Here is a 57671-nt window from a genome sequence, read left to right as displayed (position 1 = left end):
AAGATGCGGTCGATCCTGCGGTCGTCCATGTCGACGATGATGCTGCCGGCCGGTGCGTTGAGGGTGACGGCGGACCCGTATTCGGCGGCGACGGGCGCCACTCCCTCGATGACGTGGGCGACGAGCTGGACGATGTCCGTGGGTTCGGCGTCGAGAGTGGCGGCGCCCGCATCAAAGCGGGAGATTTCCAGCAGGTCCGCCAGGAGCGACTGGAACCGTTCCACCTGGTTGTAGAGCAGTTCAGCGGAGCGTTTGTTGATGGGGTCGAAGTCCTCGCGGGCGTCATAGAGCACCTCCGCGGCCATGCGCACCGTGGTGAGCGGGGTGCGGAGCTCGTGCGACACGTCGGAGACGAACCGCTGCTGCATTTGCGAGAGCGTGGCCAGCTGGGTGATCTGCTCCTGGAGGCTTGCCGCCATGTGGTTGAACGAGGCCCCGAGCCGGGCGACCTCGTCCTCGCCCTTGACCACCATGCGCTCCTGCAGCTGCCCGGCGGCGAGCTTTTCGGAGACGACGGCGGCGTGGCTGACCGGGCTCACCACGTTCCGGGTGACGTACCAGGCGACGCCGCCGATCATGAGGACCAGCAGGGCACCGCCGGCCAGCAGCACGTTCTGGATCTCGTCCAGCGTCTTCTGCGCCGTGTTGAGGTCATAGATGAGGTAGAGCTCGTAGACGGTGCCGTTGAAGGTCACCTTGTTGCCGACCGCAATGCCGGGCCGGTCCTCGGTCCCCACGGGGAACTGGGTTGACGCCCAGTACTGGTCCTTGCCCGAGTCCTGCACGGCCTTGCGGAGCTCCGGGGGGATGACCGCGATGGTGAGCTGGTCCGAGGCCCGGGATTCGACCCAGCGGTTGCGCGGCTTGGTCTGCTCCGGCATCGCTTCGAAGACATAGCGCCGCTGAATCACGGAACCGCGGCCTTCGACGGCGTTCAGGGTGTCATAGACCAGGGTGATGACGCTGGACTGGTCGGTGACCTGGGCGCCGTCGAACGTGTCCTGGACTTGCTTGACGTTGTAGCGGGTCTCCGACTCGGCCTGTGCAAGCCGTTCCTGGAACAGGTTGTTGGCGATCTGGTTGGACAGGTAGGCGCCCACGACGGCGAACGAGCCGATGGCCAGCAGGAGCGTGGTCAGGACGGTCCGGAACTGCAGCGAACGCCGCCATTTCCGCTGTACCGCGCGGAGCAGGTACCGGATGCCGGGCAGGAGACTGCCGGCCCCGGTGCGGACCAGGCGCCCCACCCGGACGCCAACGATCCTCGCGCGTTTGGCCCATAGCCGGGTCCGGAAGGCGAGCCCGCGCCACGGTCCCCGACTGCCGGGACCCGCAGGCGGCGATTCCGGCTCGCCGGATTCAGGCTCGCCGGATTCAGGCTCGCCGGATTCAGGCTCGCCGGATTCAGGCTCGCCGGATTCAGGCTCGCCGGATTCAGGCACAGCAGATTCCGGCACGGCCGGTGCGGCCTCATGAGATGCGGACGACTTAGCGGGCGCTTCGCCGCTCGTCATGTCCGGAGTCGTGTCGTGCCCGGATTCCGGCCCGGCGGCCTGTGCGACGCTGCGGTCCGCAGGCTCAGGAACCTGCTTTATAGCCGACACCACGGACCGTCAATACAACTTCGGGGGCTTCGGGGTCGCGTTCGATCTTGGACCTCAGCCGTTGGACATGGACATTGACCAGCCTGGTATCGGCGGCGTGCCGGTAACCCCAGACCTGCTCAAGGAGAAGTTCACGGGTGAACACCTGCCACGGCTTGCGGGCAAGGGCGACGAGCAGGTCGAATTCCAGCGGCGTCAGGGAAATCCGGTCGTTGCCGCGGCTGACCAGGTGTCCGGCGACGTCGATCGTGACGTCGGCGATCCGCAGGGTTTCCGGGGCCTTCTGGTCCCCCGGACGGAGCCGTGCCCGGACCCGGGCCACGAGTTCGGCGGGCTTGAACGGCTTGGGCACGTAGTCATCGGCACCGGACTCGAGGCCGCGGACGACGTCCGACGTGTCCGCTTTGGCGGTCAGCATCACGATCGGCACGTCAGATTCGGCGCGGACCTGGCGGCAGACCTCAATGCCGTCCATCCCTGGCAGCATGAGGTCAAGCAGGACGAGGTCCGGCTTGGAGGAGCGGAACACGTCCAGCGCCTGTCCACCGTCGGCGCAAAAAACGGGTTCAAAGCCGTCATTGCGCAGCACAATACCGATCATCTCGGCGAGCGCCTCGTCATCATCCACTACCAGAATGCGTGCCTTCATAGTTATATATTCCCCCATTGAATTCTCTTTGTCGTATCGGACGGCTCTCCGGCATGGCGCAGGCGGGCGTGCCGCGGCTGCCGGGACCACGCCGGTGCGCCCGACCGTTGTGACAATTGCCGCGTTGTCCTGCATGCTGTGGACAGGCCCAGTGAACCGGCCCCGGACCGCAGGAGGAACCCGTGAACACCCCCATTTATGAGCGCGCCCTGGGCAGTGACTTTGCCCGACTGCAGCCGGAACTCCAAGCGTACTTCTCCCTCGCGCCGGGATCCGGCCACTACGGCGTCGGTGAGGGGGTGTTCGACGTCGTCGGCTGCCGCCAGGCCTGGCTGCGCCCCCTCCTGCGGCTCACCGCCGGCGAGCAGGCCTTCTTCCCCGAATACGGCGAGGGCGTTCGTTTCCGGATCGAGAACCACGCCCACCTTGACCCGTTCGGCAGGTCAAGCCTGACGGCCCGGCGGGAAATCTTCTTCCCGGGCACCACCCGGCTGTTTCACGACACGACGAGCTTTGACGACTCCGGGAGCAGGCCGGGACTGGTGGACTATATCGGCCGGTTCCGGCGGCTCGTCACGGACCTCAACCTCAGCGTCACGCCGGAAGGCCGGCTCCGCGGCGTGTCCGAGGCGTCCCGCGTGTTCCTGGGACCGCTGCGGATTCCGCTGCCAGCCGCCCTCGACGCCAAGGCCTATGCCGAGCAGTGGTGGGAGCCGCAGGACGGCGGCCGGCACCGCATCCAGGTCAAGGTGATCCAGCCCCAGCTCGGCCTGGTGCTGGTGTACGCCGGCCATTTCGACTACCAGCTCGAGCCCTACACTGCAGGTGCCACGGCGCCGGGCTACCTGCCCGGGTATGCCCGCCCGGACGGCTGGGAGAGCAGGGTCTGACCCGGCAGTTCCGCCAGCTCCAGTAGTCCCGGAGGGCTGCTAGCCGAGCGCGAGCTGGTTGAGCCCGTCCGCCACTTGGGTCAGCCGGGTCAGGACCGCGGTTGCCGCGGCGGGTGAGTGCCGTGCCAGCCCCTCCGACGGCGTGACCCTGATTGCGCCCAGCGTGGATGCGGGAAGACCCAGCTGCCGCCAGGGCCGCCACACGTTTTCCACGACGTCGCGGACCTTGGGCAGCGCCGCGGCGGGGTCCGCCACGTCCAGTGCCCCGGCCCAGAGCCGTTTGCCGCCCTCCACGGCGCCGGCGAGCTGTTCCCACTGGCGCGAGGTCAGTGCCCGGAGCGGGACGGCGATTCCGTCCGCGCCCGCCGCCAGGATCCGCTCAAACGGCGCCTCGACCTCGGAGACGGCCACCACGGTTTCGACGGCGCCCGCGGCGCGGAGGGCGTCGATCACCAGCTGCCAGGACTCGGTGACCTCCCGGCCTGGCACAGAGCGCAGCGTCCGGTACCCGCTGGCGGTCGGAATGGTGCCGGCCAGCACGGAGGCGATGTCCGGCTCGTCGATCTGGACCACGATCCGGGCACCCGGGGTGGCCGCGGCCACGCGCTTGAGGTAGCCTTCCACGCCGGCTGCGAGCGATTCCGCAATCTCGCGCCGGGCGCCGTAGTCAATCAGTGCCCGCTCCCCGTTGTGGAGGTGGAGGCCGGCGGCCAGGCTGAGCGGCCCGCGCAGCTGGATTTTGATATCGTCTGAGGGCACTTCCTCGGCCCCGATTACGTCCGCCAGGACGTTAATGTCGGTGGACAACGCCGATTTCGCCCGCTGCAGGTCCTTGCCAGGACGGTCAACGAGCCGCCACCCGTGTGGCTGGACGTCGACGGCGAGTTCCACAAGCAGGGATGCGGTGCGGCCCAGGGCATCGGAGCCGACGCCGCGGTCGGGAAGCTCGGCCAGGAACGGCAGGTGAGGGCTGCCCAGTTCACCGCGGATGATGCGGGCGGCCTCGGCCGGGTCCTCGCCGGGCCACGGACCCAGGCCCGTCGCGGTGACTTGGCCGGGGGCGGGCAACGCTGCTGCGGCCATGGCTAGGCGTTTGCGGTGCGGTCGGCGTCCGCCGGGCCGGAGGCCTGGGCGGCTGCTTGGTGGTCCTCGGCGATGGCCTCGTGGTGGCGGATGACCTCGCCGATGATGAAGTTCAGGAACTTCTCCGCGAAGGCCGGGTCCAGATGGGCCTCGGCGGCGAGGTGCCGCAGCCGGGCGATCTGCGCCGCTTCACGGCCGGGGTCCCCGGCGGGAAGTTTGTGCGCGGCCTTGAGGAAGCCGACCTTCTGGGTGGCCTTGAAGCGCTCGGCGAGGAGGAAAACGAGGGTGGCATCGATGTTGTCGATGCTGGAGCGGATCGACAACAGCTCCGCCATCACCGCAGGATCCACCGAACCGGCCAGGGAACTTGCCGCCGGGTCGTAGGAATCGGTGTCAGGAAGATTGAGGTTCTGCTCGGTCATTGACCCAGTCTAGGGGCACGGCGGCTAATGCTTTCTGCTGTTAAGCACCGTTGCAGGCACGGGCCGAAGGCAACGAACAGGCAAACAGACAGGCGAGAAGGCAGGCAACGAGGGAGGCAAACTGGCGGGCAAAGAACCCCGCCCAAGCCGAACACAAGGTCATGAACAAAGCGGGGCACAAAGCCGGACACAAAATGGACATGCCCACCGTTCGTGGCGAACGGCGGGCATGTCCATTGGTGGTGTCTCCTGCGGGCGGGGAACCGGTCCGGCTGGCAGCGGTCCGGCCGGAAAAGCTTCCGCGGTTAGCTGTGCAGCACAGCCCGGAAGGCCTCGCGCCGCCTGGCCTGTTCGTCCGGATCCGGAACGGGCAGCGAGGCGATGAGCTTCTTCGTGTAGTCGTGCTGCGGGTTGCCCATCACCTGGTTGCCGAGGCCCTGCTCCACCATCTTGCCCTTGTAGAGCACGCCGACCCAGTGGGAGAGCATGTCCACGACGGCGAGGTCATGGCTGATGAACAGGCACGCGAAGCCGAACTGCTGCTGGATCTCCTTGAACAGTTCAAGTACCACGGCCTGCACGGAGACGTCCAAGGCCGAGGTCGGCTCATCGGCGATGAGCAGCTTCGGGTTCAGGATGAGCGCCCGTGCCAGGGAGGCGCGCTGGCGCTGGCCGCCGGATAGTTCATGCGGGAACCGGTCAGCGTACGACGCCGGCAGCTGCACGGATTCGAGCAGCTCACCCACCCGCTTGCGCGCCTCGGCCGGGCTCGGGTTGGAGTGGATGATCAGCGGTTCGGCCACGCAGTCGCCGATGGTCAGCTGCGGGTTGAAGGAGGCGGCCGGGTCCTGGAACACGAAGCCGATCTCCTTGCGGAGCGGTTTGAAGGTGCGCTCCTTGAAGTTCAGCATTTCGTAGCCCAGCACCTTGAGGCTGCCGCCGGTGGTCCGGTTGAGGCCGGCGATCGCCCGGCCGATCGTGGTCTTGCCGGAGCCCGACTCCCCCACGAGGCCGAAGACTTCGCCTTCGGACACGGTGAAGCTGACGCCGTCGACGGCCTTGAAGGCCGGGGTGCCCAGCCGTCCCGGATACTCGATGGTCAGGTTTTTGGCCTCGACCAGCACTTTGCCGCCCTGGTGGGCGCGTTCCGTCATGCCTTCGGACGCGGAATTGCGGCCCAGGTGCGGGACGGCTGCCAGGAGCTTCTTGGTGTAGTCCTCCCTGGGCTGGGCGAACAGCACCCGCGAGGATGCTTCCTCCACGACGTCGCCCTGGTACATGACCACCACGCGGTCGGCGAGGTCGGCGACAACGCCCATGTTGTGGGTGATCAGCACGATGGACGTTCCGTACTTGTCGCGCAGGTCCCGCAGCAGTTCCAGGATCTCCGCCTGGACGGTGACGTCCAGGGCGGTCGTCGGCTCGTCGGCCACAATAAGGCCAGGGTTCAGGGCCAGTGCGGCGGCAATCACGACGCGCTGCTTCTGGCCGCCCGAGAACTGGTGCGGGTAGTAGTTGACCCGTGTCTCGGGGTCCGGGATGCCCACCTTGCGGAGGGCTTCGACGGCTCGCGCCTTGGCCTCCTTGGCAGAGATCTTGTGGCCGCTGGTGTCGGCGTGCGCCCGGATGCCTTCGGCAATCTGCCAGCCCACGGTGTAGACCGGGTTGAGTGCCGTGGACGGTTCCTGGAACACCATGGCGACGTCGCGGCCGCGGATCTGCCGCAGCTTGGCCGCGCTGACGGTGATGACGTTGTTGCCGTTGATCAGCACAGCGCCCTGGCTGGTTGCCGTTTCCGGCAGGAGCCCCAGGATGGTCTTGGCCGTCACAGTCTTGCCGGATCCCGATTCGCCAACGATGGCGAGGACCTCGCCGGGGTTGACCTCAAGGCTGACGTCCTTGACGGCGAAGACGTCGCCGCTGTCGGTTGCGAACGTGACCTTGAGGTGGTCGATGTCCAGGACGGGGCCGGAGCCTGTGCGCGGCCGGTCGATGTTGGTGGTCATGAACTGCTCGATTCTGCTTCAGGAGCGGCCTGCGTGGCGGGGGCAGCGGGAGCCTTCTTGCTTCCGGCTTTCTTGCGGCCCCTGAGCCGTGGATCGTTGAGGTCGTTCATGCTCTCACCGACGAGGGTCAGACCGAGAACGGTCAAGACGATGGCCGTACCGGGGTAGACGCCCGTCCACCAGATGCCCGACGAGGCGTCAGCTATGGCCTTGTTGAGGTCGTAGCCCCACTCGGCGGCGGAGGACGGTTCGATGCCGAATCCCAGGAAGCCGAGCCCCGCCAGGGTCAGGATCGCCTCGGAGGCGTTCAGCGTGAAGATCAGCGGCAGCGTGCGGGTCGCGTTCTTGAAGATGTGGCGGCCCATGATGCGGATGCTGGATGCACCGACCACCTTGGCTGATTCGACGTACGGCTCTGCCTTCAGCCGGATGGTCTCGGCACGGATGACGCGGAAGTACTGCGGGACGAACACCACCGAGATGGAGATGGAGCAGGCAACGATGCCGCCCCAGAAACTGGACTGGCCGTGGTTGATGACGATTGACATCACGATGGCCAGCAGGAGCGACGGGAAAGCGTAGATCGCGTCGGCGATCACCACGAGCGTCCGGTCCAGCCAGCCGCCGAAGTAACCGCTGAGCAGGCCAAGCGCGACGCCGAGGAAGATCGACATCACGACGGCGACGACGATCACGACGAACGCCGTCTGGGCGCCCCAGATCACGCGGGAAAAGACGTCATAGCCGCTCACCGTGGTGCCCCATATGTGGGCAGGGCTGGGGGGCTGTTGTGCGGGGAAGGTCCCGGACGCGTCGCTGAGCTGGGCAAAGCCGTAGGGGGCGATGATCGGGGCCAGCGCCGCCGTTAGCAGGAAGAGGACAGCCAGCACCAGGCCGGTGACGAGCATGCCGCGTTGCAGCCCGACGCTCGTCCGGAAGTGCGAGATGACCGGCAGGCGGTATAGGAGGGGCTGCTTGCGCCCGCTTGCTGTGGTTGCGTTCATGGCTAGTACCTCACTCGCGGATCGATCAGGGCTGCGACGACGTCCACGATGAAGTTCGTGATGGCGACGATGACCGCCAGCAGCACGACGATGCCCTGGACGGCGACGAAGTCGCGGGAGTTCAGGTATTGCACCAGCTGGTAGCCGAGGCCCTTCCACTCAAAGGTGGACTCCGTAAGGACGGCCCCGCCCAGCAGGAGTGCAATCTGGAGCCCCATGACCGTGATGATCGGGATGAGGGCAGGCTTGTAGGCATGCTTGGTCACGAGTCGGAAATTGCTGACGCCGCGGGACCTGCCGGCCTCGACGTAATCCTTGCCCAGCGTACCGATGACGTTGGTGCGGACCAGCCGGAGGAAGACCCCTGCCGTCAGTAGGCCGAGGGTGACCGCGGGGAGGATCGAATGCGCCCCGATGTCCCCGAGCGCGGCCATGTTGCCGCTGCGCAGCGCATCCAGCCAATAGATCCCGGTCGGCGCGGCCAGGCTTCCCATGGCCAGTTCGGTCCTGGTGGAGGCCCGTCCCGCCACGGGCAGCCAGCCGAGCCAGACGGAGAAGGTTAGCTTCATCAGCAGGCCGGCGAAGAACACCGGGGTGGCGTAGCAGAGGATGGCGAAGAACCGCAGGACGGCGTCGGATGCCTTGTCGCGCTTGTAGGCGGCGATGAGGCCGAGCGGGATGCCGACCAAAAGCGCCACGATGAGGGCATTGATGGCCAATTCAAGGGTTGCCGCTCCGAAGGTTGCGAGCATTTCAACAACGGGCCGGCGGTCGGTGATGGTGGTGCCGAAGTTGCCGGTCGCCACCTGCCCAACGTATTCCAGGTACTGAATCAGGATCGGGCGGTCGTACCCGGCATCGTGAATGCGCTGCGCCAGCGCCTCCGGGGGAAGCCTGCCGCCCTGGGCGGCGGTGATGGGGTCGCCGATGACCCGCATCAGGAAGAAGACCAGGGTCACCAGGATGAAAATGGTCGGAATGATCAGGAAGAACCGGATCAGGATGTAGGTCCCCAGGCCCCCACCTGAGGATTTTTTCTTGGACGGAAGGAGTCCGTCGGCGTCGCTTGGCGGCGCCTCTATCAATGTTGTCATTGGTACCTAAAATTGTGCTTTCGCGGCCATGGGCCGGCCGGCGTGAACTGCAAGGTGCGGCAATGACCAGCAAAGGCGGGGCGCCTCGAGGGCACCCCGCCTCGCAGGCTGGTCAGGACAGCAGGGTTGCAGCCCTACTTGGAAACAGTTCCCAAACGGAACTTGAAGGAGGCATCGAGGGTGGTATCAACACCCTTGACGCCGCTGCCGGAAATGGCAACCTGCGCGCCCTGGAGCAGCGGAAGCGTGGAGATGTCCTTGGCGAGGGCATTCTGCGCATCCTTGATCGTGGACTCGCGCTCAGTCTTGTCGACGGTGGTCAGCTGCTTGTTGATCAGGTCGTTGACAGTGGGGTTGTTGTAGTGGTTCTTCAGGAAGCCGCCTTCCGGGAAGAACGGGGTCAGGTAGTTGTCGGCGTCGCTGAAGTCCGGGAACCAGCCGAACTGGAACAGCGGGTATTCATCGGCGCGGCTTGCCTTGCTGTAGGTGACCCATTCTGTGGACTGCAGGTTGACCTTGAACAAACCGGACTTCTCCAGCTGGTCCTTGATCATGGCGTATTCATCGCCGGAGGACTTGCCGTAGTGGTCGGGGTTGTACTGCAGGTTCAGCGACACGGGCGTGGTCACACCGGCGTCGGTCAGGACCTTCTTGGCCTTGTCCAGGCTGGGCTTGCCGGCGTCGCCGTAAGCGTCCTTGAACGACTCGTTGGCGCCGAGGAAGCCGTTGGGAACGTTGGAGTACAGGGGCAGATAGGTGCCCTTGTAGACCTGGTCCGCGATGGCCTGGCGGTCAACGAGGTTGGCGATGGCCTGGCGGACGGCCGTAGCCTTGGCCGGATTGGCGTCCGGTGCCTTCGCGCCGAACGGCATGGTGTCGAAGTTGAACGTGATGTAGCGGATTTCGCCACCCGGGCCCACGTTGACCTTGACCTTGGAGTCCTTCTTCAGGTCATCGATGTCCGTGGCGCTCAGGCTGCGGTTTGCGACGTCGATGTTGCCCTGCTGGACGTCCAGCTTCATGTTTGTGGGGTCTGCGTAGTACTTGATCGTGGCGGCATCGTTGGCCGGCTTGCCGAGGACGCCCTGGTAGTCAGGGAACGCCTTGAAGCTGATCAGCTCATTCTTCTTGTACGTGTCGATCGTGTACTGGCCGTAGAACGCCTTGGCCTTGACGATCGAGTCGTCGTCAAGCAGCTTGTCGGCCGGGAAGACTTCATCGTCCACGATCGGCGCGGCGGGGCTGCTGAGGATCTGCGCGAAGGTCTGGTCGTTGGCCAGCTTCAGTTTGAACACGACGGTGTTGGCATCGGGAGCGGTGACGCTTTCCACGTTGGCCAGCAGGCTGGCGGGGCCGGCGGGATCGTTGATCTTGATCTGCCGGTCGAAGGAGAACTTGACGTCCTTGGAGTCGAGCGTGTGGCCGTTGGCCCACTTGAGTCCCGGCTTGAGCTTGACCGTGTATTCGGTCGGCGAGGTGAAGGACGCGGACTCGGCCAGGTCCGGAACGGGATCGGCGCTGCCCGGCTTCGAGTTGAGCAGGAAGGAATAGATCTGGTTCATCACCATGAACGAACCGTTGTCGTAGGAGCCCGCCGGATCCAAGGCGGTGACCTTGTCCGTGGTGCCATAAGCGATCGGGCCGCTTGCCGCGGCTGATGACCCGCCCGAGCCGCCGGACGGTCCCGTGCAGGCCGTCAGTGCAAAGGCGGAAACCCCGGCCAGCGCGATGACGCTCTGCCAGGCCTTTTTGTTCATTGCCATCTGTGAACTTTCTGTTCGATGCGTTCTAGCGCAGCCCGAAGTGAAACGAGTGACTCGTCGGGCGGCACGCTTTGCTGATTCCTAGATTCAATCAGACAACCATTTGGTGAATCGTTGCATTTTGTGAGTTGAGACACAAAATTTATACGAACCGAAGGTTTCTGCCATTTTCTTCAGCAATACGCCCGATTCTTCGGCAGGTCCGGCTCAATCGAGTAGGAGGGCCGGGTTTCCCGGCCCTCCTCTCACACCACCGTACGTGCGGGCCTCGCATACGGCGGTTCGTCAGGTTGTCCTGTAGCGACGCCAGGCATCGTGAAGGAACACCAGGCCAAGGGTTTCCCAGTACTCGTTGGGTAGAGCCCGTTGAAGGATCGGCGAGCCCGCAGTGCGCCAATAGGCTTTGCTGGTCATGCCCCACTCCCACGCCTTGCGCGGTGAGATGCCGAGCTTCCGCAGGTTAGCCACACGGGTGCGCGGTTTCTTCCATTCCTTCCACCGGATTTGTCGCATCCTGCGTCGGAACCACTTGTCCAGGTCCGAAAGTATCTTCGGAGTATCGGTCAGACGGAAATAGCCCATCCAGCCCCGGACAAAGCGGTTCAGCAGATTGATGCGCTCCCCCATTGAGATGCTCCACTTCCGGGAGGTGAGCTGCTTGATCCTCGCTTTGGCCCGTTTCAGGGCCTTCGGCGCAACCCGCAGCTTCACCCCGGACGCGGAGTAGTAGAAGCCGTAGCCCAGCAATGTCGCTCCGCTTGCCGGGCTGATCTTCGACTTCTCACGGTTCACCTTCAGTTTCAGATCCTGTTCCAGAGTCTTGGTGCACTGGTTCAGAACCCGCTCGGCTGCCCGCCTGCTCTTGACGAAGACCCGGATGTCGTCGGCATACCGGACGAACCGGTGGCCGCGCGACCACATCAGCTGGTCAAAGTCATCGAGCATGATGTTCGAAAGCAACGGCGAGAGCGGCGACCCCTGCGGGGTCCCCTCCTCCGTCGGCCGTTTCACACCATCGGCCATAATCCCCGCCTCAAGATAGCGTCGGATCAGGCCCAGCAGTCGTTTGTCCTTCACTTTCCGCGCAACACGGGCCATCAGCGCATCGTGGTTCACCCGGTCAAAGAACGCATCCAGATCAACCTCGATCACCCACCGATAACCCTGCCCGACCACGGTCCGGGCGACCCGGACCGCATCATGGGCGCTTTTCTTCGGCCGGAAACCATAGGAAACCGGCACGAACCCCGGATCAAAGACCGGGACCAGCACCTGCGCGATTGCCTGCTGGACCAACCGGTCCAGCACGGCCGGCACACCCAGCTTCCGCTGCCCGCCATCAGGCTTGGGAATCATCACCTGACGCACCGGCTGCGGACGGTATGTGCCCGCGTCGAGCTGTTCCCGCACACCTGCCCAGTGTCCTAAGAGCCACGAACGGAGCCCATCCGTACGCGTCCCGTCAGCACCAGGGGCACCCCGGTTCGCCTCGACACGGCGTAACGCGGCCAACAGGTTATCCCGCGAGAACACCAGTTCCCACAGATCCCCCGAACGGCCGCTGACTGCATCACCGGCACGCGCCGGAACATCACTACGCTGAGCACGGCTATCTCCCGGATTCACCGTTACCTCCCCATGCTCGCCCGCGTCCGCGGGATGGCTGCGATCCGTGTGATGTTCACGAGCAATGCCCGTTCAACATGTCATCTCCCAACGTTCAGCCCTTCCCGGCGAACCTCACGATTCCCGCCGGTACTACGACCTCGGCTGACTTCTGCCCCATCAGGACGACCCTTAAGGCCGCCCCGCTCCACCCGGCAACCCGGATGACGCACTGGGACAGATCTCCCCAGATAAGAACATTCACTTTCCCCCTGCCGCCGCCGCATTTACACACCGGCCGTTTCGGTGGGACGGGCTTCACCATCTGTTGCTGGCTCACCCCGACCGGCATGCCTTCTATGCGGTTCGTGTCCCTCGGTGCAGGGATTTGCCTCCGGCTTCCTTCCCACCCCATCTCACGATGACGCAGTTGCCTTCAGCTAGAAGTTAAACCACCTTCTCCTTCAGAGGACTCACACCTCTAAGCGAATGCCCATGCTGGGCGTACAACGACGAAGGGCCCCGCCGGCGGCGGGACCCTTCAAAGGAGCTGGTGTGGCGGGCGCCTAGAGCGCGGCCCGCTGCAGCGAGCGAGCGGCGTCGATAGTGGCCTGGCCCAGCACGCGGCTGCCCTGGTAGAGCACCACGGTCTGCCCGGGGGCCACGCCGCGCAGCGGCTCCACGAGGGTGACGACGAGTCCGTCCCCGGCCATGCGGGCGCGGGCGGGGACAGGGTCGCCGTGGGCACGGACCTGGGCGTAGCAGTCAAACTCCTCGCCCGTGGCCACTTCGGCAATGGGCAGGCCCGCCCAGGAGACTTTGATGCCGCGGATCTCGTCGATGGCGAGCAGCGCCTCCGGCCCCACCACCACCTTGTTTTCCTTCGGCCGGATCTCCAGCACGAACCGCGGCTTGCCGTCCGCGGCGGGGGTGCCGAGCTTCAGTCCGCGGCGCTGGCCGACGGTGAAGGCGTTGGCGCCGGGGTGCTCGCCGACCTTTGCCCCGGATTCGTCAACAATGTCTCCCGTGGTCATGTCGATCTTTTCGGCAAGCCAGCCGGCGGTGTCGCCGTCGGGAATGAAGCAGATGTCATGGCTGTCGGGCTTGTTCGCCACCGAGAGGCCGCGGCGCTCCGCCTCGGCCCGGACCTCGGCCTTGGACGGGGTGTCGGCGAGCGGGAACATCGAGTGCTTGAGCTGCTCGTGGGTCAGCACGCCGAGCACGTAGCTCTGGTCCTTGGCCCAGTCGGCGGCGCGGTGGAGTTCGGGATTGCCCTCGGCGTCGGTGATGACTTTGGCGTAGTGGCCAGTGCAGACGGCGTCGAAGCCCAGCGCAATGGCCTTCTCCAGCAGGGCGGCGAACTTGATGCGCTCGTTGCAGCGCATGCACGGGTTGGGTGTGCGTCCCGCGGCATACTCATCGATGAAGTCCTGGACGACGTCTTCCTTGAACCGCTCGGAGAAGTCCCAGACGTAATACGGGATCCCGAGGATGTCGCAGGCCCGCCAGGCGTCGCGGGAGTCCTCGATCGTGCAACAGCCGCGGCTCCCGGTTCGCAGGGTGCCCGGCATCCGGGACAGCGCAAGGTGGACTCCGACGACGTCGTGTCCCGCCTCGACGGCGCGGGCGGCGGCAACGGCGGAATCAACGCCGCCGCTCATGGCTGCAAGAACTCGCATACTGGCTTTCTCTAGCTGTCGGGGGTGTCGCCGGCTGGCGCCGATCGCTGGCACGAACCAGGGTCGGATAGCACAAAGCCCGCGGCCCTATTCTACCGCCACGCCGATTCCCCGCCCAAAACCCCTTGACCAGCCTTCCCTCGCGAATCTAAAGTCAAGAGAAGTGATTTTAGATCGTTGAGCCGGACATCGTGCCGAACCGCCGCCGTCCGGATCGGCAGGCCTTGCACAACGGATTCAGACCGTATTCACCCCGGTTCAGAACCGGCACAGCGGAATCGAGCGGATCATGGCCAATGACGACATCGTGATCGTAGGCGGCGGCCTGGCGGGTGCCACCGCCGCCAAAACGCTGCGCACGGAGGGCTTCTCCGGGCGCATCGCAGTAGTTGCCGCGGAATCCCACCCGCCGTACTTGCGTCCGCCGCTGTCCAAGGACTACCTCCTGGGCAAGTCCGGCGAGGACGCCCTGCCGGTGGTGCCGGATGACTGGTACGGCGCGAACGACGTCGACCTTCGGCTCGGCACCCAGGTCACGGGCCTGGACCCGGCTGGCAGGACCGTGGTTCTGGGCGACGGCACGCGGCTGGACTACGCCTCCCTGCTGCTCGCGACCGGGGCCCGCCCCCGCAGCATCCCCGTGGCAGGCAGCGGGCTCTCCGGGGTCAGCACCTTCCGCACGGTGGAAGACAGCCGCCGCCTGCGCGCCGCGCTCGCCGAAGGCGGCCGGAACGTGGTGATGGTCGGCTCGGGCTGGATCGGGATGGAACTGGCCGCGGCCGCGAGCAGTTACGGCAACACGGTCACCCTGCTGGGCCTCGAAGAGGTCCCGCTGGCCGCGGCGATCGGCCCCGAACTGGGCGGCTTCTTCCGCTCACTGCATGAGGCCAACGGCGTGCGGTTCCTGTTGCCGGCCTCGGCAGCAGAAATCACGGGCACCTCCGGGCGGGTCACCGGCGTCCGCACCGACACCGGCGAGGTCCTCCCGGCAGATCTTGTGGTCATTGCCGTGGGGGTGGCCCCGGAGACGGGACTGGCCGAGGCGGCCGGCATCGCAGTCCGCAACGGCATCCTCACGGACGCCTCGCTGCGCACGTGGACGGCGGGGATTTTCGCCGCCGGGGACGTTGCCAATGCCCTGCACCCGTTCACCGGCGAGCACCACCGCAGCGAGCACTGGTCCAACGCCCTCAACGGCGGCAAGGTCGCCGCGCGGGCCATGCTCGGCTTTGATGCCGTGCTGGACACGGTCCCGTACTTCTACACTGACCAGTACGACGTCAGCATGGAGTATTCGGGCTTCCCGTCGCTCGTTGCCGGGCCTGCGGTGATCCGCGGCTCGCTTGCGGACAAGTCGTTCATGGCCTTCTGGCAGCGCGAGGGGCAGGTGGTCGCCGGCATGAACGTCAACTGGCCCCGCGCCGCCAAGCCGCAAAAGGCGATCAAGGCGCTCATCGGCGCACGCGCCGCCGTCAGTCCTGCCCTCCTGGCGGATTCCTCAGTGCCGCTGGACCAACTCCTGGACTAGCTCCCGTTCAGCTCCTGCCGGACGCCTGACGCGCCACGGTGCCCGCAGTCTGGATGCTGGACTCATGCCCGGCCATGCCGGCCTGGCGTGCCCGCGCGTAGGCGCCCGGCAGCGCGGCGAGCAGGGCATCGACGTCGGCGTCGGTGGAGGAATGGCCCAAGGTGAAACGCTGCGCGCCCCGCGCCGTGTCCTCGTCCAGGCCCATGGCCAGCAGCACATGGGACGGTCTCGGAACGCCCGCGGTGCAGGCCGAGCCGGTGGAGGTTTCGACGCCGGCCAGGTCCAGGAGGAACAGTAGCGAGTCGCCCTCGCAGCCGGGGAACGTGAAGTGTGCATTGCCGGGCAGCCGCCCGGGGCCCGGGGCGCCGCGCAGCACGGCCTCGGGGACGGCGCCGCGGACGCCCTCGATCAGCCGGTCCCGCAGGGCCGCGATCCGTGCGGATTCCTGGGCGAGCCGGCCAACAGCTGCTTCGGCGGCCGCGGCGAAGGCGGCGATCGAGGCGGTGTCCAGGGTGCCGGAACGCACGTCGCGCTCCTGTCCGCCGCCATGCTGCACCGGCGTCAGTTTGACCGCCCGGCCCAGAAGCAGCGCCCCGACGCCCACGGGGCCGCCGATCTTGTGCCCGGAGATGGACATGGCATCCAGGCCCGTGCCGCGGAAATCGACGGCGACCGAACCAAAGGCCTGGACGGCGTCGGAGTGCACCGGGACGCCGGCACGGTGTGCCAGCTCCACGATTTCGGCCATCGGCTGCAGGGTGCCGACCTCGTTGTTGGCCCACATGACGGTCACCAGGGCGATCGTTGCCGGATCGCGGGACAGTTCCGCCTCCAGCGCGGCCAGTTCGACGACGCCATCAGCGTTGACGGGCAGCCAGCAGACGTCGGCACCTTCGTGCCGTTCGAGCCATTCCACCGCGTCCAGGACAGCATGGTGCTCGACGCCGGAGCACAGGATGCGCGTACGTGCGGGGTCCTGGGCGCGGCGGGCCCAGTAGAGTCCCTTGACGGCAAGGTTGTCCGCTTCTGTGCCGCCGGAGGTGAAGATGACTTCGGAGGGGTGGGCCCCTGCCGCGGCGGCGAGCGCCTCGCGTGCGTCCTCCACGACCCGACGCGCCCGCCGGCCAGAGCCGTGCAGCGAGGAGGGGTTGCCGGTCCGGGACAGTTCGCGCGTCAGCGCCGCCAGAGCCTCCGGGGCAAGGGACGTGGTGGCGGCATGATCCAGGTATACGGGCACACGCCAATTCTACCCGCGGACCGGCGCCGCACCCGGGGTGTCACGATGGCAGGACCCGGGCGCAGCACTGGCCCGGCCGCGCGGCCCCCTGCGCCCTGAGGTCTTCGATGGCGAGCGCCTCCACACGCCCCGGGTCGATTCCCAGGGCTGCGGAAGCCCCGGCGAGGAAGGCCCCGTTCATGGCGCAGACCACGTCCGCGTGGCCGGCGGCGAGGCGATGGAACGGGCAGTTCAACAGCAGCAGGCCCCCGCCGCCGTCGTCCGCGGGGCAGTAGCCTTGCCCCGCCAGGAAGTCCGCGAACGGGGCGGCACTGCCGGCGCCGCCGGCGGTTTCCGGCTCCCCCGCGGCGCCGGGTCCGTCCGGCGCGCGGTCCGCGGCGCGAACTGCCGCTTCGCCGGCTGACTTTCCCCTGGCCCGGGCGGCCGCGAGCAGGGCATCCCGGGGCGATCCGCCGTCGTGTGTTGCAGCTTCGACCGCGGTAACGAGCAGCTCCGCGGCGAGGTCATAGTGGCGGTCGGGGACTGAAGCTGCCACCTCGTCCACGGCGGTACGGTACAGCTTCGCGGGCCGGCCGGAACCGGGACCCTCCCGTCCCCCGAGCTTGCGAAACTCCGCGATCAGCAGCCCGTCGTTGACGAGCCGGTCCAGATGGAACGAGGCGGTGCTCCTGGCCAGGCCCAGGGCTTTCGCGGCATCGTCCCGGCCGACGGCGTCCGGCGCCGAGGCGACGAAGTCGAACAGCCTTCTGCGGTTCTCATCCCCCAGGGACGCGAGCGCCGCAAGTCGGCGGCTCCACGCAAGTTTGGTCATGAGGCAAGGATATCTCTAAAAACAAGAATCGTTGCTTAATCAGTTCGCGGCGTTCTAAAATCGGAATATCCAACTTTAGAAGGAGCACGCCATGAAAGCTTCCCCAACACTCGCCACTCCGGCACAGCAGCTCAAGGCCGACCCGCACCGCCAGGCCTTCCTGTTGTTGCGGACCGTCTTTACCGTTGCGCCGATCCTGTTCGGCCTGGACAAGTTCACGAACCTGCTGACCGACTGGACCATGTATCTGGCCCCTGTGGCGACCTCGGTGGTCCCCCTCCCGGCCCAGACCATCATGTACATCGTGGGCGGGGTGGAAATCCTCGCCGGCGTGCTGGTGGCGCTGCGCCCCCGCCTGGGATCGGCCGTCGTGGCTGTCTGGCTGCTGGGCATCATCATCAACCTGATCGTCCTCGGCAGCTTCTACGACGTCGCACTGCGGGACTTCGGGCTGCTCGTGGCGGCCCTGGCGCTGAACAGGCTGTCCCCGCGCAAGGCCTCAAAGGCCACAGCTACCGTGTAGGCCGCTGCGCAAGACCCTACGCCAGGACGCGGACGGCGCGCGGAACCACCTCGATGGTCAGGGGAAGCGCGCCAATCCGCTCGCCGTCGGCGTAGGCCACGACGTTGCCGGCGGTGAGTTCCGCCTTCCGGACCCGGCGCAGGTGCACGGCGGGGTGGTCCACGTGCCGCCCGGAAAACACCTTGGGGAACACGGCCAGCAGGCCGGTCCGGGACACGCGGCTGACAATGAACAGGTCCAGGAGCCCGTCGTCGAGGACGGCCTCCGGGGTGATCCTCATCCCGCCGCCGATCGACTGCCCGTTGGCCACGGAAATCAGCATGGCGCCCTGCTGCCAGCTTTCGCCGTCGGCCGTCACCGTGTAATTGATGGCCCGAAACGACGCCAGTTCACGGAGCATGGCGAGCTGGCAGCGGATCCTGCCGCGCGGCCAGCGCCAGGTATTTGCCCGCTCATTAACGGCGGCATCGAAGCCGGCCGAAACCACGCCCGCGAACCAGCGGGAGGTTCCCCCGGCGGTGACCGTGCCGGCGTCGATCATCCTTCCGCCGCCGGCCAGGGACTCCAGCACCCGCTCGCACGCCGCCGGCAGGTTGTGCCGCGGCAGGCCCAGCGCCCGGGCCGTATCGTTGCCCGTTCCGGTGGGGATGATGCCAAGCGGCACGTGGCCGCCGATTCCGCCCCCTGTACCGGAGCCGGCGTGGGTCCCCGCGCCGGCGCCGTCCGCGACGCCTGAGTCCAGCGCCCGGTCAACGGCCCGGGCCAGTCCGGCATAGCTGTCCTCGCACAGCAGCAGGACATCCGCCCCGGCCGCGCGGAAGTGCGCCGCGGCGTCCCTCCCGGCAAGCCGCGCCCGGCCAAACGCTGCACGGGGAGGGCGATCAGCATGCGCTGAATTATGCCAGCCGCCGGGAACCATCCCGGTACAGGCGCTCGTTGTTCCTCCAGCCGGTTAAACTGGCCACGTCGGGCGTCCGCGAACGGTCCGGCGCCTTCACCGCCGGCACCATCAATGAAAAGGATTTCTGTTTGACGCAGGGCAGCAGCTCGCATTACCAGGTCCTCAGGATCCCCGTGACGGCGACGGACAAGGAGATCAAGGTCGCGTACCGCAGGGCCGCCCGGCTCGCCCACCCGGACCACGGCGGCGATCCCGCGGCGTTCCGGCGCGTCACCCTCGCCTACGAGACCCTCATCGACGCAAAGCGCCGCGCAGAGTACGACCGCTCCTACGGCAGCGGCCCGGGCGGGCCCTACTCGACGGCCGCCAACGACGAGGGCGCCCACTTCGACGCCCCGGCCGCGGGCAGCAGGGCTTCGGCCAATGTGCGCCGCCCGAACACGCCCCGGAATACCGCGGCGGACGCGCCCGTCTATGTTCCTCCCTTCGACCAGTTTGGCGACGGCACCGCGGTGCCGCTGATTCCCGCGGACGTGGCACGTCAGCAGGTCCACGGGATGCCCCGCAAACGCGGGATCTTCGGGGCCGAGGCCCGGATTCAGCGGGAGATGCGCACGGTGCAGCTCATCAGCCGGCAGGTACTGACCGCCATTCCGTCGGCGCGCCTCGTCAACGGGCTGCAGTCTCCTGCGGACAACAGCCACATCGACCACGCGCTCCTGGCCGGCTACCGGCTCGCGATCATCGGTTCCATGCTTCTGCCGCCCGGCGCCTATGCGTGGAACGGCAGCACACTGACACATGGCGGACGGTCCGTGGCCCCGCCCCAGCTGGCCCACGTTGTGCGCCGGATGCAGGACATCTTCCCCGAGCTCAATGTCACCGGCTGGATTGTTGTCCACAGCACGGACGGCAATCTGCACCAGCCGGTCATCGACCGGCACCGCCGTGCGCCCGGCGGCCAGGGCGGCGGCTACGGGGAGAGCTCGGGGCTGGTCGAGGTGGTCAACGCCGCAGGCCTGGCCCGCGGCCTGAAGCAGTTCCTCAGCTCGGGCCCGGCGCCCAACACAGTCAACGTTCCCGTGCTGGCCCGGCTGCTGCGCGGAATGCACTAGCCCGGCTCGCTAGGATGGGACGGTGTTCCGCATCCTCTTTCACACCCCCGAAATCCCCGGCAATACGGGAAACGCCATCCGGCTGGCAGCCATCACGGGCGCCGAACTGCATCTGGTGGAGCCCCTGGGCTTTGATTTTTCCGATGCCAAGCTCCGGCGCGCCGGCCTGGACTACCACGACCTCGCCGTGGTGACCGTGCACCCGGACATCGAGCGGGCCTGGGCGGCGCTGAAGCCTGAGCGGGTGTTTGCCTTCACGTCCGACGGCGAAACCACCTACACAGACATCCGTTACCGGGCGGGGGACGTCCTGCTGTTTGGCCCTGAATCCGTGGGCCTGCCGGAGGAGCTCAAGCACAGTCCCCATGTGACGTCCCGCGTCCGCCTGCCGATGCTGCCGGCCCTGCGGTCGCTGAACCTTGCCAACGCGGCATCCATCGCCGTCTATGAGGCGTGGCGCCAAAACGGGTTCGCCGGGGCCAAGCTGTAACGGATCTCCGCCGACCGGACAGCCGGCCGGTCAGGGCCGGCGGCGGACCCGCAGGGAACCCCAGCGGGAGCCCCCGCACGAAGAATCCCGCAGGTTCCGCCCATCCGGACTTGCGGCTGCGCCGAATCCCTTCTGAAGGCCGAAGCGGTTCTGAAGGCGGCCGTGCGAGCGATCGCCACAGCACATCGTGGCGGGACAACGGAAGGGAGCGAGGAGCGGCAGGTGAGAACAGCACATCTGGAGCGGCGCCCTGCCCACGAGGAAACGGCGGCCCGCGAGCCGCAGGCTGACCGTACTGGCCCGCGCACTGCGGCTCGCGCCTTATGCTTGGGGGTGATGGAAACTCCGAACGCCCCGAACCCCGAGGCCGCCGCCCCCGCCGGCACTTCCGCCGACATCAACAGCCGGCTCGGGAGTCTGCTTGAACTGATTGCCCAAGGCGATCAGGCAGCTTTCGCGGAATTTTACGGCCTCACCTCCCGGCGGGTATTCGGCATGGCACGCCGGGTCCTGATCGACACCGAGCTCAGCGAGGACACCACGCAGGAAGTCTTCCTTCAGGTTTGGCAGAACGCCGCCAAGTTCAATGCCGCCGCCGGTAGCCCGCTCGCCTGGCTCATGACCATCTCGCACCGCCGCGCCGTGGACAAGGTCCGGTCTTCCCAGTCCGCCACGGACCGCGAAGCCAAGTATGGTGCCAGCAGCCAGGAGATCGAACACGATTCCGTCTCGGACGAGGTCGGCAGCCGGCTGGAGGCCGAGGCAGTGGTCCGGTGCCTGGAAACCCTCACCGATACGCAGCAGGAGTCCGTGCGCCTGGCCTACTACGGCGGCCTCACCTACCGGGAAGTCGCCGAGCGCCTGAATGCCGCGGTTCCCACTATCAAGTCCCGCATCCGCGATGGACTCATCAGACTGAAGACCTGCCTGGGGGTGAGCTGAATTGACCGACATGAATGCACATGACAACAACCGCCTCCCCGGCGGCTTCACGGCGCACATCGCCACCGACCTGACGTCCGGCCGCGTCGCGGATCTTGCCGAGGTCTATGCCCTCGACGCCGTCGACGACGCCGAACGTGCCCAGATCGAGCATTTCCTCGCCTCCGCACCGGCCGCGGACCGGGACGCCTTCAACGAGCGCGTCCGGCAGGCCCGGGAGACCCTGGCCACCAGCTTCACCGCGGAGGAGGAGCCTCCGACCGGGCTGCTGGAGCGGATCATGTCCTCTTTGCCGGCGCAGGCGGCAGGGCAGTCCCCCGCCGTCGTGCCCCGCGCCGGTTCGGAGCCGCAATCGACGCCTGTGGTGCCGCATCCGGTACACGACGCCACCGAACTTCCGGTCACTGACGAGCTCGGCGCCGCCCGCAAGCGCAGGGAGGAACGCCGCCGCCCGCAGGGTATGCGGAACTGGCTTGTCGGGGTCGCCGCCGCGGCCGTCATCGCCCTGGGCGGTGTGGGCGTCAGCGCGTATGTGGCGAACCAAAACGACCCGCTGAACCAGGTGATGCAGGCCAGCGACGTCCGGCAGGCCACTGTTGACGTCAACGGAGGCGGCACCGCCACCCTGTCGATATCGCCGTCCAAGGACGCCGCCGTTATCAAGATGAACGGTGTTCCTGCTCCCCCGACGGGCAAGGTCTACCAGATGTGGCTGATCCCCAAGGACGGCTCGGCTCCCGTGTCCCAGGGCCTCATGGATGCCGAAGCCTTGTCCAAGCCGGCCGTCGTCAAGGGCATTGGCTCCGCCGCAGCCCTTGGCATCACCGTGGAACCCGCGGGCGGGTCCACGTCGCCGACCCTGCCGACCGTCGCCGCCGCGCCGCTGGGCGCGTAGCAGGACAAGCCAACAGGAAACAAAAAGCCGCCCGGGCCGTGGCGCCTTCCGTAGAAGGAGCGACGGCCCGGGCGGCTTCCTGCGTCCAGCGCAGCTGGATTCAGACGCGGCTAGATGACGAGCGAGAGCAGCATGATCAGGCCGAAGCTCACCACGGAGATCAGAGTCTCCATGACCGACCAGGTCTTGAACGTCTGGCCCACGGTCAGCCCGAACAGCTCCTTGACGAGCCAGAAGCCGGCGTCGTTCACGTGCGAGAAGAACAGTGATCCGGCACCGATGGCGAGGGCCAGCAGTGCGGCGTGGGTCGGTGGCAGCGAACTGGCGAGCGGTGCCACGATCCCGGCGGCCGTCACAGTAGCGACCGTGGCCGAGCCCGTGGCCAGGCGGAGGGCAACGGCCACGATGAATCCGAGCACGAGGACGGACATGTTGGTCCCCTCAGCCCAGGTCTTCACGGCGTCGCCCACGCCGGCACCGATCAGGGTCTGCTTAAAACCGCCGCCGGCTCCGACGATCAGGAGGATCCCGGCGATGGGGCCGAGGCTCGCACTAATCCTGCTTGTGATCTTGCTGCCGTTGAGCCCGACAGCGTAACCGAAGGTCACCATGGCCAGCAGGACGGCAAGCGTCATTGCGACGAGCGGCTGTCCGACGAAGTCGAAGAACGTGCGGATGGCCGGGGCGGTCTTGGGGTCAGGCCAGATGATGTCCATGACGGCCTTGAGCAGCATGAGCACCACGGGGAAGATGATGGTCAGCAGCGTGACAAGGAAGCTCGGCGGCCGCTTGACGCCTTCCATGTCCGCGCCATGCACGGTGTCGATGCCGCCGGCGACGGCGGGGGCGCCCACGGGCACCCACCGGGCCGCCAGTCGGGAGAAGAGCGGACCACAGATGATCACCGTGGGGATGGCGACGAGGATGCCAAGGGCCAGGGTGGTGCCCAGTTCAGCCTTGACGGCACTGATGGCGATCAGCGGTCCCGGGTGCGGCGGCACCAGGCCGTGCAGCACAGACAGGCCGGCCAGCGCCGGAATGGCGATGCGCATGAGCGGCATCTTCGAGCGCTGGGTGACCAGGACGATCACGGGCAGCAGCAGGACGAGACCGATCTCGAAGAACATCGGCAGGCCGATGATCACGGCAACGAGTGTGATCATCCAGACCAGCTTGTTGCCGGTGGCCTTGGCCAGGAGGGTGTCGACCACCCGGTTGGCGCCGCCGGAGTCAGCGAGCAGTTTGCCGAGCATCGCGCCGAGCGCGATCAGCAGGCCGACTTCCTTCAGGACACCGCCCACGCCGTCTTCGAAGTTGGCGATCACCTTGGCCGGGTCCACGCCGGCGGCGAGGCCCACGAAACCGGAGCCCAGCACGAGGGCGAGGAAGGGGTGGAATTTGAACTTGGCGATCAGTACGACGATCAGGGCGATGCCCAGACCGGCGACGATCAGTAGTTGGGTGTCGATGCCGGTCCCGGCCTCGACGGCAGCCGGAAGCTGCGTTGCTATCAGAGATTTCACAAAAATTCCTTGGTCGGCTGCGGAACGCGGGAAGGCTCAGGGCCTGGCGTCAGCAGCTTCGAGATTAAGTCGCGTGATGATTTCCTGTGCTTCTTCCGCCGGCGTTGCGGAGACGGACAGGGAAATGAAGTTTTCGTCCGCGCTGGGCGCTTCGAGCGCCTCGAACTGGGACTCCAGCAGGGCGGGCGGCATGAAATGCCCGTGGCGGGAAGCCAGCCGGTCCGAGATCTTGTCCCGTGATCCCTCAAGGAACACAAAGACCACGCCTTCGCCGCGCAGGATGTCCCGGTAGCGCTTCTTCAGCGCCGAACAGGTCACAACTCCGGGAGCTCCGGCTTCTGTGTGGGCCCGGATCCAGTCGGCAATGCTTTCCAGCCAGGGCCACCGATCCTCGTCGGTCAGCGGCTGGCCGGCATGCATCTTGGCCACATTCGATTCAGGGTGCAGGTCGTCGCCCTCGGCGAGATCCCAGCCCAGCCTGCCGGCCAGCAGTCCCGCAACGGTCGATTTGCCCGATCCGGAGACCCCCATGATCACGAGAACGGGGTGTTGCGCAGTCTTCGCCATCAAAGTCTGCCTTCCATCAAATAAATATGATTTAAACAGAGGCCAGCATATGGCAGACGATGTGCTGCGGCAACACTAGAACCCGGCGATGGTCCCCGGGCCGTTGACTGTGACGACGTGGAAGGCCTCGGCGCTGCGCCCGGCCGGCAGCCCGCCGCGCGCCCCGGTGCTAAGCATGAGGCCGCGGACCGTGCGCTCCATGGCATCGACGTCGGGGTGCTGGCTGACGTGGATGTGGATGGCGGCAAGCTTGCTGTCGACATGCTCGGTGACGTCGACGAAGTGGTTTTCGCGTTCTTCGGGCCCGGCGAAGAGCCAGAGCCAGGGCAGCTTATAGGCCTCCAGCCCGGACTCGGCCAGTTCCGGGTACGCGAAGGGGTTTTCCAGGGCCGGGTACACGGCGCGGGTCACGGCCTCCCCCACGGCCAGGTGGTCCGGGTGGCTTTTCTGGATCCGGTTCCAGCTGCGTTCCGGATGCATCGACAGCACGACGTCGGGCCGGAGCTGGCGGATCAGACGCACCACTTCACGCATCACCTCATGCGAGGGTTCAAGATAGCCGTCGCGCTGGTGCAGGTAGTGGATGTCCGTGACTCCGACCAAGGCGGCCGCGCGCTGCTGCTCCGCGATGCGCAGCCGCACGATTTCGTCGCGCTGCGCGGGATCGAAGCCGCCCGCATCGCCGTCGGTCATGATGCAGTAGCTGACCTGGACTCCGGCGGCCGTCCAGGCCGCAATCGTGCCGGCGGCGCCGAAATCAATGTCGTCCGGGTGGGCCGTGAAACAAAGCACCCGCTCGATCCGGGAAGTCTCCGGATGGAGCGGGCTTTGCGCCGGGGCGGCGTTGGTGCTCATGGGTCAGCCTTTGCGCTTTTTGATTTCTGCAGTGGCCTGGGGCAGCACTTGGAAGAGGTCGCCCACAATGCCGAAGTCGGCGATCTCGAAAACCGGCGATTCGGCGTCCTTGTTCACTGCGACGATCACCTTGGCGGTCTGCATGCCGGCCTTCTGCTGGATGGCGCCGGAGATGCCCGCGGAAATGTAGAGCTGCGGCGAGACGGTCTTGCCGGTCTGGCCGATCTGCGCGTCGTGGCCGATCCAGCCGGCGTCCGTGGCGGCCCGCGAAGCGCCGATGGCCGCGTCCAGGGCGTCCGCGAGGTCCTCCAGCGGACCGAAGTTGCCGTCCACGCCCCGACCGCCCGCCACGACGATGCGCGCCTCGGTCAGATCCGGACGCCCGCTGGCAGGCTTTTCGTTGCGCGCCGTGACCCGGGCGGCGGCCGCGGTGGCACCGGCCGGAAGCTGGACTGTGACGCTGCCCGGCGCCGTAGCCGACACCGCGGGCTCGGGCGTGACGCTGTTGGGCTTTACAGTCAGCACGGAAACGGGCGTCGTGGCCTTCGCGGTGGTGGTGTAGGACCCGGCCAGCACCGACTTGTGCGCGGTTCCGTCGGGATCGACCGCCACGACGTCGGTGATGACGCCGGCGCCGAGCCTGATACCGAGCCGGGCGGCGATCTCCTTGCCCTCGGCCGAGTTCTCGGTCAGGACCACGTCGGCTCCGGCCGCGTCAACGGCTGCGGCCAGGAACGCCGCTTTGGGTCCCACGAGGTAGTCGTCGAGGTCTGCGGCGGCCGGGCGGTAAAGCGCCTCGGCGCCGTAGGCCGCCAGGACCGCAGCGGCATCTGCGTGCAGCTCGCCGTTGACAGCGGCAACGGTCTCGCCCAGGGAGCGGGCGATCGTGAGCAGTTCCAGGCTCGACTTCTTCAGCGCCTGGCCGGGGTTGTCGATGAAAACGAGTACTTTTGCCATGTTCGGTTATTCCCCTTTAGAGCAGCTTCTGGGCGGCCAGGAACTCGACCAGCTGGATGCCGGCGTCGCCTTCGTCGGTGATGATGGTGCCGGCCGTGCGCGGCGGGCGGGCCTCGGCGGTCTCGACGGCGGTCCAGGAGCCGGACTTGCCCACCTGGGCCGCGTCAACGCCGATGTCGGCCAGGCTCAAGGTGGTGATGGTCTTCTTCTTTGCCGCCATGATGCCCTTGAAGTTCGGGTACCGGGGGTCATTGATCTGGTCCGTAACCGAGACGACGGCCGGCAGTTCGGCCTCAACGGTGTCCGCGTGCGTGTCGCCGTCGCGGCGGGCGGTGAGCTTGCCGCCGTCGAGCTCCAGCGACGCCGCAAAAGTTACCTGTGGAAGCCCCAGCCGCTCGGCGAGCTGCGCCGGGACCAGCGAGGTCTCGCCGTCCGTGGAAGCCATGCCGGTGACGATGAGGTCCGCGGGGGTGTCCGCGCCGAGGTGGCGGATGGCGGCGGCCAGTGCCAGCGAGGTGGCCGCGGCATCGGAGCCGGCCAGGGCCTCGTCGCTGAGGTGCACGCCTTCCGTGGCCCCGATCTGGAGGGACTTCTTCACCGCGTTGACGGCAGCTGCCGGCCCCATGCTCAGGGCGATGACCTTGTTCCCGGCCGCTTCCCCGCCGCGGGCCTCAATCAGCTGCAGCGCCGCCTCCAGGGCGTATTCATCCAGTTCGGACAGGATACTTTCGGAGCGGTCCGCGGTGTTGCCCTCGCCAGTGAGGTGGCGGTCGAACTGCGCATCCGGGACGTGCTTGACCAGCACAATGATTTTCAGGGTCTCTTCCACTGTGTCTACAGCAGCCTTCCATGCGGGTGGATAGCCGCCCCTGACGGGGTCATGGCCACGGAACGCCCGGTAGCCGGGCTCTTCCTAGCTAACCATATAGCTGCCGCGCCGCGCGGCCTGGGTTAACGCCTGTGTCAGCACCGTGCATGCGTCGTGGAGGCGTCGGGTAAGTTCCCGGCACGGCAAAGGCCGGGCGGCACCTTTCGGTGCCGCCCGGCCTCTCTGCTGTCTGTCGGCTACTGCCTCTATTGGTCGGCAGCAGTGCCGAGGGTTACATCGACTTCCTTCGGCTGGCCGCCGCGCAGCACCGTGACCTTGACCGTGGCCCCGGCCGGCTGTTCGCGCACCGCGGCGGTCAACTGGTTGGGATCGCTGATGGTCAGGTCCTGGAACTTCGTCACGACGTCGCCAACCTTGATGCCGGCCTTGTCAGCCGCCGAGCCGGGCTCGACGGTCGCGACCTCGGCGCCCACCGAGAACCCGGAGGAGGACGTTCCTGCCGCCTTGGCTTTCACGCTCACGCCGAACTGTGCGTGGGTGGCCTTGCCGTTGCTGATGATCTCCTGGGCCACGCGCTTGGCGTTGTTGATCGGGATGCTGAATCCCACGCCGATGTTGCCGTTGCTGCTGCCGGTGGACGAGTCGCCGCCGGCGGAGGCGATCGCGACGTTGACGCCGATGATTTCGCCCTTCGTGTTTACCAGTGCGCCGCCGGAGTTGCCCGGGTTGATGGCCGCGTCCGTCTGGATGACGTTGATCGAGATGGATCCCTGGTCAGCGGTGCTCTGGGTCTGGCCGCCGCCGGGGGGTGCGAACTGGAAGCCCTGGTCACCGCCCTGGGAGTTGTCTGCCCCGCCCTTCGGCGCGGCCGAGGATGCCACGCTGATGGTCCGGTTCAGGGTGGAGACGATGCCGTCGGTGACGGTTCCGGTGAGGCCGAGCGGCGAGCCGATGGCGACGGCGGTGTCACCGACATTCAGCTTGTTCGAGTCACCCAGCGTGGCCGGGACCAGTCCGGAGGGGTTGTCGATCTTGATCACGGCGAGATCGGAGAGCGGGTCGGTACCGACGATCTTCGCGGAGTAGACCTTGCCGTCACTGGTCCGGACCTCCATGGTGGCGTTGGCGGCCTTGCCGTCGAGGGTTACCACGTGGGTATTGGTCAGCACATGGCCGTCCGTGTCAAGGATGATGCCGCTGCCGGTGCCGCCGTCGCTGCCGCTGGTGGCCTTGATGGTCACCACGCTGGGGGAAGCTTTCAGGGCTGCGGCGCTGATGGCGTTGACGTCGTCCCTGTTGTTGACGATCACCGGCCCGGCCTGGCTCGTGTTGCTCGTGGAGGCTGTGGAGGTACGGTCGGCCAGCAGAGCGTTGCTGCCCGCCACCACGCCGCCGCCGATCAGGCCGGCCGCCACGATGCTGGCGATGAGGACAGGGACGCCGAACGCCGCCTTGCGCTTAGGGGCGTGGGCGGGGTTGTTCACAAAGCTCGCGCCGGGGGCATAGGCCGACGTCGGCTGGTTGCCCGGGTGGGCGCCGTAGGGCGCCTGGCTGTACGGGGAATGTGCTTGCTGAGCCTGGCCGTACGGGGGCTGGGCAGGCTGGCCGTGACCCTGGCCGGGATGGGCGGGAGCGTCGTACGGGCCTGTGTGCGGCGCAGGGGCACCGAACTGCTGGGTGTCGGCACCGGGGTGCTGTGGCTGGGAAGGCTGGGCCGGGGCCGGCTGGTGCTGCGGGTAGACCGGACGCGGCGAGCCGTCCTCGGCGCCGTCCAGCCGAAGCGTCGGGTTCTCGGGTGCCGGGGTTCCGGGTGCCGTCTCCGGGGTGTGGGCGCCATGCGGCTGCGCCGAGGCATTCGGCTGCGCTGAGGCATTCGGCTGCGCCGGGGCGCCCTCCTGCGGTTCGGCCGGTCCCCGGTTCTGTTGTGTCGGCTCCGGTGACGCACCCGGCACTGGGTTCTCAGTCATGAGACTTCCTTTCATCCTCGTCTGCCTATAACTATGGTCGCTCAGACTGACACTAAAGCGGACATTTGCTGGGAGGTTCCTGAACGGATGGACAGCGGCCTGATTGCCGGTTTGCCAGCTTAAGCGCTTTTCGCTGGTGGCATATTCCCCAAGGTGGACTGCCATTTGGGTGCACCATAGAATCAAATGGAATTGCCACAGCGACCTGCGGCTTTACATCTGCGTGGGGGCGCTGCTGCATTCTGTGACGGCTGGTTCGACCGAACCGGTCCCAGAAGTGCTGAAGGGTTGCACATGCGGTCTAAGATGATTCGTTTCCTCGCCGTCCTTGGCGTGGCTGGATTGCTGGCGCTTCCTGCCGCTCCGGCCCTGGCCGAAGACCCGGTGACTATCCCGTCCGGGCAAAACATCGTGGACAGCGCAAACGTGCTCGGCAGCCGCAAGGGCGAAGTCCAGGACGCCATCCAGAAGCTCCTGAAGGACCACAAGTACAACCTGTACGTCGTTACGGCCAAGACGTTCGAGAACCCCTCGGACCCTAAGGCCTGGGCCGTGGCCGTGGCGACCAACAAGGGCATGGGCAAGGCCGACGTCATCCTCACCATGTCCGACGACGGCAAGTACTACTTCTCTCCCAACTCGGCCAGCGCCATCTACTCCAAGACATCCAACATCACCCAAAACGCCATCGTTCCGAACCTGGCCGGCGGAAAGCGCGACTTCGCGCAGGCGGCGATTGATACCGCCGCTGCGGTGGGCGACGCGGCGGCCGGGGGCAGCGGCACCGTGCCGTCCGAAGCCGGGGCGGGCAACGCCGTCCTGGTGGGAGTCGGCGTCGTGGCCGTGGGCGGAGCGGGGGCCTACCTCTACTTCCGCAGCCGCCGCAAGAAGGCCGCCCAAGGTTCCGGCGCCTCCGGCGGAACGCAAGGTGCCCAGCCGGACCCGCTGGCGGGTCTCAGCGTGGCAGAGTTGCGCCGCAAGAGCGATTCCCTGCTGATCGAGGCCGATGACGCCATCAAGTCCAGCGAGCAGGAACTTGGATTCGCCCAGGCCCAGTACGGTGACTCCGCGGTGGGAAACTTCACCAAGGCACTGCAAGAGGCCAAGGCCCACATGACGGAGTCCTTCAAGCTTCAGCAGCAGCTCGATGACCACATTCCCGATACCGAGGAACAGCAGCGGAGCTGGCTCGGGGAAATCATCCGCCGTTCCGAAGCCGCCCTGGCATCGCTGCAGGAGCAGAAAGCGGACTTCGATTCCCTGCGGGAGCTGGAGAAGAACGCCCCCGAGGCCCTCGCCGCCGTCGGCGCCGGAGCCGCGGAAGCCGAAGCAAAGATTGCCAGCGCCGAACAGTCGCTGACGGATCTGCGCGCCAAGTACGCCGAGAGTGCCTTGGTCCAGGTGGCCGACAATATCAAGCAGGCCAAGGAACGCCTCGACTTCGTGCAGAACGCTTCCACCGCTGCGAAGGAAAAACTCGCCGCGGGCGAAAACAGTCTCGCCGCCGTGGCCGTGCGCGCCGCGGAAGAAAGCCTGCACCAGACAAACGTGCTGATCGGCGCCATCACCAAGGTGGCCGACAGCCTCGGCGAGGCGCGCAGCGGCCTGGAAACCGCCGTCGTCGATACCGCCCAGGACTTGGCGCAGGCCAAGGTGATGATCCAGTCCGGCGCCCATCCGGAACTTTCGGGACCGGTCGCTGCCGTGGAAGCCGCCCTTGCCCAGGTCAAGGCGGAAATCCAGGGCGGCAAGATCGATCCCGTCGCCACGCTGGAACGCGTGACCGCCGCGCACCAGACCCTCGATGAGTCGCTCAGCGGAATCCGCGACCAGCAGGAACAGGCGCGCCGCGCCCAGGCCTCGCTGCAACAGACCATCACATCGGCCCAGGCGCAGATCAGCGCGACGTCGGACTATATCACCGCCCGCCGCGGCGGCGTGGGCACCGAGGCCCGCACGCGACTGGCCGAGGCCCAGCGGAACCTGGACTACGCGCTCTCCATCTCCCGCAACGACCCCGTGACCGCACTGCAGTACGCGCAGCAGGCCTACGCCCTTGCGGCCCAGGCTGCGCAGCTGGCACAGTCCGACGTTGACCACTTCGGCGGCTACGCCAACCAGGGCTACGGGCACGGCGGGATGTTCGGCGGCAGCGGCGGCGGAGGCCTCGGCGGCGCGATCCTCGGCGGAATCCTCATCAACTCGATCCTCCATGGCGGGGGCGGAGGTGGCGGCGGAGGCTGGGGCGGAGGCGGCGATTCCGGCGGCGGTTGGGGCGGAGGCGACTTCGGTGGAGGCGGCGACTTCGGCGGAGGCGACTCCGGCAGTTTCTAGACTTCTTCCCACGTGCTGCACGGCAACAGCCCCGAACCATTAGAGACCACGTGCCGGGCCATGGGACCGGACAGCGGATAGACCAAACAGCGGATAGAAGAGACACATCAACGGTTCACTGGAATCAGTGAGACAACTGAGCAGGACGAAAGGTAACACCATGGTTAAGCAGTCCATCTTCGGCCGCATGGCGCAGCTGGCGAAGGCCAACATCAACTCCTTGCTGGACCAGGCCGAAGATCCGCAGAAAATGCTGGACCAGATGGTCCGTGACTACACGAACAACATTGCGGAGGCTGAGTCCGCTGTGGCACAGACCATCGGCAACCTGCGGATGCTTCAGGACGACTACAACGAGGACATCCGCAACGCCCAGGACTGGGGCAACAAGGCCCTCGCCGCATCCCGCAAAGCCGACGAATACCGCGCCAAGGGCGACGTCGGTGACGCGGAGAAGTTCGACAACCTCGCCAAGGTTGCACTGCAGCGCCAGATCGCCTCGGAAAACGAGGCCAAGTCCGCCGCGCCGAACATCGCAGCCCAGACCGAAGTGGTGGACAAGCTCAAGCACGGCCTTGACCAGATGAAGGGCAAGCTCAACGAACTGACCAGCAAGCGCAATGAGCTGGTGGCCCGGTCCAAGACCGTCGCGGCCCAAAGCCAGGTCCATGACGCCCTCAAGAGCATCAACATCATGGACCCCACCTCCGAGGTAGGCCGCTTCGAAGAGAAGATCCGCCGCGAGGAAGCCAAGGTCCGTGGCCAACAGGAGCTTGCAGCCTCAAGCCTGGACGCCCAGTTCAATTCGCTGGAAGACATGGGCGAGCAGACCGAGATCGAGGCCCGGCTGGCCGCGATGAAGTCCGGTGGCTCCCCCGCGGCCATCGGCACCGGCAACGGTGCTGCCTCCGGCTCCACGGTCGACGAGGCCGACTTCGACAAGCTCTAAACGGCCACCCGGCGCCCGGTGTCGGCGCCCAAGAACGAGCCAGGGGCCGGACTCCGGCGGCCCAGCCTGACATACCAGGTTCTGCCGCCGGGATCCGGCCCTTGTTGTGCCGGGCCTGTTGTGCCGGGCCTGTGGCTCCCGCGTGTAGCGTGGACCCATGTCTGCGACCCTTGTCTGGCTCCGTGACGACCTCCGGCTGGATGACAATCCTGCGCTGACGGAGGCCGCCGCCCTGGGCACACCCCTGACCGTTGTCTATGTCCTCGACGAGGAATCGCCCGGCGTCCGGCCGCTGGGCGGAGCCGTGAAATGGTGGCTCCATCACTCCCTGGCCGCACTCGCCGCCGATTTGGAGGCCGCGGGTTCGCGGCTGGTGCTCCGCCGCGGACCTGCCGCGCAGATCATCCAGGACGTCGCCGCGGAAACCTCTGCAGACACCTTGCTGTGGAACCGCCGCTACGGTGCGCCCGAACGCAGTGTCGATGCAGGCCTGAAGACCTGGGCCACGGCGGAGGGCATCGGCGCCACAAGCTTCCAGGCCAACCTCATGTTCGAACCGTGGACCGTGCGGACCGGCAGCGGGGGGCCCTACAGGGTCTTCACGCCGTTCTGGAGGGCCTGTGTGGCCGGCGCCGAACCCCGCATGCCCTTGACGGCCCCGGGCCGTCTGCCGGCCCCGGCACGCACCGGCGACGGGCGGCTGCCTGCAAGCGAGCCGCTGGACGGCTGGGGCCTGCTCCCCCGGCAACCCGACTGGAGCGCCGGCCTGGCCGCCACCTGGACACCGGGAGAAGCAGGCGCCCACAGCCGCCTGGCGGATTTCGTGGACGGGCCCGCAGCCGAATACGGCACCGGCCGCGACACCCCCGGCGTCGAAGGCACCAGCCGGCTGTCCCCGCACCTGCGCTTTGGCGAAATCAGCCCGTTCCGGATCTGGCACACACTGCGCGAACACTTTGCGCCGGGCGCACCGGCCGACGTCGGGATCTTCCGCTCCGAACTCGGCTGGCGGGAATTCTGCTGGCAGCTGCTCTACGAGAACCCGGACCTGGCGACCCGGAATTACCGGCCCGAGTTCGACCGCTTCGAGTGGCAGCCGCCCTCGGGAGCCGAGCTGGCGGCCTGGCAGCAGGGCGGCACCGGTTATCCGCTGGTCGACGCCGGCATGCGCCAGCTCTGGCACACCGGCTGGATGCACAACCGCGTGCGGATGGCGGCGGCGTCCTTCCTGGTGAAGAACCTCCTGGCCGACTGGCGGCTGGGCGAAGCGTGGTTCTGGGACACTCTGGTGGACGCCGATTCCGCGAGCAACCCGGCGAACTGGCAGTGGGTGGCCGGGTCAGGCGCCGACGCCTCGCCCTACTTCCGCATCTTCAACCCGGTCACCCAGAGCAAGAAGTTCGACGCGGCCGGCCGCTACCTGCGTCAGTTCGTCCCGGAGCTTGCCGGCCTGGACGACAAGGCGGTGCACGAACCCTGGAAGGCCGACGGCGCCGCCCCCGGCTATCCGCCACCCATCGTGGACCTTGCCGAAACCCGGGCCAGGGCACTGGCGACCTACCAGCGGCTCAAGGACGGCTGAGGCCCGGCGCAACCGCCGGACAACAGGTCAGGCGACGGGACAGGCAGGCAACGGGAAAGGCCCGGATCTGACGATCCGGGCCTTTCCTGTGCACCGCTGGTGCTTACTGGTTGCGGGGACAGGATTTGAACCTGTGACCTCTGGGTTATGAGCCCAGCGAGCTACCGAACTGCTCCACCCCGCGTCGCTTGATCAACACTACCGTACTTTCGGAGGCGCCATGACCACCTGCCCCCGCGGGCCCCTGCGCGGGGCTGATCCGGCACAGTCACGGAACGTGGCCGTGAACCAGGGCGGGGTGAGGGATTAGCGCCCGAGGGACAGAACACAGCGCCCCGGAGCTTAAAACAAAAGGTCCGGAACACTGTTTCCAGTGTTCCGGACCTCTTCTCCAGTTGCGGGGACAGGATTTGAACCTGTGACCTCTGGGTTATGAGCCCAGCGAGCTACCGAACTGCTCCACCCCGCGTCGCACTATCAACTCTACCTGCCGGTGAACTTGAGGCCAAATCGAGGTGACGTGATGTGCATCTCGCCGCCCGCGTGAGCCGCCCTGAAAGCCCACAGGCCGGGACTGCCTCTCCGTGAAAGGCAGTCCCGGCCTGTATGGCCTTCCGGGCAACGTGCGCCCGGTCCTACTGCAGCGTTAGCCGCCGGCTGTTGCTGACGGGGTGGCCGACGGCGTGGGTGACGCGACGCCTGCCGGTGCCGGTGTCGGCGTCACTTCCAGCTTCGCTTCGGCTTCGAGCGCCTTCTGCAGAGCGGCCGCGAGCTTCTTCTGCTGGTCACCGTATGCGGCGAAGTCACCCTTCGCGAGGGCGTCCTGGCCCGCCTTGATGGCAGCGTTGGCGTCATCGAGGGCGGCCTTCAGCTCCGCTTTGGCATCCGTGGTTCCGGGAGCCGGCGTGGTGCCTCCGGGGGCGGCCGGGGCTTGTCCCTTGTTCGCCGAGTCCCCTGCCGCCGCCCCGGAGTTTCCGCCGAACAGCTGGTTCAGTGCCTCGTTCAGCGTCGGCGCGAAGCCGATCTTGTCGCCGAACGCCACGAGGACCCGTTGCAGTGTCGGGTAGGAGGTTTCACCCGTGGACCGCAGATATACGGGCTGGACGTACACCATGCCGCCACCGACCGGCAGGGTCAGGAGGTTGCCGTTGAGCACCGCCGACGCACCCTGGCGCAGCAAGTTGAGGGCCTGCGAAACGGTGGGGTCGGAGTTGAACTTGTTCTGCGCCTGGCCGGGGCCGGGGACCTGGGTTTCCGGCGGGATCTGCAGGAGTCTGAGCTGGCCGTAGCTGGCCGCCTTGACGCCCTTCTGGCTGCCTGCGTCGGAGTCTGCGGCCAGATAGCCGTACAGCACGTTGCGGGCATTGCCGTTGACCACCTGCGGGATGAACGACGAGGTCAGCTGGAACGCCGGCTTGTCCTGGTCGGGCATCTTCAGCGACATGTAGTACGGCGGCTGTTTGACCTCGTCCTGGACGGTGGGGTCGTTCGGGACGGACCACGCGTCATTGTTGGTGTAGAAGGCGTCCGGGTTGGTCACGTGGTAGCGGCCAAGAAGTTCGCGCTGGACCTTGAACAGGTCCTCCGGGTACCGCACGTGGCTCATGAGCGCACCGGACATCTCCGAATACGGCTTCAGGGACGTCGGAAACACCTTCTGCCAGGCCTTCAGTACGGGGTCCTGGTCGTCCCACGCGTAGAGCGTGACGGAGCCGTCATAGGCATCCACGGTGGCCTTGACCGAGTTGCGGATGTAGTTCACCGAGCTGTTCGGCAGGGCTACCGTCCGGTTCGCGGCGGTCTGGGAGTCGGCCGTGGCGGCGGACAGCTGCTCCTGCTGGGAGTAAGGGAAGTACGGGCTGGTGGTGTACCCGTCCACGATCCACTTCACCCGGCCGTCGACGACGGCGGGGTAGGCGTTGCCGTCCACCGTCAGGTACGGCGCAACCTTCTCCACGCGGTCCCGCGGGTTGCGGTCGTAGAGGATCTGCGAGTCGGCGTTAACGCCGTCGGAGAGCAGCATGTCCGAGGACTGGAACTTGATCGAATAAAGGATCTTGTTGAAGAAGCTGCCGACGTTCGGGCCGCCGTTGCCGGTGAAGGTGTACTGCGTTTCGCCGTCGCCTTCCTTGGCCGCGGGGCGGTCCTGCTCACGGTGGGGTGCGCCCTCCGGCGCGCCGACGATCGAGTAGTCTGGCGAGTTCTCGCCGAAGTAGATGCGGGGCTGGTAGGTCGTGTCGTTGCCGAGCACACCGGTGGACGGGATGCCCGCCTGCAGGAAGTCCGGCTTGCCGTCCACGGTGAACGTGTTGCCCTTGGCCGCGACGACGCCATAGCCGTGCGTGTAGACCACGTGCCGGTTCAGCCAGGACTGCTGGTTGGTGGCGAGTCCATCCGGGTTGAGCTCACGGACCGCGATGACCGTGTCCTGGGTCTTGCCGTCGATCTGGTAGCGGTCCACGTTCAGGGCCTTGGGGAACTGGTAGTAGGGCCGGTACTGCTCAAGTTGCGAGAACGCATCCGAGATCAGGTTCGGATCCAGCAGGCGGATGTTGGCGGTGGTCTGCGCATCGGGGGCCAGTGCACCGGTGGTGGCGTTGGTGGTGGCGTTGTACCGACTTTCCTGGACCTTATCCAGGCCGTAGGCGGCACGGGTCATGGCGATGTTCCGCTTGATGTATTCGTTCTCCAGTGTCTGCTCCGAGGGCCGGACCTGGAACTGCTGGATGACCCACGGGTAGACACCGCCGGCAAGGATGGCCGTGATGACCAGCATGGCGGTGCCGATCACCGGAAGCCGCCACTTGCCGATCACTGCGGCGACGATGAACAGCACGGCCACAAGGCCCGCGGCCACAGCCAGGATGGACTTGGTCGGAATGACGGCGTTCACGTCCGTGTACAGCGCACCGGCCCAGCGGCCGCCGTTGTTCTGCACCGTGGAATAGCGGTCCAGCCAAAAGTTGACGCCCAGCAGCAGGAGGAAGGCGGCGCCCGTGACTGCCAGGTGGATCTGTGCGGCGCGGCTGGTGAAAATCCCGCGTTCCATGATCCGGATGCTGCCGTAGAGGTAGTGGGTCAGGATGCCGGCGAGTCCCGCGACCACCGTGACGCTGATCAGAAACCCGGTGACGAAGCCGAGGAAGGGAAGAGTCATGAGGTAGAAGCTGATGTCCAGGTTGAACTGCGGATCGTTCTGGCCGAACGGCTCCTGGTTCAGGAATAGGAGGACTTTTTGCCATTGGCTGGCGGCGGCGCTACCGGCGAAAAGGCCAAAGAGGATGGGAATACCCACCATCACCACGCGCCGGATGGGTTCGAGCTGGACCTGGTAGCGGTTCAGGTTGTCCCGGATTTCCGAATCGGGGGCATAGACCGGCCGCGCGTGGTAGGCAATGCGGATGGCGAAGAAGACGGCGGCAAACATGACGGCGAACCCGGTCAGGAAAATCACGATCTTGGACACGTTTTCGGTCAGGAACACTTCGAAGAAGCCCAGCTGCTGGTACCAGAGGACATCCGTCCAGACATTGGCGAAGAAGATGAATCCGACCACGATCAGGGCCACGATGATCAGCGTTGGCGTCAGGGCGCCGCGTCGTGTCTGGGGTCTTCCGGGCGGGACAGTGCTGGCGGGACGGGACAAACTCGGTACCTCATAGCTGGTCGTCTACTGCGGGTTTTTAGTTATTCGTCGCTGCTGTGATTCAGTCCTGCGACAAAGTGCCGTATTGCAGGGTTGATGCATTCTAACGGCCTCCCCCGCCGTTCCGTCAGTGCCCTACAGCAGGGTCCCCGACGGACGGCAGCGGCCGTCATTAGTGCCACGAGTGACGCGGGTGCTTAGTTCCGCGGCCAGTCTAGTTGCTGGTGCACACGGGGAGGCCGGATGTGTCGCCGCCTGAAGCGGCCAGTTCAACTGCTTTGCGTGCGTCCGTGAGGTTCTCCACCTTGACGACTTGAAGCCCGCCGGGAATGTGGCCCACCACGTCCTCGCAGTTGGAAGCCGGCGCCAGGAACAGCGTGGCCCCGCCGGACCGTGCTCCCTGCATTTTCTGGGCGATCCCGCCGATGGGCCCCACGGCGCCGTCGGGGGAAATGGTTCCCGTGCCCGCGATGTGCTTGCCTCCGGTCAGATCCCCGGGGGTGACAGTGTCAATGATGCCGAGAGCGAACATCATGCCGGCGCTGGGGCCGCCGACCTTGTCGAGGGAGATCTTGACGTCAAAGGGGAAGGTGAACTTGTACTGCAGTATGACGCCGAGGATGTAGCGGCCGGCACTGTTCTTGGCTGGAGTAATGGTGGCGGGCACTTGGCTGCCGGCACGGTCCACGATGACCTTGACGGACTTACCGTTGCCTGCGGCCAGTTCTGCCTGGACGACGCCGAGGGACGTGATGGGCTTGTCATTGATCGAGACCAAAACGTCGCCCGACTGCAGCACCCCCTTCGAGGCGGAGTCGTCCGGGAGCCCGGCGACCTGCATTTTCTGCTCGAACGGGATGTTGAGTTCTTTCAGTGCCGCGGCGACGGCGTTCTCCTGGGAGGTGGTCATCGCCGTGGCGCTCTCCTGCTGGGATTGTTCCTTCGTCACCCCGGTCGGGAACAGCAGTTCCTGGGGGTAGACGGCCTTGGTGCCGTTGAGCCACGCGGAAAACGCCTCGAAGACGCTGACCGGTCCGTTGGGGCCGCCGTCGACATAGACCGTGGTGAGATCCAGGTTGCCCTTGGCGGGAAAGGTCTCGTGGCCGGTGACGCTGATGACCGGCTTGCCGTTGTCCTCGCCGATGGTGTTGAACGTGGGCCCGGGAGACTCGACCACGTAGGGCACCGGCAGGATCACCGCGGTGATGCCGAGCGCCAGGGTCAGCACCCCCGAGACGAGCATGGCTGACGAGCGGTTGCCGCGCGTCCGCGGGGCGCCGGTGCCCGGAAGGCGCATCCTTCGGCCCCGGACCGGCCCGGCCGCGGGGTCGCTGGCGGGCTGCTCACCCTGGGTGATTGTCATTGAACGACCTCTCCGTGCCGGCGCGGGGGCGGCGGCCCCTGACAGGATTCCTGACAGGACAACCCTGTCAGGACAAGCCTGCCAAGGCATCCTGACAGGACGCCTTGAGCCCGCACCTGGGCCACAGCCTAACCCGAGGCTGCCGCGTGCAAATATTCCAACTTCCAAGACTACGCGTTGGGCGGCCAGGATGGCTCTTTGCCTACAGCGAACGTGGCGCGGTTTCGGCAGACAGCCGCTCTTGCAGGGGGGTACCGTGAAGTTGAGAAACAGCCACACCGACGATCGGCGGGATCATGACCTCCAACCCACTCAATCCGTCCAATGGCGACGAGGAACCCAAGGATCCCCTGGCAGAAATGCTCAAGAACCTGATGGGCGGCCAGGGCATGGGCAACATCGACCCCGCTGAACTCGCCAAGGCAGCAGGCCTGCCGGACGACCCGAACCTCCTGGCCCAAATGTTCTCGCAGGTGCAAGCGATGATGAGCGCTCCGTCAGAGGGGCCCGTCAATTGGCAGCTGGCGCATGAGAACGCCCGGCGCGTGGCCGCCAGCGGATCGGATCCCTCGGTCACGTCCCAGCAGTCGCGCGAAGTCGACGAGGCCCTGCGGCTCGCCGAGCTCTGGCTCGACCAGGTCACGGGGCTTCCCGCCACGGGACTGATCGGCCGGGCCTGGTCTCGTGCCGAATGGGTCGAGGAAACCCTTGGAACGTGGAAGCGGCTGACCGAGCCCGTCGCCAACAGCATTGCCAACGCACTTTCCGCTGCCATGACCGAGCAGATGCCCGAGGAAATGAAATCCATGATGGGTGGCGCCTCCTCGATGATCCAGAACATGGGCGGGGCGATCTTCGGCATGCAGCTGGGTCAGGCGATCGGTGCCCTCTCGGCCGAGGTTGTCAGCTCGACGGACATCGGCGTTCCCCTGGCCGATCTCGAAATGGCGCTTCTGCCGGCCAATGTGGCGAAATTCGGTGAGGGCCTCAGCCTGCCCGAGAACGACATCCGCCTGTTCTTGGCAGTGCGCGAGGCAGCCCACGCCCGGCTGTTCGTGCAGGTCCCGTGGCTGCGCGGACATCTCCTCAGCGCGATCGAGGCCTACGCCCGCGGGATCCACATCGACACGTCCAAGATCGAGGAACTGGCACGGGACATCGACCCCAGCAACCCGGAAGGCATCCAGGAGGCGCTCTCCCAGGGTGTCTTCATGCCGCAGCGCACACCCGCCCAGGAACAGGCCCTCGAGAAGCTGGAGACGGCCCTCGCCCTGGTGGAGGGCTGGGTGGACGAACTCACGTGGGGCGCCACCGAGAAGCTGCTGCCCTCCGCCGCCGCACTGCGCGAGACCGTCCGGCGGCGCCGGGCCACCGGAGGCCCCGCGGAGCACGCGTTCTCCTCCCTCGTGGGGCTTGAGCTGCGGCCGCGACGGCTCCGCGAGGCCGCCACGCTCTGGGCTTCGCTCAAGGCCGAACGCGGGATCGAGGGCCGCGACGCCGTCTGGCAGCACCCTGATCTGCTGCCCACAGCGGAGGACTTGGATGATCCGCAGGGCTTCAGCGAACGCCGCAAGCTTGCCGAAGCCAGCGACAGCGAGGTCGATGACGCCCTGCAGAAGCTGCTGGACGGAGGCTTCGACGAGCCCGCTGACACTGGTTCCGCCGCTTCCGACGCCTCTGCCTCCAGCGCACCTGAGGAGTCCGCCGGTTCCGGTCAGGAACCGCCGGCAGCCACTGAGGAAGACCAGAGCGGCGACGGCGGGCCGGAAGCGGGCGGCAGCCCCAAAGCGTAGCTAGTTGGCCCCGGCCGGGACTTCGGTTCCGTCCGGGGCTTCGTCGTATCCCCCGCCGGGCGCCAGGCCCCGTGACGTCGCGAACGAGACGCCCTCGAGGAATGCCTTGGCGCGCTCCGTCTCGGGGTACGCCGTGAGCAGCCGCCAGAAGGCGGCGTCGTGGCCGGCCACCAGCAGGTGGGCGAGTTCGTGGAGCAGCACATAGTCGATCACCCACTGGGGCATGGGCTGAAGTTTGGCCGAGAGCCGGATGGTTCCTTCCGACGGGGTCGCCGAACCCCAGCGCGAGTTCTGGTTGGTGACCCAGCGGACGGAGGACGGCACCGCCCTCCCGCCCAGGTACTTCGCGGAAAGTTCGGCGGCGTGGGCGGCAAGATCGGCATCGCTGCGGGGGCGCCGCCGGCCGGCACCGGCCGCGCCGCGAGCTCCTTGGAGCCGAAGCTTCTCGAGCATCCGGTGGACCCATTCCCGTTCCTGGGCCCTGGAGAACGAGGCGGGGATGGCGACTACCGCGGTGCCGTCTTCCCAGAAAGCGGCAACAGTCCGGCGGCGGCGGGCGGACCGGCGGACGACCACCGGGGCGCCGTCGGCGGTGGTCAGCGGTGTAGTGGGGCCGGCCATCAGTGCCCTGTATTTTCCGCCAGGACCGTCAGGACGGCCTCGCCATACTTTTCCAGCTTGGACGGGCCCACGCCGGCGAGTTTGGCCAACTGTTCCAGGGATTCGGGGCGGGCCTCGGCGATGGCGGTCAAGGTGGCGTCGGTGAACACGACAAACGCCGGGACGTCGGCTTCCAGGGCCACGTCCTTCCGCCATTGCCTCAGCGCGTCAAACGTCTGTTCCTCGTAGGTGGGCGGGCACTGGTTGCAACGCCCCACCTTGCGTTCCGCGCCGCTGGAGAGCATGCTTCCGCAGACCCGGCACGACGCCGGGACGGCGGCTTTCCGGCGCGGCGCGGCGCCCTTGCCGCGGAGGTGCGAACTGGCCACCGAGTCGGGTCGCAGGCCGTCCAGGAAGCGTGAGGGCTTGCGGTTGGCCCGCCCGCCCGGTGTCCGGGCGGTGGACCAGGACAGCGACAAATGTTCCCGGGCGCGGGTGATGCCCACGTACAAAAGCCTGCGTTCTTCATCCACCGCTTCCGGAGTGTCCGCGAAGGAGATCGGCATGAGCCCCTCGCTGAGTCCGACCAGGAACACAGCGTCCCATTCCAGGCCTTTGGCGGCGTGCAGCGATGCCAGGGTGACGCCCTGGACGGTCGGTGCGTGCTGGGCCAGAGACCGTTCCTGGAGCTCGTTGACGAAGTCGGAGAGGCTGAACTGCTCCCCGCGGCTGATGACGAGTTCGTCGGCCAGCGCCACGAGGGCGGCCAGCGATTCCCAGCGTTCCCGGAGGGCGCCGCCGCTGTGGGGCGCCGCGTCGGTGTAGCCAAGGGAGGCCACGATGTCGCGGACCAGCTGCCCGAGCGGCTCGGGAGTGGCGGTTTCGGCAGCGGCCCGGGTGGCGGCCCGGAGCTGCAGGATGGCGTCGCGGACTTCTTTCCGGGCGAAGAACCGTTCACCGCCGCGCAGCTGGTAGCCGATTCCTGCCGCGGCCAGCGCCTGCTCGTAGGCTTCGGACTGTCCGTTGGTGCGGAAGAGGACGGCGACCTGGCTGGCCGGTGTGCCGGCGTCGAGGAGTTCGCGGATCCGGGCGGCGACCGTGGCGGCCTCGGCCTCGTCGTCGGAGCACTCGGTAAACTGCGGAACCGGGCCGGCGGGCCGCTGGGCCACGAGCTGCAGCGGCGTCGCCCATGCGGCGTCCGCCAGAGGGCCGCCGCTGCGCCGGCCCGCAAGGAGGTCGTTGGCGAGCTTGACCACCTGCGGAGTGGAGCGGTAGTCCCGGATCAGCTTGACGACGTGAGCCTCGGGATACATCGCCTTGAAGCCGAGCAGGTGCTTCGGCGAGGCACCGGTGAAGGAGTAGATGGTCTGGCTGGCGTCGCCCACGACGCAGAGGTCGTCGCGGCCGCCAAGCCACAGCTCCAGGAGCCGCTGCTGCAGCGGCGAGACGTCCTGGTATTCGTCGACGACGAAGTGCCGGTACTGTTCCCGGACGGTCGCCGCCACCTTGGGGTCCTCCTGAAGAATGCCGACGGTGATCAGCAGCACGTCCTCGAAGTCGATGACGTTGCGGTCGGTCTTGACGTCCTCGTAGGACTGGAAGACTCTCGCCACAGCGGTCAGGTCGAAGCCGCCCGGAGTGCCGCGACCTTGGGCGTTTTCCAGGTAGTTCGCCGGGGTGAGCATGGAGACCTTGGCCCACTCGATTTCGGAGGCGAGGTCGCGGATGGAGGCGCGGTCCGTGCTAAGCCGGAGCCGCCGCGCGGCCTCGGCGATCATCTGCGCCTTGTGGTCCAGCAGGTTGGGCAGCGTTCCGCCGACCGCCTGCGGCCAGAAAAACTGCAACTGGCGCAGTGCCGCGGCGTGGAAGGTGCGGGCCTGGACGTTGCCGACGCCCAGGTCACGGAGCCGGCTGCGCATCTCGGCGGCCGCCCGGGCGGTAAAGGTGACGGCCAGGAGCCGCTGCGGGCTGTACACGCCCGAGTGCACGCCGTAGGCGATCCGGTGCGTGATGGCGCGGGTCTTGCCAGTCCCGGCGCCGGCCAGCACGCACATGGGTCCCTGCAGGGTGCTGGCGACCTCGCGCTGTTCGGCGTCGAGGCCGCCGAGGATCCGTTCCTCGAGCGAGCGCGTGTCCGCTGCGGGCAGGGCGTCGGACGTGGATCCGTCGGATACAGTGCCGCCGGATCCGGTGGTCTCGCCGCCAAGGAGGGTGCTGAAGTTCAATTTCTCTGTGGTCACTTTTGCTGCTCAGTCGGTAGTCGGTGTCCTGCGGATGGGGGCAGGCCGTGTCAGGCGCTGTCTGCGGCGTCCTGGATGACGCCTCCGTACCAGTGTTCAATGAGGGACCGGGCGATGGAGAGCCTGCTGGAAATGACGATCTCGCCGCTTAGGACGGCTTCCTGCAGTTCGCTGCGGCTGAACCAGCGCGCCCGGGTGACCTCGACGCCGTCGGGCCGGGCTTCGGTGTCCGACGTCGTGGCCGTGAAGCCGAGCATCAGGGAAGCGGGGAACGGCCAGGACTGCGACCCGAGGTATTGGGAGGCGGTGACGCGGACCCCGACTTCCTCGCCGATCTCGCGCAGCACGGCCTGTTCGAGCGACTCCCCCGGTTCGACGAAGCCGGCGAGGGTGGAATAGTTCTTGGCGTCGAGGGGACCGCCGCCGCCAAGCAGAAGCCTCCCGTCGGACCCCACCACGGTCACGATGATCGCCGGATCCGTCCGGGGATAGTGCTCTGAGTTGTCGGCCGGACAGCGGCGGACCCAGCCGCCGGCTTCCGCCTGCGTGGGCGTGCCGCACCGCGGGCAATGAGTGTGGGTGGCATGCCAGTTGGCGATGGCGCTGGCTTCGATGAACAGTGCCGTGTCCGTGGGGTTCAAACGTGCGGCGACCTCGCGGAAGCCGGCCCACTGAGCATCGGCGGGGATTCCGCTAATGTGGGTTTCGAATTCCTCGGCCCGCACTTCGAACTGGGCCGGCAGCACAAACAGGACCAGCTCCGTGCCGGCCTCAAGGTCCGACCCTGCCAGGGCCGAGCCGAGGTAGATGACGTGTTCCGGGGCATACGGGGTGTTGGCCAGATGTTCGGCGAGTTCGGCCGCGCTGAGCAGTACGAGGCTGTGGTCGCTGACCAAGGCCTGGCGGCCGGAGAGCACCATGGCCCGCGCCGACCCCGTGCCGAGCACCTCCGCGAGCATTCCGGGTTTCAGCCGGGCCGCGGACCCGCGGTCGATCAGGGCCGGGCGCACCGGAAGGACCGTATCCATCAGGTGGTTTGCCGGCAGAAGCTGCACCGGGGGTGCCGCACCTTCGGGTGCCGCGGGTTCAGTGGGCGTATTCCCTGACTTCTGGGACGGGGTTGGTGACGGGGTTGGTGACTCCGCAAGACTCATGTACCCACCGTACTGACTCGGGCCGACAATTGACATTTGCCACCCACGCGACCGGGCACTCCCCGGGGGCGCCCCGGATATGCCGTTTGCCCCGGTGCTGGCCCTGTTTTGTCCCTGTTTTCTCCCTGTTTTTGCACCGATCTCAAGACTCGCCGGAGGGCATCGCTGTCTTGGGCGCCGCTCAATCTACCGTGGGAGGGTGAGAAGGAAACCAATCGAGCTGGCAGCTGTAGCGACTGCGGCGGTACCCGGCCTGACCCCGACCGCCGTCAGCTCTGCGCCCGACGATCCGGCAGACTTTGACGCGGCCCTCCTGCTGGACTCGGAGGGCAAGCGTTGGCGCGTCCGTTCCCCCCGGCACGCCGAGGCCAGCGCCCGGCTGGAAACCGAATTCCTGGTGCTGCGGGCCTTCGCCCCCGGTATCCGGGCCGAGCTGCCGTTCCTCATGCCCACGGTGGCGGGAACAGTCCGGCAGGGCCAGCTCAGCACGTTCGTGTACTCCCACCTCGCCGGCGCCACCCGCTCCCTTGACGACCTCAGCAGCGGCTCCCCCGCCCTCGCACGGGAAATCGGGGCGGCACTGGCTGCAATCCATGACCTTCCGCGGTCGATCGTGAGCAATGCCGATCTGCCGAGCTACACGCCCAACGAATTCCGCCAACGGCGCCTCAACGAACTCGATCAGGCCGCCACCACCGGAAAGATCCCCCCACTGCTGCTGCGGCGCTGGGAACACGCCATGGAAGACGTCTCCCTCTGGCGCTTCAATCCCTGTGTTGTTCACGGCGACCTCCACGAGGACAATCTGCTCGTGGACGGCCACCGCGTGACCGCCGTTACGGGCTGGACCGACCTGCGCATCGGCGACCCGGCTGACGATATGGCCTGGCTGGTCGCCTCGAACGAACAGGACTTTGTGAACGCCGTCCTGGATCACTACACCTCCAGCCGGCGCGACGTACCCGATGCCCACCTGCTGCGGCGTGCGGCGTTGTCGGCCGAATTCGCTTTGGCCCAGTACCTCGTCAAGGGCATGGCGGCCGGCAACCAGGACATGATCGACGAAGCCGAGTCCATGCTCGCCGCGCTGGCCGACGACGTCGCAGAATACGGCGGCCAGCCCATCAGTGTGGAACCGCTGCCGCGGCCGGTCGAGGCACCCGAAACGGGCGCGGAACGAGGCGACGTCAGTGCCGGTGCGCCCACGACGGCGTCAGCGGCTCCGGCCGCGCCGGCCGCAGGAACGGCGCCTGCCGTCGGCAAGGTCACGATGCTTCCTTTGGAGCCGGTACCCGCCCCGGACGCCTCTCCCGCTCCCAGTGCTTCGGCGCCTGGTCCGGGCGTCGGTGCCAAGGCCGCCGTGCACGTCACGCCTATCCCCCGCGAGGCGGACGCCGCTGCCCCCGGCTCGGCCGTGCAGCCTCTCACCAACGCAGGAACAGACTCCCGGCCTGATGCCGGCACCCCGGACGCGCCCAGGCCTGGCGCCAGCGGACAGGCCGCCGGCGAGGGCACAACGGTCACCAGCGCCGCACCGAACGACACAAGCCCCGGTGACAACGCCGCCGCAGCTGTCCCGCAGGCTGATGCCACGACGGCTGATACCCGGGACGACGGCGTCCAGGCGGTAGCCCCCGCTGCCGGAGACGCGTCGACGCAATCAATCGCCGTCGTGCAGCGGAGCTCGGGCAAGGAGCCGGACTCAGTGAACGAGCCGGAGTCCGGCGACAACACGTCAACCGCCGCCATCACCGTAGTAGACATAACGTCCCGGTAGGGCCCCGCCGGAACCAGTGGCGGATCCTAGCTAGGATCCCTTAGCCGTCGCCACCGTTGTCCCCCCCAGCGCCGCGGCCACGATTTCCTCAAGCTTCTCCGCTGATCCGAGGTCATGCGGACGGACCACCTGGTTGTCGGCCACGTAGTAGAACGCCGCCCGGACATCCTCGAGCGGGACCCCTTTGAGCCGGGCCCAGGCCAGGCGGTACACGGCGAGCTGGACAGCCTTCACCTTCAGCTGGGCTGCAGACGGGCGCCGCCCGGTCTTCCAGTCCACAAGGTCCCAGCCGCCGTCAGCATCGCGGAACACGGCGTCGATCCGACCCCGGACCACGACGTCGCCAATCCGAGTCTCGACCGGGACCTCGACGTGGGCCGGGGCGCGGTGTGCCCACTCGGACTGGCGGAAGGTTTCCACCATGGACTCCAGGCCGTAGGCTTCGTCGATGTGGTCATCAGCCCCGGCCGCCTCGCCCAGGTCCAGCATGCCGGCTGCGCCGAAGTATTCCTCCACCCAGGCGTGGAAAGCCGTGCCTTTTCGGGCCAACATCCCCGGTTCGCGCGGAACCGGCCGCCGCAGGCGGGCCACAACCGAGTCCGCATCATCGTCCAGGTCCACGAGGGTGGACGCCGAGATATGGCCGGGAAGATGCACATCCTGGACCACCGAACGCCGTGACCGTCGTTCGAGCAAAGTGGCCGCCTCCTTGGCCCACCCGGCCGCCAGCCCGCGCAGGGCAGGGCGCCGTTCCTCGTCACCGCCGGAACGTTCCCGGACCGGATCCGGGACGTTTTCCGGTCCGCCGTCAGGGCCATCATGGGAGTCGAAGGCAGGACCGGCTTCGGGGGCGCCGCCCATCGCCTGCAGGACCCGCGCCGCGGCTGATTCCATGGCCGCTCGGCGTCCCCTGACAAGCCTCAGCCGCTTGCCCGTCCGGGGGTCAGACGGCCCTTCCAGGGGGTCATACGGCCACGCGGCGACTTCAAGTTCGGAGGTCAGGGGGCTTTCCGCCGGCAGCGCGTCCTCGCTGACGGACAACGGATGAATTTCGGCGGCGCCTTCTGCCGTGAGGCCCTCAAGCTCGGCAAGGAAGGGTGACATTTCAGCCAGTCCGGCGCGCGATCCCACCCATGCGGCACTTGAAATCCAGAGCACATGTTTGGCCCGGGTGTAGGCCACGTAAGCCAGGCGCCGTTCCTCGGCTTCGCCGTGCACCTGGACGGCGGACTTGAACTCCTTCTCCGCATCAAGCCAGCCTTTCTGGTCCGGCTGATCCAGGTCCCATTGGGGGAGATCGGCGCGGTCACCGCGCAGCGGCCACGGCAGCGCCGCGCTTCCGCTGCTCCACCGCGAGTCCCTGCTGCTGGGAAACGCCCCGGAGTTGAGCCCGGGAACGAACACGACATCCCATTCCAGGCCCTTGGAGGCGTGCACGGTCAGGAGCTGGACGGCTTCGCGGTTCACCTCGGGCGTTGCGGCATCGAGACCGTTTTCCTCTGCAGCCGCAGCTTCCAGCCAGGCAAGGAAAGCCAGGACGTCCACCCGCTGGGAGGTGTGCAGGAACCCGGCGGCGGCGTCCTGGAAGGCGTCCAGGTTACGGCGGGCCTGGTGGATGCTGATCCCGGGCCGCGCCGCGACTTCGATGTCCAGGAGCATGGCCCGTTCCACCTCGCCGAGCAAGGTGGTGAGGTCGTCCCCCATGTAGCTGCGCAATTGCCGGAGCTCGTCGGAGAGCCGTTGCAGGCGGTCGCGGGCCTCGGGGCTCAGCCGGCGGCCATGCGCGGAGGTCCAGCCTTCGCGGGGCAGCCAGTCCAGAGCTTCGACCAGGCTGGCGGAGTCCGTGATGTCACCCTCAATCACGGCGTCGTCGTCAGTATCCTCGGCGGCACGCCCCGCGTCGTCGGTATCGGGGCTGCCGGGGCGGCCCCGGCGGCGGGCCAGGAAACTGGACCAGTCCCGCAGTGCCATCAGGTCCGCCGGGCCGATCCGCCACCGCGCACCGGCCAGCAGGCGCATGAGGGAGTCCGAGCGGCCGGGGTCGGCCAGGACGCGGAGCGTGGCGACAAGATCGATGATTTCGGGGGTGTCCAGCAGCCCGCCAAGCCCGACGATTTCGTAGGGTATGCCGCGAAGTTCGAACTCGCGCCGAATGCACTCCATCTGTGCCCGCCGCCGGCAGAGGACGGCCATGGCCGGAGGCACCGGATCGGCCTGCGCGGCATCGAAGTCCGTCACCCGGAACTTCAGGACGTCCCCCGCGATGGCCGCCGCCTCGGCCTCGTCCGTGGCGAACCGTCCCATGACGACCCTGCCTTGGACCGCGGCCGGGCTGGGCTGCAGGGGCGGGACCTCGACGGCGTCGGGGGTGTCCCGGGCCCCGGCGGGCCCGAGGCTGGCCGCGGCCTTGCTCAGCGGCGCCGAAATGAGGTTGGCCGTGGCGAGGATGTTGCGCCCGTTGCGCCACGCGGTGGTCAGGTATGACGTCGGCGCCACGGCAAAGCGCGGGGCCGTGCCGGCCGCGCCCGTGTCCTGGTCTCCGCCGGAGCCTTCGACGCCGGCATCTTCACCGCTGACACGGATCGGGAATTCGCGGACGAAGTGGAAAAGCTGTCCCGCGGATGCTCCCCGGAAGCCGTAGATGGACTGGTTCGGGTCCCCCACCGCGGTCACGGCATGGCCGTCGCCGAAGAGCCGGGAAAAGAGGACCAGCTGGGCGTGCGACGTGTCCTGGAATTCATCAAGCAGCACCACCTTGTAGCGCTGGCGCTCGGTTTGGGCGGCGACCGGAATCTCGCGGGCCACCCGTGCCGCCAAGGCCACGAGATCGCCAAAGTCCAAGGCACCGCGGGACCGCTTCGCCTCGGAATAGCGGCCCACCATCTCCGCGACGCTGGCCCGCGTGCGCAGCATCGCGCTGAGGTCGCCGGCGGCCTGGGTGGGGTTCTTCTTGGCGTCGGCGACGTAGGGAAGCGACTCGAACGCGGCGATCCGTTCCTGCAGCCAGCCACGGACCTCGGCCGGGTCCTGCAGGTGCTCCGCGCACTCCCCCGCCAGTTGGATCACGGCCTTGACGAGGGTCGATTTGGCGGACCGGAAGTGTTCGTAGTCGCCGTCGAAGGCTTCCACCACCTCGCTGGCGAGCTGAAACGACTGCGCGCCCCCGAGCAGCACGACGTCGCGTTCGACGCCAAGCCGGAGGCCATAGTCGGAGACAATGCCGCTCGCGTACGAGTGGTACGTGGAGACCTTCGGTTCGAGCGCATCTGCGCTCAGCAGCCCGGCAGGAAAAACGGCATTCCCCGTGTCGGCCGCCGCGATGCGCTGCAGCGCGGCCAGCTTGGCCCGGATCCGGGAGGCGAGCTCGCCGGCGGCCTTGCGGGTGAAGGTCACGCCGAGGACTTCCTCCGGCCTGACCCAGCCGTTGGCCACGAGCCACACCACCCGGTCCGCCATGGTGGCGGTCTTCCCCGAGCCCGCCCCGGCTATGACGAGCCGCGGGGTGAGGGGCGAGGAAATGATCAGGGACTGTTCGGCCGTGGGGCTGTTCTTTTCCCCCAGCATTGCCGACAGTTCCTCCGGGCTGAACCGAGGGACGGGAAGGGGCCCGACATTCGGGGCCGTATTGCGGGCCGCGTCCGGTGCCGCATGTGGGTCTGCCAGGCCGGTCGGCGGCGCCTCGGGGGTCATTCAGTTACCTGCTTTCCCCGCACGCACAGCGGGCACACTTCGGGGAGCCGGCAGCCGTGGCCGCCGTGGCCTCCCTTGGACGGATCATGGCGGGCCTGGAAGGTGCTGCCGGACATCACCTGGGCGGCGTCGCCGACCATCTCCAGCGCCCAGTTGTCCTGGGGGTCGAGCGGGGCCTGGGCCTGGATGCCCGGGCTTTTGGTTGTAGTGCCGAGCTGGGCCAGGACGGCACCGCCCGGCAGCGGCGGCGGCCCGTCGTCGGGGCCGGCAAAGCCGCCAGCCAGCACCGCGGCCTGGTAGGCGCCGAGCTGCGGGTGACGCTCCAGATCCGCCTTGCCGGGCTGGCGCTTACCGGTCTTGAGATCCACGATCACCAGCCGGCCGTCGGCGTCGATCTCCAGCCTGTCCACCTGGCCCCGGAGCACGGCGAGCCGCGCCGGCCCCGCGCTCCCGCCGTCGCCGGACTCAGGTCCGGCGACGGGCTCCGCCGGAAGGTCCGGCAGCTTCACCTCGAAGTCCTGCTCGACGCCGACCAGGCTCCGGCCTTCGCTCCGCATGACCAGGACATACTGGGCCAGCTTGCGGACCATGGACTCGGCCCGCTGAAAATCCAGCTTGCCCTCCCAGTTGTCCTTCATCCCCAGGGTGGGCCAGCGCCGGACGAGTTCCGCCACATATTCGCTTCCCGAGGCATCGGGAAGGTCCTGCGCGATGGCGTGGACCAAGGTTCCCAGGCTGCGGGCAAAATCCGTGGCGGCTTCTCCGCCTGCGGCCTGCACGAACCAGTCCAGCGGCGATTTCTGCACCGTTTCGACCTTCGAGGGCGAGACGAAGACGGTTCCGCCGGCAGGAACAACCGGCTCGTCGGAAGACAACTCGGCCAGCCCCCACCAGCTCGCCGGGTGCGCGCCCGGAACCGGCGGCCGGGCGGTGGCCAGGACGCCCAGCACGGCCGCGGCCTCGGCCGATTCGGCAGCTTTGGGATCCAGCTGTGCATACTGGCGCAGCTCCGCGACGAGGGCCCTGAGGGTCAGCGGACGCTCCACCGGGGTGAAGCCCCGGCGGTCCTGTCCCGGGCGCAGCGGCGCCACATAGTCCAGGAAAGAGGACGGTTGCTCGTCCTCCGAGGACACCGCCGTGCAGATCAGCACCTCGCGGGCCCGGGACACCGCGGTCGAAAAGCTCCTCAGTTCGTCATAACGGATTTCGCGCAGCCGGCTCAGCGGATCGAGTTGCAGGGCATACTCGACGCCGTGTTCGACGGCGTCGGCGAACAAGGTGCTGCCGAGCAGTTCGCCACGCAGCCGGGTGTTGGGCCACACGCCCTCTTGGAGTCCCGGCACAATCACCACAGGCCACTCCCGGCCGGCGGCACTGGCAGGGGTCATGAGTTCCACAGCGTCTTCCAGCTGCGCCCTGGCGGCCAGGGTATCCATGGGGAGCTCCTGGCTGAGCAGGTATTCGAGGAACTGCTCCGGTCCGGAACCGGGCAGCTGGTCGACGAAGCGCTCCGCGGTATGGAACAAGGCCATCATGGCATCGAGGTCACGGTCGGCCCGGGCACCGGCTGATCCGCCGGCCAGGGCGGCCTCGGTCCAGCGGGTGGCCAGTCCGGTCGAATGCCAGAGCGCCCACAGCACCGTCTCGGCGTTACCGCCGGGGGCCTCGGCGGCGTCGCGCCCGGCCCGGATCATCCGGGCAATGCGGCGGGCCGAATGCCCTTCGATGCCCAGTGTCGCCAACGCTCCGGGCTCCAGCAGGGCCTCAACGAGGAGGGCGTCGCTGGTCCGTCCGCCGCCGCCGAGAAGTTCCTCGCGGCGGAGCGATTGCCGCAGCCTCCGCAACTCAATCGAGGTGGCGCCGCCGATCCGGGACGTCAGCAAGGACACGGCCGATTCTGGCGTGAGCGCGGCCGGGTCAAGGGCGACGGCGTAGGCATCCAGCAAGGGACGCACTGCGACCTCGTCCCGGACCGCCGATTCGGCCACGGGAATCCGGACCGGAATGCCCTGGCCGGCGAGGTACCGCTGCAGCTGGCTCAGCTGGCCGCCGTTGCGCACGATCACGGCGATGTCCCCGAGGTCCCGGGCGTCGTTCAGCTGGGCTTCGAGGATCCGCTGCGCCACATACCGCAGTTCATGGACCGGAGACGGCAGCAGGTGTGCCTCGACCGTCCCAGGATTGACGTCGGCGCCACGGGGCGGCCCGGCCGGAGCGGGGTCCGGTGTGGGGTCCAGCGTGGGGACCGGGTCCGGCGTGGGCAGGGGCTCAGGCTGTTCGAGCCGGCGTGCGGACAGGCCACCGGACCGCAGGGAGATGCGCCCGGCCACCGACAGCCACGACTCCGCCACGGCCGGGGCGTGCCGATGCGCAATCCAGAGGGGACGTTCCAGGATCACTCCGTCGGCGGCCAGGAGACGGGGAAGCTCGGCCACGAGATCCGGGCGCGCCCCGCGGAAGCCCTGAACCACGGTGTCCGGCGAGGCGGTGATGATGGCGTCCTTGCCGGCTGCGATGTCGGCAAGCAGTTCGAAGACCGCGGGGTTCGCTTCCTGGATGTCGTCCACGAGGATCAGCTGAAGGCGCTCGCGTTCGGCCGCGAGGAAATCCGGGGCGTCCTGGAAGATCTGGCGTGCTGCGGTGATGATGCCGGCGGGGTCGAAGGCCTCGGGCATGCGCAGGTCCAGGACGTCACGGTACTCGGAGTACAGGGCGGCTGCCGGAATCCAGTCGGGCCGGTTGCACCGCCGGGCCAGGGCCGCGAGGTCCTCCGCCGTCCGCCCGGATTCGATGATGCGGTCGAAGAGTTGGCGCACTTCCTGCCGGAAACCGCGGGTCTGCAGGGCGGCGCCCAGATCCTCCGGCCATGGCAGCTCGAGGCCGGGCAGCGCATGCCCTTCGAGCAGTTCCTTGATGATGAGGTCCTGCTCCGGGCCGGAGAGCAGCTTCGGCTGGCGCGGCAGCGGCAGGATGCCTTCCGCTTTGGCGCGGCGGATCAGATCGAAGGCGTACGACGCCCAGGTGCGGGCCGGCGTCGTGCTCAGGCTCCGGTCCAGGCGGGCTGTGAAGCGGTCGCGGAGAGTATCGGCGGCGAGCCTGCCGGGGGCCAGGATGAGCATCCGTTCCGGGTCCAGGCCGTCACGTTGGGTGCGGTGGACGGCGGCTTCGACGAGGACCGTCGACTTCCCCGTGCCCGGCGCGCCCGGCACCAGAACGGGGCCGGAGCCCGGCGGGACCTCGACGGCGGCGAGCTGGTCGGGCGACAGCACCGGGACCGCGCTGTGGTGGGTCCGAGGAGGCAACAACCGCAACCCCACACCCGCTGCCGGCCCCGTTCCCGTGCCAGTTCCCGGACGGGGATGGGACGCGGACCGCTGCAGGTCCGGATCGAAGCTTTCGGGCTGCTGAACCTCGGTCACTTTACTCACACAGTCATCTCATCATCCGGTACCGACAATTTATGCAACTCCCGCTCGAGCCGCTCAGCGATGGCATCTATCCGGTCGAAGTCGGCGTCGCTGGGCGCCCACCGGCCGGCGGCCAGGTTCACGCGCCAGCGTCCCTCGCCGGTCCGCAGGAAGTCGGCGTGACTGCCCAGCAGCGGCGTGCCTTCCTGCAGGTACAGCGTCAATGCCTCGCGCTCATGTCCGGGCGGCGCATCCCCGCTGGCCTTCAGGACCCGCCACCACGGCACGTGGCTGCCATAGTGGCTCATGACGGAACCGACCTGGCGCGGACCGCCGGAACCAAGCAGCTCCGCAACGTCGCCGTAGGCCACCGCGGTGCCGGCCGGGATCAACGCCACCAGCTCCAGCACCGCCTCCACATACTCCGCTCGCATCGATCCAGCCTAGCTGGCCACGGGTCGCGTCAGTGCAGGCCCCGCACCCGGGCGGCACGCGCCGGGAGCGGTCAAAAACTGTCGGAGGCAGCAGGTAGCGTTGAAGCATGAGCACCTGGAACAGCCTTCCCCGCGCAGCCTTCGACCTCGAAACAACGGGCCGCAACTCCCGCTCGGCGCGGATCGTCACCGCATCCGTCACCGTCGTGGACGCCGGCGGCGAGGTGATCAAGGAGCATGAGTGGCTCGCCGATCCCGGCGTCGAGATTCCCACCGAGGCCAGCGACGTCCATGGCATCACCACGGAGCAGGCCCGCCGCGACGGCAGACCTGCCGCCGAGGTGACACGCGAGCTCGCTGCCGTCTTGCAGGAACTGTTCGATGACGGCGTACCCGTTATCGCCTTCAACGCCAGCTACGACTTCACCGTGCTCGCCGCCGAGTCGGCCCGCTACGGCGTCCCGCAGTTGAGCCGCTTCCCCGTCCTGGACCCGTACATCATGAACAAGCAGGTGGACCGGTACCGCAAGGGCAAGCGCACGCTCACCGCCCTGTGCGAGGAATACGGCGTCAATCTGGACAACGCCCACACCTCGGCCGCCGACGCCCTGGCAACCTTGCGCATGCTCGACGCCATGGCCGGAAAATTCCCCAAGCTCAGGATGCCGGCGGCCAACCTGCACCAGCTCCAGGTCGAATGGGCCTCGGCCCAGGCCGCGGATTTCCAGAGTTACCTGCGCAAGACCAAACCGGCCGCCGTCATTGAAGGCGACTGGCCCGTCCTGCCCCCGGAAGACGCCAGCCGCGGCGACTTCTAGACTGCCGGTCTGCACTTCGGGAATACTTCTTAATACGAAACGTTCGGCGGCAAAAAAGGCTCGCCTAGTCTTCCCCGCCGCCCAATTCCAGCCATTGAGACGGAACTCACACGCCCCGGGGCCTCCAACTGCCCGGCTCGTCCACGCCGATGATTCCGCCGTGACCGTCCGGCGCTACCCGGAACACCGACCATGACGCAGGAGGATGAAGATACTTCGCGGTGGGTGCACTTACCCGCTGATTAATTCGGATTGAATCCGCGTCCACACCGGATGACACAATTATCTTTCGCGGCTTGCCTGCCCATCCGGCGCCCAAGCCAGCAGCCGGGGCCCGATGAGTCGCCCCGCCCCACTGAATTTCAGACGAAAGTGATTGCGTGATGAAAAGCAAAGCCTTGAAGTGGCTGACAACCGTTCCCGTGGCACTCGCCGTGGCGGTCTCCCTTGCAGCGTGCGGCGGCGGGTCGGCGCAGACCACGGCGTCACCGACGGATGCGCTCAAGGGCAGCGACCAGACTTCCCTGGACAAGTACACCACCAAGGACGTCACCCCCCTGGACAAGATTGACAAGGCCAAGCTCGGCCTGATCAGCGACGGAACCCTCACCGTGGGAACCCTGTCGGACGCCCCGCCGAACATCTACATCGACAAGTCCGGCAAATTCACCGGCTACGACAACGAGCTCCTGCGCGCGATTGCGGACAAGCTGGGCCTCAAGGTGGAGTTCAAGTCCACCGGCTTCGCGTCGCTGCTCTCCCAGGTCGCGAACAAGCAGTTCGACCTCGGCTCCTCGTCGATTTCCACCACTGATGCCCGCCGCAAGACCGTAGGCTTCACCAACGGCTACGACTTCGGCTACATGGCCGTCGTTGCCAAGAAGGACTCCAAAGTCAAGGGCTTCAAGGACCTGACCAAGGACACCCGCATCGCCGTGGTCCAAGGCACTGTGCAGGACGACTACGTCACGAACACCCTCCAGATCGAGCCGGTCCGCTTCGAGGACTACAACACCGCCTACGCGAACTTGAAGAACGGACAGGTTGACGCCTGGGTCGCACCGTCCCAGCAGGCCACCGGCCAGGTCAAGGAAGGCGACGGCACGGTCATTGCCGAGTCGGTCGTGAACACCCAGAACTTCACCGCCTACGCCGTGAACAAGGACAATCAGGCCCTCATTGACGCGCTGAACTCCGGCCTCGACGCCGTGATTGCAGACGGCACCTGGTCCAAGCTGACCAAGGAATGGTACCCGGACCGCGAGACCCCGGCCACGTGGTCCCCGGGTTCCAAGGCTGTCACCGTTCCGAAGTCCTAGTCCATGGATGCACTCGATCAACTCGTAAAGACCTTCTTTGACTGGGAGGCGATGGCGGCCGTCCTGCCGAACATGATTACGGTCGGCCTGCCCAACACCCTGATCCTCGCGGTTTCCTCGGGCGTGCTCGGGTGCATCCTGGGCATGGTCCTGGCCGTCATGGGAACGTCCCGCATCACTGCGCTGCGCTGGCTCTCCCGGATCTACACGGACATCTTCCGCGGCGTCCCCGCCATTGTGGTCATCCTCCTCATCGGCATCGGGCTCGGACCCGTGGTCCGGGAACTCACCGGATCCACCAATCCGTTCCCGCTCGGTATCCTCGCCCTGACGCTCATGGCATCCGCCTACATCGGCGAGATCTTCCGCTCGGGCATCCAGAGCGTGGAGAAGGGCCAGCTGGAAGCGTCCCGGGCCTTGGGCTTCAGCTACGGCGACTCCATGCGCCTCGTGGTGATCCCGCAGGGCATCCGCCGCGTGCTGCCGGCGTTGGTCAACCAGTTCATCTCGCTGATCAAGGACTCCTCCCTGATCTATCTGCTCGGCCTGCTCGCCAGCCAGCGCGAGATCTTCCGCATCGGTAACGATGCCGCCGCCAACACGGGGAACCTGTCACCGCTGATCGCCGCGGCGTTCATGTACCTCATCCTGACCGTTCCGCTCACCCACTTGGTCAACTACATCGACAACCGCCTGCGCACCGGCCGTCCGGAGAAACGGCAGCCGGACGACGCCGCGGCCCTGATCGGGAAGGGAGCACAGCCATGAGCGAATTCGCTTCCGGTTCGCTGACCGGCAAGAACCTCCACCTGTCCTTCGGCTCGAACCATGTCCTGCGCGGCATCGACCTGCACGTCGAGAAGGGCACCACCGCTTCGGTGATCGGACCCTCCGGATCCGGCAAGTCCACGCTCTTGCGCGTCATGAACCGCCTGATCGAACCGGATCAGGGCGACATCCTGCTGGACGGCCGCTCGGTCCTGAAGGACAACCCGGACGAGCTTCGCCAGCGGATCGGCATGGTGTTCCAGCAGTTCAACCTCTTCCCGCACAAGACCGTCGTGGACAACGTCTCGCTCGCGCTGCGGAAGCTGCGCAAGCTGCCGGCCGAGCAAGCCCGGGCTGAGGCTCTCGAGCAGCTCGACCTCGTTGGACTCAAGCACAAGGCCGACGCGCGTCCTGCCAACCTCTCCGGCGGCCAGCAGCAGCGCGTCGCCATTGCGCGCGCCCTGGCCATGAAGCCGGAAGTGATGTTCTTCGACGAGGCCACCTCGGCCCTCGACCCGGAGCTCGTCAAGGGCGTGCTGGCGCTGATGGCCGACCTCGCCAAGGGCGGCATGACCATGGTGGTGGTGACCCACGAGATGGGCTTCTCCCGCAACGTTTCGGACACTGTGACGTTCATGGACGGCGGCGTCGTCGTGGAGTCCGGCCCGCCGGAACAGATCTTCACGGACCCGCGGACCGAGCGGCTGCAGGGCTTCCTCGCGGACGTTCTCTAGTTCGCCTGCCGCCCTTCCAGCGCTGCCGGCGTTTGCAGCGTTAACGACTGATGGCACCCGCGCTGCGGGTGCCATCAGTCGTTAAGACTTCGGTCGTTTAACGTTGCAGTGCGGCTAGGCCTTC

The 57671-nt window shown here is 67.2% G+C and carries 43 protein-coding genes, 2 tRNA genes and 1 pseudogene (2 of these 46 only partly in view); 16 read left to right on the top strand and 30 right to left on the bottom strand.

Features of this window, described 5'->3' with window-relative positions; translation table 11 throughout:
* Window positions 1–1514 carry the 5' portion of an MtrAB system histidine kinase MtrB gene (mtrB, locus tag BLR03_RS02995; RefSeq protein ID WP_254788136.1) on the bottom strand. Its footprint begins 592 nt before the window's first position, so only the first 1514 of its 2106 coding nucleotides appear in the window; it begins with the start codon at window positions 1512–1514; its stop codon lies beyond the left edge, outside the window.
* A 64-nt stretch (window positions 1515–1578) separates the two neighbouring features.
* Entirely contained in the window at window positions 1579–2253 is a 675-nt protein-coding gene (gene mtrA / locus BLR03_RS02985) for an MtrAB system response regulator MtrA (RefSeq protein ID WP_091249189.1), read from the bottom strand.
* Between the two features lie 182 nt (window positions 2254–2435).
* Between mtrA and BLR03_RS02980 the strand changes: the two genes are divergently transcribed.
* Window positions 2436–3143 carry a DUF4166 domain-containing protein gene (locus BLR03_RS02980; protein WP_091249186.1) on the top strand — a complete coding sequence of 236 codons (708 nt, stop codon included), beginning with the start codon at window positions 2436–2438 and terminating at the stop codon, window positions 3141–3143.
* Window positions 3144–3182: 39 nt separating this feature from the next.
* Here BLR03_RS02980 and BLR03_RS02975 read toward each other — a convergent pair whose 3' ends face one another.
* The 8 genes from BLR03_RS02975 to mnmA all read right to left on the bottom strand — a co-directional run bounded on the left by BLR03_RS02975 (window position 3183) and on the right by mnmA (window position 13799).
* Window positions 3183–4226 (bottom strand): uroporphyrinogen decarboxylase/cobalamine-independent methonine synthase family protein, encoded by a 1044-nt coding sequence (locus BLR03_RS02975; RefSeq protein ID WP_091249183.1) that lies wholly within the window; start codon window positions 4224–4226, stop codon window positions 3183–3185.
* Window positions 4227–4228: 2 nt separating this feature from the next.
* Complete coding sequence (locus tag BLR03_RS02970; RefSeq protein ID WP_091249180.1) at window positions 4229–4648, bottom strand: chorismate mutase; 420 nt, start codon at window positions 4646–4648, stop codon at window positions 4229–4231.
* A 305-nt stretch (window positions 4649–4953) separates the two neighbouring features.
* Complete coding sequence (locus tag BLR03_RS02965) at window positions 4954–6654, bottom strand: ABC transporter ATP-binding protein (RefSeq protein WP_091249177.1); 1701 nt, start codon at window positions 6652–6654, stop codon at window positions 4954–4956.
* Window positions 6651–7658, bottom strand: a complete 1008-nt coding sequence (locus BLR03_RS02960) for an ABC transporter permease (RefSeq protein WP_091249174.1) — start codon at window positions 7656–7658, stop codon at window positions 6651–6653. The genes BLR03_RS02965 and BLR03_RS02960 overlap by 4 nt, the downstream gene beginning before the upstream one ends.
* 2 nt (window positions 7659–7660) lie before the next feature.
* Window positions 7661–8752, bottom strand: coding sequence for an ABC transporter permease (locus BLR03_RS02955; protein WP_091249171.1), 1092 nt, complete (start codon window positions 8750–8752; stop codon window positions 7661–7663).
* A 134-nt stretch (window positions 8753–8886) separates the two neighbouring features.
* Entirely contained in the window at window positions 8887–10515 is a 1629-nt protein-coding gene (locus BLR03_RS02950) for an ABC transporter substrate-binding protein (RefSeq protein WP_091249167.1), read from the bottom strand.
* A gap of 285 nt (window positions 10516–10800) precedes the next feature.
* Window positions 10801–12141: a group II intron reverse transcriptase/maturase gene (gene ltrA / locus BLR03_RS02945; RefSeq protein ID WP_217639733.1), complete on the bottom strand. Its 1341-nt coding sequence runs from the start codon at window positions 12139–12141 to the stop codon at window positions 10801–10803.
* 545 nt (window positions 12142–12686) lie between these two features.
* Window positions 12687–13799, bottom strand: a complete 1113-nt coding sequence (gene mnmA / locus BLR03_RS02935; protein WP_091249163.1) for a tRNA 2-thiouridine(34) synthase MnmA — start codon at window positions 13797–13799, stop codon at window positions 12687–12689.
* Window positions 13800–14088: 289 nt separating this feature from the next.
* Between mnmA and BLR03_RS02930 the strand changes: the two genes are divergently transcribed.
* Window positions 14089–15327: an NAD(P)/FAD-dependent oxidoreductase gene (locus BLR03_RS02930; protein ID WP_091249160.1), complete on the top strand. Its 1239-nt coding sequence runs from the start codon at window positions 14089–14091 to the stop codon at window positions 15325–15327.
* A 7-nt stretch (window positions 15328–15334) separates the two neighbouring features.
* Here BLR03_RS02930 and BLR03_RS02925 read toward each other — a convergent pair whose 3' ends face one another.
* Both BLR03_RS02925 and BLR03_RS02920 read right to left on the bottom strand, forming a co-directional pair.
* On the bottom strand, window positions 15335–16564 hold the full coding sequence (locus BLR03_RS02925; protein ID WP_091249158.1) for a cysteine desulfurase family protein: 1230 nt from the start codon (window positions 16562–16564) through the stop codon (window positions 15335–15337).
* 40 nt (window positions 16565–16604) lie between these two features.
* Window positions 16605–17375, bottom strand: coding sequence for a helix-turn-helix domain-containing protein (locus BLR03_RS02920; protein WP_091249155.1), 771 nt, complete (start codon window positions 17373–17375; stop codon window positions 16605–16607).
* A 91-nt stretch (window positions 17376–17466) separates the two neighbouring features.
* On the opposite strand from BLR03_RS02920, the gene BLR03_RS02915 reads away from it, so the two are divergent.
* Window positions 17467–17898: a hypothetical protein gene (locus BLR03_RS02915; protein WP_091249153.1), complete on the top strand. Its 432-nt coding sequence runs from the start codon at window positions 17467–17469 to the stop codon at window positions 17896–17898.
* Window positions 17899–17914: 16 nt separating this feature from the next.
* Here the strand turns inward: BLR03_RS02915 and BLR03_RS02910 are convergent, their stop codons facing one another.
* A complete protein-coding gene (locus BLR03_RS02910; RefSeq protein WP_091249150.1) occupies window positions 17915–18817 on the bottom strand; it encodes a diacylglycerol/lipid kinase family protein in 903 nt (300 codons plus the stop codon).
* 110 nt (window positions 18818–18927) lie between these two features.
* Between BLR03_RS02910 and BLR03_RS02905 the strand changes: the two genes are divergently transcribed.
* From BLR03_RS02905 to BLR03_RS02890, 4 genes are all read left to right on the top strand, one after another.
* Window positions 18928–19914: a J domain-containing protein gene (locus tag BLR03_RS02905; RefSeq protein ID WP_091249433.1), complete on the top strand. Its 987-nt coding sequence runs from the start codon at window positions 18928–18930 to the stop codon at window positions 19912–19914.
* A 22-nt stretch (window positions 19915–19936) separates the two neighbouring features.
* On the top strand, window positions 19937–20404 hold the full coding sequence (locus BLR03_RS02900; RefSeq protein ID WP_091249148.1) for a tRNA (cytidine(34)-2'-O)-methyltransferase: 468 nt from the start codon (window positions 19937–19939) through the stop codon (window positions 20402–20404).
* Window positions 20405–20740: 336 nt separating this feature from the next.
* Window positions 20741–21346 (top strand): ECF RNA polymerase sigma factor SigK, encoded by a 606-nt coding sequence (gene sigK / locus BLR03_RS02895; RefSeq protein WP_091249146.1) that lies wholly within the window; start codon window positions 20741–20743, stop codon window positions 21344–21346.
* A gap of 10 nt (window positions 21347–21356) precedes the next feature.
* Window positions 21357–22241, top strand: coding sequence for an anti-sigma factor (locus tag BLR03_RS02890; RefSeq protein ID WP_091249430.1), 885 nt, complete (start codon window positions 21357–21359; stop codon window positions 22239–22241).
* Window positions 22242–22351: 110 nt separating this feature from the next.
* On the opposite strand, the gene BLR03_RS02885 is transcribed toward BLR03_RS02890, so the two are convergent.
* The 6 genes from BLR03_RS02885 to BLR03_RS02860 all read right to left on the bottom strand — a co-directional run bounded on the left by BLR03_RS02885 (window position 22352) and on the right by BLR03_RS02860 (window position 28939).
* Window positions 22352–23755: a GntT/GntP/DsdX family permease gene (locus BLR03_RS02885; protein WP_091249427.1), complete on the bottom strand. Its 1404-nt coding sequence runs from the start codon at window positions 23753–23755 to the stop codon at window positions 22352–22354.
* Between the two features lie 45 nt (window positions 23756–23800).
* Entirely contained in the window at window positions 23801–24331 is a 531-nt protein-coding gene (locus tag BLR03_RS02880; protein WP_091249143.1) for a gluconokinase, read from the bottom strand.
* A 75-nt stretch (window positions 24332–24406) separates the two neighbouring features.
* On the bottom strand, window positions 24407–25186 hold the full coding sequence (locus BLR03_RS02875; RefSeq protein WP_091249141.1) for a PIG-L deacetylase family protein: 780 nt from the start codon (window positions 25184–25186) through the stop codon (window positions 24407–24409).
* A 3-nt stretch (window positions 25187–25189) separates the two neighbouring features.
* A complete protein-coding gene (locus BLR03_RS02870) occupies window positions 25190–26143 on the bottom strand; it encodes an electron transfer flavoprotein subunit alpha/FixB family protein (RefSeq protein WP_091249139.1) in 954 nt (317 codons plus the stop codon).
* A 16-nt stretch (window positions 26144–26159) separates the two neighbouring features.
* On the bottom strand, window positions 26160–26960 hold the full coding sequence (locus tag BLR03_RS02865; protein ID WP_091249424.1) for an electron transfer flavoprotein subunit beta/FixA family protein: 801 nt from the start codon (window positions 26958–26960) through the stop codon (window positions 26160–26162).
* 257 nt (window positions 26961–27217) lie between these two features.
* Window positions 27218–28939: a trypsin-like peptidase domain-containing protein gene (locus BLR03_RS02860; RefSeq protein WP_091249136.1), complete on the bottom strand. Its 1722-nt coding sequence runs from the start codon at window positions 28937–28939 to the stop codon at window positions 27218–27220.
* Between the two features lie 294 nt (window positions 28940–29233).
* Here BLR03_RS02860 and BLR03_RS02855 point away from each other — a divergent pair, with 294 nt between their 5' ends.
* From BLR03_RS02855 to BLR03_RS02845, 3 genes are all read left to right on the top strand, one after another.
* Window positions 29234–31273 carry a TPM domain-containing protein gene (locus BLR03_RS02855; RefSeq protein WP_091249134.1) on the top strand — a complete coding sequence of 680 codons (2040 nt, stop codon included), beginning with the start codon at window positions 29234–29236 and terminating at the stop codon, window positions 31271–31273.
* Window positions 31274–31433: 160 nt separating this feature from the next.
* Window positions 31434–32222 carry a PspA/IM30 family protein gene (locus tag BLR03_RS02850; protein ID WP_091249132.1) on the top strand — a complete coding sequence of 263 codons (789 nt, stop codon included), beginning with the start codon at window positions 31434–31436 and terminating at the stop codon, window positions 32220–32222.
* Between the two features lie 157 nt (window positions 32223–32379).
* Complete coding sequence (locus BLR03_RS02845; protein WP_091249130.1) at window positions 32380–33804, top strand: cryptochrome/photolyase family protein; 1425 nt, start codon at window positions 32380–32382, stop codon at window positions 33802–33804.
* Window positions 33805–33911: 107 nt separating this feature from the next.
* Here BLR03_RS02845 and BLR03_RS02840 read toward each other — a convergent pair.
* From BLR03_RS02840 to BLR03_RS02825, 4 genes are all read right to left on the bottom strand, one after another.
* Window positions 33912–33988: transfer RNA gene (locus BLR03_RS02840), tRNA-Met, on the bottom strand.
* 211 nt (window positions 33989–34199) lie between these two features.
* Window positions 34200–34273: transfer RNA gene (locus BLR03_RS02835), tRNA-Met, on the bottom strand.
* Window positions 34274–34450: 177 nt separating this feature from the next.
* Window positions 34451–37450: a UPF0182 family membrane protein gene (locus BLR03_RS02830; RefSeq protein ID WP_091249127.1), complete on the bottom strand. Its 3000-nt coding sequence runs from the start codon at window positions 37448–37450 to the stop codon at window positions 34451–34453.
* Window positions 37451–37664: 214 nt separating this feature from the next.
* Window positions 37665–38813 carry a YlbL family protein gene (locus BLR03_RS02825; protein ID WP_091249124.1) on the bottom strand — a complete coding sequence of 383 codons (1149 nt, stop codon included), beginning with the start codon at window positions 38811–38813 and terminating at the stop codon, window positions 37665–37667.
* Window positions 38814–39109: 296 nt separating this feature from the next.
* Here BLR03_RS02825 and BLR03_RS02820 point away from each other — a divergent pair, with 296 nt between their 5' ends.
* Complete coding sequence (locus BLR03_RS02820) at window positions 39110–40606, top strand: zinc-dependent metalloprotease (RefSeq protein ID WP_091249122.1); 1497 nt, start codon at window positions 39110–39112, stop codon at window positions 40604–40606.
* On the opposite strand, the gene BLR03_RS02815 is transcribed toward BLR03_RS02820, so the two are convergent.
* From BLR03_RS02815 to nudC, 3 genes are all read right to left on the bottom strand, one after another.
* Entirely contained in the window at window positions 40607–41227 is a 621-nt protein-coding gene (locus tag BLR03_RS02815; RefSeq protein WP_091249120.1) for a M48 metallopeptidase family protein, read from the bottom strand.
* Window positions 41227–43353 carry an ATP-dependent DNA helicase UvrD2 gene (locus BLR03_RS02810; RefSeq protein WP_091249422.1) on the bottom strand — a complete coding sequence of 709 codons (2127 nt, stop codon included), beginning with the start codon at window positions 43351–43353 and terminating at the stop codon, window positions 41227–41229. The genes BLR03_RS02815 and BLR03_RS02810 overlap by 1 nt, the downstream gene beginning before the upstream one ends.
* A gap of 143 nt (window positions 43354–43496) precedes the next feature.
* Window positions 43497–44474, bottom strand: a complete 978-nt coding sequence (gene nudC / locus BLR03_RS02805; RefSeq protein ID WP_254788134.1) for an NAD(+) diphosphatase — start codon at window positions 44472–44474, stop codon at window positions 43497–43499.
* Window positions 44475–44799: 325 nt separating this feature from the next.
* On the opposite strand from nudC, the pseudogene BLR03_RS02800 reads away from it, so the two are divergent.
* Window positions 44800–45909: pseudogene (locus tag BLR03_RS02800) on the top strand (macrolide 2'-phosphotransferase); the annotation flags it as partial.
* A gap of 498 nt (window positions 45910–46407) precedes the next feature.
* On the opposite strand, the gene BLR03_RS02795 reads toward BLR03_RS02800, so the two are convergent.
* The 3 genes from BLR03_RS02795 to BLR03_RS02785 form a co-directional block, all read right to left on the bottom strand.
* Window positions 46408–49941: an ATP-dependent helicase gene (locus tag BLR03_RS02795; protein ID WP_254788133.1), complete on the bottom strand. Its 3534-nt coding sequence runs from the start codon at window positions 49939–49941 to the stop codon at window positions 46408–46410.
* A 122-nt stretch (window positions 49942–50063) separates the two neighbouring features.
* Window positions 50064–53378 (bottom strand): ATP-dependent helicase, encoded by a 3315-nt coding sequence (locus BLR03_RS02790; protein ID WP_091249417.1) that lies wholly within the window; start codon window positions 53376–53378, stop codon window positions 50064–50066.
* A gap of 113 nt (window positions 53379–53491) precedes the next feature.
* On the bottom strand, window positions 53492–53908 hold the full coding sequence (locus tag BLR03_RS02785) for an MGMT family protein (RefSeq protein ID WP_091249116.1): 417 nt from the start codon (window positions 53906–53908) through the stop codon (window positions 53492–53494).
* Between the two features lie 107 nt (window positions 53909–54015).
* On the opposite strand from BLR03_RS02785, the gene BLR03_RS02780 reads away from it, so the two are divergent.
* The 4 genes from BLR03_RS02780 (at window position 54016) to BLR03_RS02765 (ending at window position 57547) form a co-directional block, all read left to right on the top strand.
* On the top strand, window positions 54016–54726 hold the full coding sequence (locus tag BLR03_RS02780; RefSeq protein ID WP_091249114.1) for a 3'-5' exonuclease: 711 nt from the start codon (window positions 54016–54018) through the stop codon (window positions 54724–54726).
* A gap of 383 nt (window positions 54727–55109) precedes the next feature.
* Entirely contained in the window at window positions 55110–56045 is a 936-nt protein-coding gene (locus BLR03_RS02775; protein WP_091249111.1) for an ABC transporter substrate-binding protein, read from the top strand.
* A 3-nt stretch (window positions 56046–56048) separates the two neighbouring features.
* Window positions 56049–56813 carry an amino acid ABC transporter permease gene (locus tag BLR03_RS02770; RefSeq protein ID WP_091249109.1) on the top strand — a complete coding sequence of 255 codons (765 nt, stop codon included), beginning with the start codon at window positions 56049–56051 and terminating at the stop codon, window positions 56811–56813.
* A complete protein-coding gene (locus tag BLR03_RS02765; protein ID WP_091249108.1) occupies window positions 56810–57547 on the top strand; it encodes an amino acid ABC transporter ATP-binding protein in 738 nt (245 codons plus the stop codon). The genes BLR03_RS02770 and BLR03_RS02765 overlap by 4 nt, the downstream gene beginning before the upstream one ends.
* 114 nt (window positions 57548–57661) lie before the next feature.
* Here BLR03_RS02765 and hemL read toward each other — a convergent pair whose 3' ends face one another.
* Window positions 57662–57671, bottom strand: the final stretch of a protein-coding gene (gene hemL, locus BLR03_RS02760) for a glutamate-1-semialdehyde 2,1-aminomutase (protein ID WP_091249105.1). Its footprint extends 1322 nt past the window's final position; 10 of the gene's 1332 nt are visible here — the last part of the coding sequence; the start codon falls outside the window, past its right edge; its stop codon occupies window positions 57662–57664.

This window comes from Arthrobacter sp. ok909, assembly GCF_900104405.1.
GTDB classification, from domain to species: Bacteria; Actinomycetota; Actinomycetes; order Actinomycetales; family Micrococcaceae; genus Arthrobacter; species Arthrobacter humicola.
This window is presented reverse-complemented; position numbering and strand designations above follow the sequence as displayed.

Bases quoted from the DNA above. Each gene is read 5' to 3' on its own strand.
- mtrA (WP_091249189.1), bottom strand. From the start codon at position 2,253: ATGAAGGCACGCATTCTGGTAGTGGATGATGACGAGGCGCTCGCCGAG.
- BLR03_RS02975 (WP_091249183.1), bottom strand. From the start codon at position 4,226: ATGGCCGCAGCAGCGTTGCCCGCCCCCGGCCAAGTCACCGCGACGGGC.
- BLR03_RS02970 (WP_091249180.1), bottom strand. From the start codon at position 4,648: ATGACCGAGCAGAACCTCAATCTTCCTGACACCGATTCCTACGACCCG.
- BLR03_RS02965 (WP_091249177.1), bottom strand. From the start codon at position 6,654: ATGACCACCAACATCGACCGGCCGCGCACAGGCTCCGGCCCCGTCCTG.
- BLR03_RS02960 (WP_091249174.1), bottom strand. From the start codon at position 7,658: ATGAACGCAACCACAGCAAGCGGGCGCAAGCAGCCCCTCCTATACCGC.
- BLR03_RS02955 (WP_091249171.1), bottom strand. From the start codon at position 8,752: ATGACAACATTGATAGAGGCGCCGCCAAGCGACGCCGACGGACTCCTT.
- BLR03_RS02950 (WP_091249167.1), bottom strand. From the start codon at position 10,515: ATGGCAATGAACAAAAAGGCCTGGCAGAGCGTCATCGCGCTGGCCGGG.
- mnmA (WP_091249163.1), bottom strand. From the start codon at position 13,799: ATGCGAGTTCTTGCAGCCATGAGCGGCGGCGTTGATTCCGCCGTTGCC.
- BLR03_RS02930 (WP_091249160.1), top strand. From the start codon at position 14,089: ATGGCCAATGACGACATCGTGATCGTAGGCGGCGGCCTGGCGGGTGCC.
- BLR03_RS02920 (WP_091249155.1), bottom strand. From the start codon at position 17,375: ATGACCAAACTTGCGTGGAGCCGCCGACTTGCGGCGCTCGCGTCCCTG.
- BLR03_RS02915 (WP_091249153.1), top strand. From the start codon at position 17,467: ATGAAAGCTTCCCCAACACTCGCCACTCCGGCACAGCAGCTCAAGGCC.
- BLR03_RS02910 (WP_091249150.1), bottom strand. From the start codon at position 18,817: ATGGTTCCCGGCGGCTGGCATAATTCAGCGCATGCTGATCGCCCTCCC.
- sigK (WP_091249146.1), top strand. From the start codon at position 20,741: ATGGAAACTCCGAACGCCCCGAACCCCGAGGCCGCCGCCCCCGCCGGC.
- BLR03_RS02890 (WP_091249430.1), top strand. From the start codon at position 21,357: ATGAATGCACATGACAACAACCGCCTCCCCGGCGGCTTCACGGCGCAC.
- BLR03_RS02880 (WP_091249143.1), bottom strand. From the start codon at position 24,331: ATGGCGAAGACTGCGCAACACCCCGTTCTCGTGATCATGGGGGTCTCC.
- BLR03_RS02875 (WP_091249141.1), bottom strand. From the start codon at position 25,186: ATGAGCACCAACGCCGCCCCGGCGCAAAGCCCGCTCCATCCGGAGACT.
- BLR03_RS02870 (WP_091249139.1), bottom strand. From the start codon at position 26,143: ATGGCAAAAGTACTCGTTTTCATCGACAACCCCGGCCAGGCGCTGAAG.
- BLR03_RS02860 (WP_091249136.1), bottom strand. From the start codon at position 28,939: ATGACTGAGAACCCAGTGCCGGGTGCGTCACCGGAGCCGACACAACAG.
- BLR03_RS02855 (WP_091249134.1), top strand. From the start codon at position 29,234: ATGCGGTCTAAGATGATTCGTTTCCTCGCCGTCCTTGGCGTGGCTGGA.
- BLR03_RS02850 (WP_091249132.1), top strand. From the start codon at position 31,434: ATGGTTAAGCAGTCCATCTTCGGCCGCATGGCGCAGCTGGCGAAGGCC.
- BLR03_RS02845 (WP_091249130.1), top strand. From the start codon at position 32,380: ATGTCTGCGACCCTTGTCTGGCTCCGTGACGACCTCCGGCTGGATGAC.
- BLR03_RS02825 (WP_091249124.1), bottom strand. From the start codon at position 38,813: ATGACAATCACCCAGGGTGAGCAGCCCGCCAGCGACCCCGCGGCCGGG.
- BLR03_RS02820 (WP_091249122.1), top strand. From the start codon at position 39,110: ATGACCTCCAACCCACTCAATCCGTCCAATGGCGACGAGGAACCCAAG.
- BLR03_RS02815 (WP_091249120.1), bottom strand. From the start codon at position 41,227: ATGGCCGGCCCCACTACACCGCTGACCACCGCCGACGGCGCCCCGGTG.
- nudC (WP_254788134.1), bottom strand. From the start codon at position 44,474: ATGGATACGGTCCTTCCGGTGCGCCCGGCCCTGATCGACCGCGGGTCC.
- BLR03_RS02795 (WP_254788133.1), bottom strand. From the start codon at position 49,941: ATGCTGGGGGAAAAGAACAGCCCCACGGCCGAACAGTCCCTGATCATT.
- BLR03_RS02785 (WP_091249116.1), bottom strand. From the start codon at position 53,908: ATGCGAGCGGAGTATGTGGAGGCGGTGCTGGAGCTGGTGGCGTTGATC.
- BLR03_RS02780 (WP_091249114.1), top strand. From the start codon at position 54,016: ATGAGCACCTGGAACAGCCTTCCCCGCGCAGCCTTCGACCTCGAAACA.
- BLR03_RS02775 (WP_091249111.1), top strand. From the start codon at position 55,110: ATGAAAAGCAAAGCCTTGAAGTGGCTGACAACCGTTCCCGTGGCACTC.
- BLR03_RS02770 (WP_091249109.1), top strand. From the start codon at position 56,049: ATGGATGCACTCGATCAACTCGTAAAGACCTTCTTTGACTGGGAGGCG.
- BLR03_RS02765 (WP_091249108.1), top strand. From the start codon at position 56,810: ATGAGCGAATTCGCTTCCGGTTCGCTGACCGGCAAGAACCTCCACCTG.